General features: G+C 52.3%; 56 protein-coding genes (1 of these 56 cut by a window edge). 25 read left to right on the top strand and 31 right to left on the bottom strand.

The annotated features are described in order from the left end of the window. The 9 genes from rhaB to rhaM all read left to right on the top strand — a co-directional run. Positions 1 to 953, top strand: the 3' portion of a protein-coding gene (gene rhaB / locus AB4K05_RS21295; protein WP_368481826.1) for a rhamnulokinase. Its footprint begins 517 nt before the window's first position; only the last 953 of its 1,470 coding nucleotides appear in the window; the start codon falls outside the window, past its left edge; the stop codon is at positions 951 to 953. Next, entirely contained in the window at positions 950 to 2,209 is a 1,260-nt protein-coding gene (gene rhaA, locus AB4K05_RS21290; RefSeq protein WP_368481825.1) for an L-rhamnose isomerase, read from the top strand. Before rhaB ends, rhaA begins: the two co-directional genes overlap by 4 nt. A 111-nt stretch (positions 2,210 to 2,320) precedes the next feature. Beyond that, on the top strand, positions 2,321 to 3,151 hold the full coding sequence (gene rhaD / locus AB4K05_RS21285) for a rhamnulose-1-phosphate aldolase (RefSeq protein ID WP_368481824.1): 831 nt from the start codon (positions 2,321 to 2,323) through the stop codon (positions 3,149 to 3,151). A gap of 91 nt (positions 3,152 to 3,242) precedes the next feature. Beyond that, positions 3,243 to 4,229, top strand: coding sequence for a rhamnose ABC transporter substrate-binding protein (gene rhaS / locus AB4K05_RS21280; protein ID WP_368481823.1), 987 nt, complete (start codon positions 3,243 to 3,245; stop codon positions 4,227 to 4,229). Between the two features lie 100 nt (positions 4,230 to 4,329). After that, positions 4,330 to 5,835: a sugar ABC transporter ATP-binding protein gene (locus AB4K05_RS21275; protein WP_368481822.1), complete on the top strand. Its 1,506-nt coding sequence runs from the start codon at positions 4,330 to 4,332 to the stop codon at positions 5,833 to 5,835. After that, on the top strand, positions 5,835 to 6,839 hold the full coding sequence (locus tag AB4K05_RS21270) for an ABC transporter permease (protein WP_368481821.1): 1,005 nt from the start codon (positions 5,835 to 5,837) through the stop codon (positions 6,837 to 6,839). Before AB4K05_RS21275 ends, AB4K05_RS21270 begins: the two co-directional genes overlap by 1 nt. Beyond that, positions 6,836 to 7,840, top strand: a complete 1,005-nt coding sequence (locus AB4K05_RS21265) for an ABC transporter permease (RefSeq protein WP_368481820.1) — start codon at positions 6,836 to 6,838, stop codon at positions 7,838 to 7,840. Before AB4K05_RS21270 ends, AB4K05_RS21265 begins: the two co-directional genes overlap by 4 nt. A 130-nt stretch (positions 7,841 to 7,970) precedes the next feature. Continuing rightward, a complete protein-coding gene (fucO, locus tag AB4K05_RS21260) occupies positions 7,971 to 9,119 on the top strand; it encodes a lactaldehyde reductase (protein WP_368481819.1) in 1,149 nt (382 codons plus the stop codon). Beyond that, positions 9,116 to 9,430 (top strand): L-rhamnose mutarotase, encoded by a 315-nt coding sequence (gene rhaM / locus AB4K05_RS21255; protein WP_368481818.1) that lies wholly within the window; start codon positions 9,116 to 9,118, stop codon positions 9,428 to 9,430. The genes fucO and rhaM overlap by 4 nt, the downstream gene beginning before the upstream one ends. A 131-nt stretch (positions 9,431 to 9,561) precedes the next feature. Here rhaM and AB4K05_RS21250 read toward each other — a convergent pair whose 3' ends face one another. Together AB4K05_RS21250 and AB4K05_RS21245 are read right to left on the bottom strand one after the other, a co-directional pair. Beyond that, a complete protein-coding gene (locus tag AB4K05_RS21250) occupies positions 9,562 to 10,959 on the bottom strand; it encodes a carbohydrate porin (RefSeq protein WP_368481902.1) in 1,398 nt (465 codons plus the stop codon). A 358-nt stretch (positions 10,960 to 11,317) separates the two neighbouring features. Then, positions 11,318 to 11,866 carry a helix-turn-helix domain-containing protein gene (locus AB4K05_RS21245; RefSeq protein ID WP_368481817.1) on the bottom strand — a complete coding sequence of 183 codons (549 nt, stop codon included), beginning with the start codon at positions 11,864 to 11,866 and terminating at the stop codon, positions 11,318 to 11,320. A gap of 114 nt (positions 11,867 to 11,980) precedes the next feature. Here AB4K05_RS21245 and AB4K05_RS21240 point away from each other — a divergent pair, with 114 nt between their 5' ends. Together AB4K05_RS21240 and AB4K05_RS21235 are read left to right on the top strand one after the other, a co-directional pair. Then, positions 11,981 to 12,631: an AzlC family ABC transporter permease gene (locus AB4K05_RS21240; protein ID WP_368481901.1), complete on the top strand. Its 651-nt coding sequence runs from the start codon at positions 11,981 to 11,983 to the stop codon at positions 12,629 to 12,631. After that, the gene (locus AB4K05_RS21235) at positions 12,631 to 12,954 is read left to right on the top strand and encodes an AzlD domain-containing protein (RefSeq protein WP_368481816.1); all 324 of its coding nucleotides are present in this window, start codon (positions 12,631 to 12,633) and stop codon (positions 12,952 to 12,954) included. The genes AB4K05_RS21240 and AB4K05_RS21235 overlap by 1 nt, the downstream gene beginning before the upstream one ends. A gap of 60 nt (positions 12,955 to 13,014) precedes the next feature. Here the strand turns inward: AB4K05_RS21235 and AB4K05_RS21230 are convergent, their stop codons facing one another. From AB4K05_RS21230 to fdhD, 10 genes are all read right to left on the bottom strand, one after another. Then, positions 13,015 to 13,227 carry a DUF1471 domain-containing protein gene (locus tag AB4K05_RS21230; RefSeq protein ID WP_368481815.1) on the bottom strand — a complete coding sequence of 71 codons (213 nt, stop codon included), beginning with the start codon at positions 13,225 to 13,227 and terminating at the stop codon, positions 13,015 to 13,017. Between the two features lie 121 nt (positions 13,228 to 13,348). Further along, positions 13,349 to 13,906 carry an AAA family ATPase gene (locus AB4K05_RS21225; protein WP_368481814.1) on the bottom strand — a complete coding sequence of 186 codons (558 nt, stop codon included), beginning with the start codon at positions 13,904 to 13,906 and terminating at the stop codon, positions 13,349 to 13,351. Next, on the bottom strand, positions 13,903 to 14,340 hold the full coding sequence (locus AB4K05_RS21220) for a PTS sugar transporter subunit IIA (protein WP_368481813.1): 438 nt from the start codon (positions 14,338 to 14,340) through the stop codon (positions 13,903 to 13,905). Before AB4K05_RS21220 ends, AB4K05_RS21225 begins: the two co-directional genes overlap by 4 nt. A gap of 9 nt (positions 14,341 to 14,349) precedes the next feature. Then, positions 14,350 to 14,619, bottom strand: a complete 270-nt coding sequence (locus AB4K05_RS21215; protein ID WP_368481812.1) for a hypothetical protein — start codon at positions 14,617 to 14,619, stop codon at positions 14,350 to 14,352. Between the two features lie 59 nt (positions 14,620 to 14,678). After that, positions 14,679 to 15,521, bottom strand: a complete 843-nt coding sequence (locus AB4K05_RS21210; RefSeq protein ID WP_368481811.1) for a ketose-bisphosphate aldolase — start codon at positions 15,519 to 15,521, stop codon at positions 14,679 to 14,681. Continuing rightward, on the bottom strand, positions 15,508 to 16,875 hold the full coding sequence (locus AB4K05_RS21205; RefSeq protein WP_368481810.1) for a PTS sugar transporter subunit IIC: 1,368 nt from the start codon (positions 16,873 to 16,875) through the stop codon (positions 15,508 to 15,510). The genes AB4K05_RS21210 and AB4K05_RS21205 overlap by 14 nt, the downstream gene beginning before the upstream one ends. Further along, a complete protein-coding gene (locus AB4K05_RS21200; protein ID WP_185668838.1) occupies positions 16,868 to 17,182 on the bottom strand; it encodes a PTS sugar transporter subunit IIB in 315 nt (104 codons plus the stop codon). Before AB4K05_RS21200 ends, AB4K05_RS21205 begins: the two co-directional genes overlap by 8 nt. Positions 17,183 to 17,193: 11 nt before the next feature. After that, entirely contained in the window at positions 17,194 to 18,174 is a 981-nt protein-coding gene (locus AB4K05_RS21195) for a 6-phosphofructokinase (RefSeq protein WP_368481809.1), read from the bottom strand. A 390-nt stretch (positions 18,175 to 18,564) separates the two neighbouring features. After that, positions 18,565 to 18,777 (bottom strand): DUF1471 domain-containing protein, encoded by a 213-nt coding sequence (locus tag AB4K05_RS21190; RefSeq protein WP_061284815.1) that lies wholly within the window; start codon positions 18,775 to 18,777, stop codon positions 18,565 to 18,567. 128 nt (positions 18,778 to 18,905) lie between these two features. After that, entirely contained in the window at positions 18,906 to 19,655 is a 750-nt protein-coding gene (gene fdhD, locus AB4K05_RS21185) for a formate dehydrogenase accessory sulfurtransferase FdhD (protein WP_368481808.1), read from the bottom strand. Between the two features lie 501 nt (positions 19,656 to 20,156). On the opposite strand from fdhD, the gene fdnG reads away from it, so the two are divergent. From fdnG to fdhE, 4 genes are read left to right on the top strand one after another with little or no spacing between them, the layout of a single operon-like run. Next, entirely contained in the window at positions 20,157 to 23,207 is a 3,051-nt protein-coding gene (gene fdnG / locus AB4K05_RS21180) for a formate dehydrogenase-N subunit alpha (protein WP_368481807.1), read from the top strand. Positions 23,208 to 23,219: 12 nt separating this feature from the next. After that, the gene (gene fdxH, locus AB4K05_RS21175; protein WP_368481806.1) at positions 23,220 to 24,122 is read left to right on the top strand and encodes a formate dehydrogenase subunit beta; all 903 of its coding nucleotides are present in this window, start codon (positions 23,220 to 23,222) and stop codon (positions 24,120 to 24,122) included. Continuing rightward, entirely contained in the window at positions 24,119 to 24,754 is a 636-nt protein-coding gene (fdoI, locus tag AB4K05_RS21170; protein ID WP_052284185.1) for a formate dehydrogenase cytochrome b556 subunit, read from the top strand. Before fdxH ends, fdoI begins: the two co-directional genes overlap by 4 nt. Then, positions 24,751 to 25,680: a formate dehydrogenase accessory protein FdhE gene (fdhE, locus tag AB4K05_RS21165; RefSeq protein ID WP_368481805.1), complete on the top strand. Its 930-nt coding sequence runs from the start codon at positions 24,751 to 24,753 to the stop codon at positions 25,678 to 25,680. The genes fdoI and fdhE overlap by 4 nt, the downstream gene beginning before the upstream one ends. A gap of 43 nt (positions 25,681 to 25,723) precedes the next feature. Here fdhE and AB4K05_RS21160 read toward each other — a convergent pair whose 3' ends face one another. Together AB4K05_RS21160 and AB4K05_RS21155 are read right to left on the bottom strand one after the other, a co-directional pair. Further along, a complete protein-coding gene (locus AB4K05_RS21160) occupies positions 25,724 to 26,014 on the bottom strand; it encodes a helix-turn-helix domain-containing protein (RefSeq protein WP_368481804.1) in 291 nt (96 codons plus the stop codon). Beyond that, positions 26,015 to 26,326, bottom strand: a complete 312-nt coding sequence (locus tag AB4K05_RS21155; protein ID WP_368481803.1) for a type II toxin-antitoxin system RelE/ParE family toxin — start codon at positions 26,324 to 26,326, stop codon at positions 26,015 to 26,017. A gap of 220 nt (positions 26,327 to 26,546) precedes the next feature. Between AB4K05_RS21155 and AB4K05_RS21150 the strand changes: the two genes are divergently transcribed. Beyond that, positions 26,547 to 27,458 carry an alpha/beta hydrolase gene (locus AB4K05_RS21150; protein ID WP_368481802.1) on the top strand — a complete coding sequence of 304 codons (912 nt, stop codon included), beginning with the start codon at positions 26,547 to 26,549 and terminating at the stop codon, positions 27,456 to 27,458. 23 nt (positions 27,459 to 27,481) lie between these two features. Here the strand turns inward: AB4K05_RS21150 and fabY are convergent, their stop codons facing one another. The 10 genes from fabY to yihU all read right to left on the bottom strand — a co-directional run bounded on the left by fabY (position 27,482) and on the right by yihU (position 37,213). Beyond that, entirely contained in the window at positions 27,482 to 28,423 is a 942-nt protein-coding gene (fabY, locus tag AB4K05_RS21145; protein ID WP_368481801.1) for a fatty acid biosynthesis protein FabY, read from the bottom strand. Positions 28,424 to 28,467: 44 nt separating this feature from the next. Beyond that, positions 28,468 to 28,905: a D-aminoacyl-tRNA deacylase gene (gene dtd, locus AB4K05_RS21140; protein WP_185668851.1), complete on the bottom strand. Its 438-nt coding sequence runs from the start codon at positions 28,903 to 28,905 to the stop codon at positions 28,468 to 28,470. Next, on the bottom strand, positions 28,902 to 29,768 hold the full coding sequence (locus AB4K05_RS21135; RefSeq protein ID WP_368481800.1) for a virulence factor BrkB family protein: 867 nt from the start codon (positions 29,766 to 29,768) through the stop codon (positions 28,902 to 28,904). Before AB4K05_RS21135 ends, dtd begins: the two co-directional genes overlap by 4 nt. Beyond that, positions 29,762 to 30,361 (bottom strand): glucose-1-phosphatase, encoded by a 600-nt coding sequence (gene yihX / locus AB4K05_RS21130; RefSeq protein WP_368481799.1) that lies wholly within the window; start codon positions 30,359 to 30,361, stop codon positions 29,762 to 29,764. The genes AB4K05_RS21135 and yihX overlap by 7 nt, the downstream gene beginning before the upstream one ends. Before the next feature lie 156 nt (positions 30,362 to 30,517). Then, positions 30,518 to 31,408: an aldose 1-epimerase gene (locus AB4K05_RS21125; protein WP_368481798.1), complete on the bottom strand. Its 891-nt coding sequence runs from the start codon at positions 31,406 to 31,408 to the stop codon at positions 30,518 to 30,520. Next, entirely contained in the window at positions 31,398 to 32,765 is a 1,368-nt protein-coding gene (locus tag AB4K05_RS21120; RefSeq protein WP_368481797.1) for an MFS transporter, read from the bottom strand. The genes AB4K05_RS21125 and AB4K05_RS21120 overlap by 11 nt, the downstream gene beginning before the upstream one ends. Positions 32,766 to 32,865: 100 nt before the next feature. After that, positions 32,866 to 34,299 carry an MFS transporter gene (locus AB4K05_RS21115; protein WP_368481796.1) on the bottom strand — a complete coding sequence of 478 codons (1,434 nt, stop codon included), beginning with the start codon at positions 34,297 to 34,299 and terminating at the stop codon, positions 32,866 to 32,868. A gap of 70 nt (positions 34,300 to 34,369) precedes the next feature. Beyond that, entirely contained in the window at positions 34,370 to 35,380 is a 1,011-nt protein-coding gene (locus AB4K05_RS21110; protein WP_368481795.1) for a zinc-binding dehydrogenase, read from the bottom strand. A gap of 29 nt (positions 35,381 to 35,409) precedes the next feature. Next, the gene (locus AB4K05_RS21105; RefSeq protein WP_368481794.1) at positions 35,410 to 36,297 is read right to left on the bottom strand and encodes an aldolase; all 888 of its coding nucleotides are present in this window, start codon (positions 36,295 to 36,297) and stop codon (positions 35,410 to 35,412) included. Positions 36,298 to 36,322: 25 nt separating this feature from the next. Beyond that, a complete protein-coding gene (gene yihU / locus AB4K05_RS21100; protein WP_368481793.1) occupies positions 36,323 to 37,213 on the bottom strand; it encodes a sulfolactaldehyde 3-reductase in 891 nt (296 codons plus the stop codon). Positions 37,214 to 37,385: 172 nt separating this feature from the next. Between yihU and AB4K05_RS21095 the strand changes: the two genes are divergently transcribed. Next, positions 37,386 to 38,282: a sugar kinase gene (locus tag AB4K05_RS21095; protein WP_368481792.1), complete on the top strand. Its 897-nt coding sequence runs from the start codon at positions 37,386 to 37,388 to the stop codon at positions 38,280 to 38,282. A gap of 38 nt (positions 38,283 to 38,320) precedes the next feature. After that, complete coding sequence (locus tag AB4K05_RS21090) at positions 38,321 to 39,109, top strand: DeoR/GlpR family DNA-binding transcription regulator (RefSeq protein ID WP_368481791.1); 789 nt, start codon at positions 38,321 to 38,323, stop codon at positions 39,107 to 39,109. A 99-nt stretch (positions 39,110 to 39,208) separates the two neighbouring features. Here AB4K05_RS21090 and typA read toward each other — a convergent pair whose 3' ends face one another. Next, complete coding sequence (gene typA / locus AB4K05_RS21085; RefSeq protein ID WP_368481790.1) at positions 39,209 to 41,032, bottom strand: ribosome-dependent GTPase TypA; 1,824 nt, start codon at positions 41,030 to 41,032, stop codon at positions 39,209 to 39,211. A 380-nt stretch (positions 41,033 to 41,412) separates the two neighbouring features. Here typA and glnA point away from each other — a divergent pair, with 380 nt between their 5' ends. The 3 genes from glnA (at position 41,413) to glnG (ending at position 45,501) form a co-directional block, all read left to right on the top strand. Continuing rightward, positions 41,413 to 42,822, top strand: a complete 1,410-nt coding sequence (gene glnA, locus AB4K05_RS21080) for a glutamate--ammonia ligase (RefSeq protein WP_368481789.1) — start codon at positions 41,413 to 41,415, stop codon at positions 42,820 to 42,822. A 207-nt stretch (positions 42,823 to 43,029) separates the two neighbouring features. Continuing rightward, the gene (gene glnL, locus AB4K05_RS21075; protein ID WP_368481788.1) at positions 43,030 to 44,079 is read left to right on the top strand and encodes a nitrogen regulation protein NR(II); all 1,050 of its coding nucleotides are present in this window, start codon (positions 43,030 to 43,032) and stop codon (positions 44,077 to 44,079) included. Between the two features lie 9 nt (positions 44,080 to 44,088). Continuing rightward, entirely contained in the window at positions 44,089 to 45,501 is a 1,413-nt protein-coding gene (glnG, locus tag AB4K05_RS21070) for a nitrogen regulation protein NR(I) (protein WP_368481787.1), read from the top strand. A 77-nt stretch (positions 45,502 to 45,578) separates the two neighbouring features. On the opposite strand, the gene hemN is transcribed toward glnG, so the two are convergent. Together hemN and yihI are read right to left on the bottom strand one after the other, a co-directional pair. Further along, positions 45,579 to 46,952 carry an oxygen-independent coproporphyrinogen III oxidase gene (hemN, locus tag AB4K05_RS21065; RefSeq protein WP_368481786.1) on the bottom strand — a complete coding sequence of 458 codons (1,374 nt, stop codon included), beginning with the start codon at positions 46,950 to 46,952 and terminating at the stop codon, positions 45,579 to 45,581. A 188-nt stretch (positions 46,953 to 47,140) separates the two neighbouring features. After that, positions 47,141 to 47,659, bottom strand: coding sequence for a Der GTPase-activating protein YihI (yihI, locus tag AB4K05_RS21060; RefSeq protein WP_368481785.1), 519 nt, complete (start codon positions 47,657 to 47,659; stop codon positions 47,141 to 47,143). A 590-nt stretch (positions 47,660 to 48,249) separates the two neighbouring features. Here yihI and yihA point away from each other — a divergent pair. Next, positions 48,250 to 48,885: a ribosome biogenesis GTP-binding protein YihA/YsxC gene (yihA, locus tag AB4K05_RS21055; protein WP_368481784.1), complete on the top strand. Its 636-nt coding sequence runs from the start codon at positions 48,250 to 48,252 to the stop codon at positions 48,883 to 48,885. Between the two features lie 371 nt (positions 48,886 to 49,256). Here the strand turns inward: yihA and polA are convergent, their stop codons facing one another. Beyond that, positions 49,257 to 52,049 (bottom strand): DNA polymerase I, encoded by a 2,793-nt coding sequence (polA, locus tag AB4K05_RS21050; protein ID WP_368481783.1) that lies wholly within the window; start codon positions 52,047 to 52,049, stop codon positions 49,257 to 49,259. Between the two features lie 396 nt (positions 52,050 to 52,445). On the opposite strand from polA, the gene AB4K05_RS21045 reads away from it, so the two are divergent. After that, positions 52,446 to 53,342, top strand: coding sequence for an acyltransferase (locus tag AB4K05_RS21045; RefSeq protein ID WP_368481782.1), 897 nt, complete (start codon positions 52,446 to 52,448; stop codon positions 53,340 to 53,342). Positions 53,343 to 53,356: 14 nt separating this feature from the next. Here the strand turns inward: AB4K05_RS21045 and dsbA are convergent, their stop codons facing one another. From dsbA to AB4K05_RS21030, 3 genes are all read right to left on the bottom strand, one after another. Further along, on the bottom strand, positions 53,357 to 53,980 hold the full coding sequence (dsbA, locus tag AB4K05_RS21040) for a thiol:disulfide interchange protein DsbA (RefSeq protein ID WP_368481781.1): 624 nt from the start codon (positions 53,978 to 53,980) through the stop codon (positions 53,357 to 53,359). A 27-nt stretch (positions 53,981 to 54,007) separates the two neighbouring features. Beyond that, on the bottom strand, positions 54,008 to 54,994 hold the full coding sequence (locus tag AB4K05_RS21035) for a serine/threonine protein kinase (RefSeq protein ID WP_368481780.1): 987 nt from the start codon (positions 54,992 to 54,994) through the stop codon (positions 54,008 to 54,010). A gap of 76 nt (positions 54,995 to 55,070) precedes the next feature. After that, the gene (locus tag AB4K05_RS21030) at positions 55,071 to 55,340 is read right to left on the bottom strand and encodes a YihD family protein (protein ID WP_052284157.1); all 270 of its coding nucleotides are present in this window, start codon (positions 55,338 to 55,340) and stop codon (positions 55,071 to 55,073) included. A gap of 69 nt (positions 55,341 to 55,409) precedes the next feature. Here AB4K05_RS21030 and mobA point away from each other — a divergent pair, with 69 nt between their 5' ends. Next, on the top strand, positions 55,410 to 55,994 hold the full coding sequence (gene mobA, locus AB4K05_RS21025; RefSeq protein ID WP_368481779.1) for a molybdenum cofactor guanylyltransferase MobA: 585 nt from the start codon (positions 55,410 to 55,412) through the stop codon (positions 55,992 to 55,994). Then, entirely contained in the window at positions 55,991 to 56,500 is a 510-nt protein-coding gene (mobB, locus tag AB4K05_RS21020) for a molybdopterin-guanine dinucleotide biosynthesis protein MobB (RefSeq protein WP_368481778.1), read from the top strand. The genes mobA and mobB overlap by 4 nt, the downstream gene beginning before the upstream one ends. The last annotated feature ends 219 nt before the right edge of the window (positions 56,501 to 56,719 follow it).

The following is a 56,719-nucleotide window of genomic DNA, read 5'->3' as shown; positions in this document are numbered from 1 at the left end:
ACTGGGAATACACCAACGCCACCACCACGCAGTTGATCAATATCGATAGCGATAACTGGGACGAAGACCTGCTGAACTGGACCGGCGCACCGGCGTCGTGGTTTGGCACCCCAACCCATCCTGGCAACGTGGTCGGGCACTGGATTTGCCCGCAGGGTCATGACATTCCGGTTGTGGCCGTCGCCAGCCACGACACCGCCAGCGCCGTGATTGCCTCACCGCTAGCCAGCGCCGACGCCGCCTATCTGTCATCCGGAACTTGGTCACTGATGGGTTTTGAAAGCAAAAAACCGTACACCAGCGAGCAGGCACAGCGTGCCAATCTCACTAACGAAGGCGGCGCAGAAGGCCGCTATCGGGTGCTCAAAAACATCATGGGGCTGTGGCTGCTACAGCGCGTGCTGAAAGAGCAAAACATCAGCAACTTGGCGGAACTGATCGCCGAAACGGCGGCGCTGCCAACCTGTCGTAGCCTAATCGCCCCAAACGATGACCGCTTTATCAACCCAGCAAATATGAGCGCTGAGATTCAGGCGGCCTGCCGCGAAACCGCCCAGCCGGTTCCAGCCACCGCCGCTGAGCTCGCGCGCTGCATTTTTGACAGCCTGGCGCTGCTCTACGCCGACGTGCTCAACGAGCTCACGCAGCTGCGCGGTAAACCCTTTAGTCAGCTGCATATTGTCGGCGGTGGCTGCCAAAACGCATTGCTCAACCAGCTGTGTGCCGACGCATGCGGTATTAGCGTGGTGGCAGGCCCAATTGAGGCGTCCACGCTTGGCAATATCGGCATCCAATTAATGGCGCTGGACGAACTGTCCAACGTCGATGATTTCCGCAAGGTGGTGAGTAAAAACTACGCCCTCACCACCTTTACCCCTAATCCTGACCATGAAATTGCCCGCTACGTTGCGCAGTTTCAGCAACAACGACAGACAAAGGAGCTTTGCGCATGACCACTCAACTTGACCAAGCCTGGGAACTCGCCAAACAGCGCTATGCCGCCATCGGTATCGACGTCGAAGAAGCCTTACGCCAGCTCGACCGCTTACCTGTATCAATGCACTGCTGGCAAGGTGATGACGTTGCGGGTTTTGAAAATCCAGAAGGCAATTTAACGGGTGGGATTCAGGCAACCGGCAACTATCCGGGCAAAGCGCGTAACGCGACAGAACTGCGCGCCGATCTGGAACAGGCGTTGAGCCTGATCCCAGGGCCAAAGCGTCTGAATCTGCATGCTATCTATTTGGAATCTGAGACGCCGGTTGCGCGCGATGAAATCAAACCAGAACATTTCAAAAACTGGGTTGAGTGGGCGAAAAAACACAAGCTGGGTCTCGACTTTAATCCGTCATGTTTTTCACATCCGCTGAGCGCTGATGGCTTTACCCTGTCTCACGCCGATCCAAAAGTTCGCCAGTTCTGGATTGACCACTGCAAGGCCAGCCGCCGCGTTTCCGCCTACTTTGGCGAGCAGTTGGGCACGCCGTCGGTGATGAATATCTGGATCCCAGACGGCATGAAAGACGTCACCGTGGACCGTTTAGCACCGCGCCAGCGCCTGGCCGCTGCGCTGGATGAAGTCATCAGCGAGAAGCTGGATCCCGCGCATCACATTGATGCCGTGGAGAGCAAGCTGTTCGGCATTGGCGCAGAGAGCTATACCGTTGGCTCCAATGAGTTCTATATGGGTTACGCCACCAGCCGCCAGACCGCGCTGTGCCTAGATGCCGGTCACTTCCACCCAACGGAGGTGATCTCCGACAAAATCTCCGCCGCCATGCTGTACGTACCGCGCTTGCTGTTGCACGTCAGCCGCCCGGTGCGCTGGGACAGTGACCACGTGGTGCTGTTGGATGACGAAACTCAGGCCATCGCCAGCGAAATCATCCGCCACGATCTGTTTGACCGTGTGCACATTGGACTCGACTTCTTCGACGCCTCCATCAATCGCATCGCGGCGTGGGTTATCGGCACTCGCAACATGAAGAAAGCCTTGCTGCGCGCACTGCTGGAGCCAACCGAGCAACTTCGTCAGTTGGAAGTAGACGGCGACTACACCGCCCGTCTGGCGCTGCTGGAAGAGCAGAAATGCCTGCCGTGGCAGGCGGTATGGGAAATGTACTGCCAGCGTAACGATGCGCCAGCGGGCAGCCAGTGGCTGGAGAGCGTGCGGAGCTACGAGAAAGAAATTTTGAGCACGCGTCAATAACCGAGACCGATCGCCGGATGGCGGCTTCGCCTTATCCGGCCTACGAAAATAGCCATTGTAGGCCCGATAAGCGAAGCGCCATCGGGCATCAGCACACAGGACAACAAGACTATGCAAACCATCACCGATTCCTGGTTCGTCCAGGGCATGATCAAAGCCACCTCCGACGCCTGGTTAAAAGGCTGGGACGAGCGTAACGGCGGCAACCTAACCCTGCGTCTGGACGAGGCAGATATCGCCCCGTTCACCGCCGACTTCCACGCTAAGCCGCGCTATATCGCCCTGAGCCAGCCGATGCCAATGCTGGCCAACACGCCGTTTATCGTCACCGGCTCCGGTAAATTCTTCCGCAACGTCCAGCTTGACCCGGCCGCCAACCTTGGGGTGGTGAAAGTCGATAGTGACGGTGCGGGCTACCACATTTTGTGGGGGCTGACTCACGAAGCCGTTCCAACCTCCGAGCTGCCGGCGCATTTCCTGTCACACTGTGAACGTATCAAACTGACCAACGGCGTCGACCGCGTGATCATGCACTGCCACGCGACCAACCTGATCGCGCTGACCTATGTGCTGGAAAACGACAGTGCGTTTATCACCCGCAAACTGTGGGAAGGCAGCACCGAGTGTCTGGTGGTCTTCCCGGACGGCGTCGGTATTCTGCCGTGGATGGTGCCAGGCACTGACGAAATCGGCCAAGCAACTGCCACCTCAATGCAGCAGCACTCGCTGGTGCTGTGGCCGTTCCACGGTGTGTTCGGCAGCGGTCCGACGCTTGACGAAACCTTTGGTCTGATTGATACCGCCGAAAAATCAGCAGAGGTACTGGTGAAGGTGTACTCGATGGGCGGTATGAAACAGACCATCACCCAGCAAGAACTGATTGCCCTCGGCCAACGTTTTGGCGTAACCCCGATGGCCAGCGCGTTAAATCTGTACAAGTAAGAACATCGCATAACCCCTGCGGGCAGCGATCCACAGGGGAAAAAATCTGTCACCTGCAAACCAACTAACTCAAAACCGTGGAGTACAAGCAATGAAAATAAAAGCAAGCTTCATCCTCACCGTTGCCGCCCTGGCGTTGTCCGGTTCCGCTTTAGCTGAAGTAAAAATTGCCCTTGTGGCAAAGTCATTAGGCAATGGCTTCTTCGAGGCCGCAAACGTCGGCGCGCAGGAAGCGGCCAAAGAGTTAGGCGATGTAAAAGTGATTTATACCGGCCCCACCACCACTACGGCTGAAGCGCAGATCGAAGTGCTCAATGGGTTGATCGCCCAGGGTGTCGATGCGATCGCGATTTCCGCCAACGATCCCGATGCGGTGGTGCCGGTGCTGAAGAAAGCCATGCAGCGCGGCATTAAGGTTGTGTCATGGGATTCCGGCGTTGCCGCCGGCGGGCGTCAGATTCACCTGAACCCGTCTAACAACCAGTTGATTGGCGAAACCAACGTGAAGCTCGCCGCCGACGCGTTAAAAGCGTTGAATGTTGAAAAAGGTGACGTGGCGATTCTGAGCGCCACCCCAACCTCCACCAACCAGAACATCTGGATTGGTGAGATGAAAAAAGTGCTGCCGAACTATCCCTCTATCAACTTGGTAACCGTAGCCTACGGTGACGATCTGTCGGATAAGAGCTACCGCGAAGCGGTCGGCCTGCTGAAGTCGTACCCGGACCTGAAAGTGATCGTCTCGCCGTCATCCGTCGGGATCGTAGCGGCAGCGCAGGCGGTGAAAGACCAAGGCAAGATTGGCAAAGTGTACGTCACCGGGCTAGGGCTGCCGTCTGAAATGGCCGGGGCTATTAAGTCCGGCGCCAGCAAGAGCTTCGCCATCTGGAACCCTATCGATCTGGGCTATGCTGCCACTTACCTTGCCGACGATCTCGTGAAAGGCTCAGCGACCAAAACCGAAGCCAGTATGGGCAAGCTGGGCAAAGTGAAGCTGGATGCGGACGGAAATGGCGCGATGTCTGAGCCGTTCGTCTACGATGCCAGCAACATTGATAAGTTCTCAAAAATCTTCTGATGCGTTTTGTAGGCCGGATAAGCGCGAGCGCCATCCGGCAAAACGGCGGGTGCGCTACAGCTTACCCGCCCTACAAAATCCCCTGTGATGGAGAACTATCATGTCGACACCTTTGTTGCAGCTTAAGGGGATCACCAAAGTTTTCCCCGGCGTGCGCGCACTTGAAAACGTGCAGCTCGATCTGTGGCCCGGTAAAGTCACCGCTTTAATTGGCGAAAACGGCGCAGGAAAATCTACGCTGGTCAAAGTGATGACCGGCATCTATCAGCCCGAAGAGGGCGAAATCCTTTATAAAGCTATTCCCATTTCACTGCCGACGCCGGATGCGGCGCACAGAGTCGGTATAACCGCCATTCATCAGGAAACTGTGCTGTTCGATGAACTCTCGGTCACCGAAAATATTTTTGTCGGCCAGTACCTGCATAAGGGCTGGCTGAAACAGCTCGACTGGCCTGCCATGCACCAAAAAGCGCGCGAGATCCTGACTCGCCTTGATGTGCAGATTGACCCGCGCGCCATATTAAAAACACTCAGCATTGCCCAACGTCATATGGTCGCTATTGCCCGTGCGCTGTCATTTGACGCGCAGGTGGTGATCCTCGACGAGCCTACCGCCGCGCTTTCTCAGCACGAAATCCTCGAGTTTTATCAAATCGTTGAACGGCTCAAGCAAGAAGGCAAAGCCATCTTGTTTATCTCGCACAAATTTGACGAAATTTTTGAGCTGGCGGATCACTACACCATCCTGCGCGATGGCGTGTACGTCGGTTCCGGCGCGATAAACGAAATTACCGAGGAGCGGATGGTCGCCATGATGGTCGGTCGTGCCATCACGCAAACCTACCCAAAAGTCGCCTGTGAAAAGGGCGCAGAGGTACTGGCGGTCAAAGACCTGTGCCATCCCACCGAATTTGCCCATATCAACTTCACGCTGCGCAAGGGTGAGATTCTCGGTTTCTATGGTCTGGTCGGTGCCGGGCGCACAGAACTGATGCAGGCGCTCTCCGGCGTATCACATCCATCTTGCGGTGAAATCGTGCTTAACGGTTCGCCGGTGCATTTCCGCCAGCCCGCCGATGCCATCAACGCCGGGATTGTCTGCGTGCCGGAAGAACGGCAAAAGCAGGGTGCAATTATCGAATTGCCGATTGCGCAGAACATCAGTCTGCCTCAGCTAAACAAGCTTAACCCACGCGGTGTGTTAAACGATGCCCTAGAGTGGCAGCTGGCCGACGAGTACGCGCGCCGTCTGCAGGTTAAAGCTTCCAGTTGGCGTCAGCCGGTAGAAACACTCTCCGGGGGGAACCAGCAAAAAGTGGTAATCGCCAAATGGCTGGCGACGCATCCGCAGGTGATCATCCTTGATGAACCGACCAAAGGCATTGATATCGGCTCGAAGGCCGCGGTGCATCAGTTTATGTCCGAGTTGGTGGCGCAGGGTCTGGCGGTGATTATGGTGTCGTCCGAGTTGCCAGAAGTCATGGGCATGGCTGACCGCATTATCGTGATGCACGAAGGGCTGATGGTCGCTGAATACTTGGCCGGTGAAGCCACCGCAGAGACCATCGTCAGCGCCGCGAGCGGTGCCGGTAAGGAGGCAGCATAATGTGGCAATCCTTGTTTAAACACCGCGAAGCGCTGCTCGCGGGCGTCATTATCTTGATGGTGGCGGCGATTGGCAGCCGCGTGCCGTCGTTCATATCACCGGGAAACTTGGTGGAAATGTTTAACGACACCGCCATCTTAATTATCCTCGCGCTGGGCCAGATGATGGTGCTGCTGACCAAAGGCATCGACCTGTCGATGGCCGCTAATCTGGCGCTGACCGGCATGATTGTCGCCTTGCTCAACTTCCACTACCCCACGATCCCGGTCTTCGCGCTGCTGCTACTGGCAACTGCGCTGGGGCTGGTGATGGGCATGATTAACGGGTTACTGGTGTGGAAACTGGGTATTCCGGCAATAGTAGTGACGCTCGGTACCATGAGCATTTATCGCGGCATTATCTTTTTACTGTCCGACGGCGGCTGGGTTAACTCGCACCAAATGAGCCCCGATTTCCTCGGCCTGCCGCGCGCCGCGCTGTTGGGGTTGCCGGTACTAAGCTGGTTTGCCATCGCTGCGCTGCTGCTAGTGGGTTACTTCCTGCGCTTTAGCCGCACCGGGCGGGCGCTGTACACCGCCGGCGGTAACGCTACCGCGGCGTATTACACCGGCATCAACGCGGGAAAAATGCAGTTCGTCAGCTTCTGCCTCTCCGGGGCGCTGGCGGGTTTTTGCGGCTATTTGTGGATTTCCCGCTTCGCCGTCGCCTATGTCGATGTCGCCAACGGCTTCGAACTTCAGGTTGTCGCAGCCTGCGTGATTGGCGGTATCAGCACCATGGGCGGCACCGGGCGCGTCGTCGGCTGTCTGTGCGGCGCGCTGTTCCTCGGCATCATCAACAATGCGTTGCCGGTCATCGGCATTTCTCCGTTTTGGCAAATGGCAATTTCCGGCGCGGTGATTGTGATTGCAGTGCTGCTGAATGAACGCGGCAATAAACGTAAAGGACGGCTGATCCTGCGCGATGCCGCGCTAGCCCGACAAAAACAGGCGGTACGCTCATGAGCAAAATAATGATGCCTGAAGACATTAACACCAAGGCCAGAACGTCGCCGTTCTTTGCGCGGCTGCTGTGCTGGGAAGGCTTTCTGCTGGCGGTGACGCTGCTGGTCTTTGTGATAAACGCGCTGGCCTCGCCCTATTTCCTCAATATCTGGAATCTGTCGGACGCCACCTTCAATTTTACCGAAAAAGCGATCATCGTGCTGCCGATGGCGATGCTGATTATTGCCCGCGAAATCGATCTTTCCGTCGCTTCAACCATCGCACTGAGCTCAACGCTGATGGGTTTTTGCGCCGCCGCTGGCGTCGATACGCCGCTGCTGGTCTGCGTGGGGCTGGGCGTTGGGTTACTGTGCGGGTTATTCAACGGCCTGCTCGTGACGCGCTTTAATCTCTCTTCCATCGTCATCACCATTGGCACCATGAGCCTGTATCGCGGGATCACCTACATTCTGTTGGGCGATCAGGCGTTGAATAAATACCCGGAGAGTTTCGCCTGGTTTGGTCAAGGCTACGTGTGGGGCGCGCTGTCGTTCGAGTTCGCGCTATTCATCGTGCTCGCCGCCCTGTTCGCCTTCCTGCTGCACAAAACCAACTTTGGCCGCCGCACTTACGCCATCGGCAATAACCCAACCGGAGCGTGGTATTCCGGTATTAACGTCAAACGTCACAACCTGCTGCTGTTTGCGCTGGTTGGTCTGATGTCCGGCCTAGCTGCGGTGCTGCTGACTTCACGCCTGGGTAGTACACGACCGACGATTGCCATGGGTTGGGAACTGGCGGTGGTCACCATGGCGGTGCTTGGCGGCATCAATATTTTGGGTGGTTCCGGCAGCATGGTCGGCGTGATTATTGCCGCATTCTTGATGGGGCTAGTCACCTTCGGCCTGAGCCTGCTTAACGTCCCTGGCATCGTCATGTCGATAATTATTGGCGCGATGCTGATTGTGGTGATTTCTCTGCCAATTATCACCCGCCGCATCATGCAGCGAAGACGGAATTAACCCCCTCATCCCGGCTCTCTCCCCAAAGGGGGGGGAGGGCGAAAACGGAATGGTTCCCTCGCCCCTTTGGGGAGAGGGTTAGGGTGAGGGGGAAAGCGAATTTGTAAAATCGTAATTAAGGAGCATTATCATGAGCTTTATGTTGGCACTGCCAAAAATCAGCCTTCACGGCGCGGGCGCAATCGGCGATATGGTTAATCTGGTGGCGGGTAAGCAGTGGGGCAAAGCGCTAATCGTCACCGATGGTCAATTGGTCAAGCTGGGCCTGCTAGACAGCCTGTTCACTGCGCTGGACGCGCATAAAATGTCTTACCATCTGTTCGATGAGGTCTTCCCAAATCCTACTGAAGAGTTAGTGCAAAAAGGCTACGCGGCGTATCAGGCTGAATCTTGTGACTACATCATTGCCTTCGGCGGCGGCAGCCCAATTGATACCGCCAAAGCGGTAAAAATCCTGACCGCAAATCCCGGCCCTTCCACCGCTTACTCCGGTGTCGGTAAAGTGGTTAACGCGGGCGTGCACCTAGTCGCCATTAACACCACGGCGGGTACTGCCGCAGAGATGACCAGCAACGCAGTCATCATCGATAGCGCCCGCCAGGTGAAAGAGGTGATTATCGACTCCAATATTATTCCAGATATCGCCGTTGACGATGCCAGCGTGATGCTCGATATCCCTGCCTCGGTCACCGCTGCCACCGGGATGGATGCGCTGACCCACGCAATTGAAGCCTACGTGTCGGTGGGTGCGCACCCGTTAACCGATGCCAACGCGTTGGAAGCGATTCGCCTCATCACCCTCTGGCTGCCAAAAGCCGTAGATGATGGCCATAACCTAGAAGCCCGCGAACAGATGGCGTTTGGGCAGTATCTGGCAGGGATGGCGTTTAACAGCGCCGGTCTGGGACTCGTCCATGCGCTGGCGCACCAGCCGGGCGCAACCCATAATCTGCCGCACGGCGTCTGCAACGCTATTCTGCTGCCGATCATCGAGAACTTTAACCGTCCAAATGCGGTTTCCCGCTTTGCTCGAGTTGCGCAGGCCATGGGCGTTGATACTCGCGCTCTGAGCGATGAAGCGGCAAGCATGGAAGCCATCAACGCTATCCGCAAGCTCAGCGCACGCGTGGGTATTCCAGCAGGCTTCAGTCAGTTGGGTGTGACCAAAGCTGATATCGAAGGATGGCTGGATAAAGCGCTCGCGGACCCCTGCGCGCCGTGCAACCCACGCACCGCCAGCCGCGACGAAGTTCGTGAGCTGTACTTGGAGGCATTATGATCCGCAAAGCCTTTGTGATGCAGGTTAACGCCAACGCCCACGAAGAATATCAGCGCCGCCACAGCCCAATCTGGCCGGAGCTAGAAGCCGTGCTGAAAGCCCACGGCGCGCACCATTACGCGATTTATCTCGATGAAGTACGCAATCTGCTGTTTGCTACCGTGGAAATTGAGTCTGAGGAGCGCTGGAACGCGGTAGCAAATACCGATGTGTGCCAGCGCTGGTGGAAGCACATGACCGATGTGATGCCGTCGAATCCGGATAACAGCCCAGTGAGCGCAGAGCTAAAAGAAGTGTTTTATCTGGCGTAAGCTGGCGCTATTTATGTAGATCGGATAAGGCGCTAGTCGCCATCCGGCAATGTGTGCTAAAGAACCTGATGGCGCTACGCTTATCAGGCCCACCGAAGAAAAAGGCCTCTGCTTGCAGAGGCCTTTGTTTTTTAGAAGTAGTATTTGAAGCGAACGCGTGCGCCGTAGCGATCGTCGTCTGTAGAAATTTCCTGGTCACTCTGGATTTTAGAGTAATAGGTTCCCAGATAAATATTAAAGTTTTCCATATTCATCACGTCTTTAATCCAATAAGAGGCGTGGATTGTATGAATATCGTAGGTGCCTTCTTCCTGAATAATGCAGTTGTTTTCACAGACTACGCCCGCAAAATCGCTAATTTTGTTGTGCGCATAAATATAGCCCACTTCAAAGTTCTTCCACCAAATGTTGGTTGCTGCGGTGAAATCGTCTTCGTTATTGGCATCTAAATAGGCAGTATTCAGGTTAAAGATAACGCCATTATCCGGGTCACCTTTAGTGGTATCCCAAGTCATGGTTAAACCATAGCCGGTACGGTCAGACTGATCGACAAACTCGCCTTTGCTGTTGGTATAACCGTAAGCGTTGTTCACCACGTTCGATTCCATTGCCGCGGAGAAAGAAAGCTCAGATGTTGGCTTCCAGTTCACGACCGGACGCAGATAGACGACGTTTTTATCCTGTTCCATCTTACGACCGTGGTAGGTACGACCGCCTACATTCACGTTGTCACCGTCGGCAAACAGGGTAGTGCCGTCTTCGACCAACGAGTTCAGCTCAAAGTACCAGTCATCAATCTGTTTGCTCATCAGGAAGTTACCGCCAGAATCGGAACGCCCACGGGCTTCTTTCATCATATAGATATAGCCCTGACCATCGGTATACAGGTCATTAGCAGTATTCCCCGAATGCTCGACGAAGGTATCTTGATTCAGTGGGAACATATCGAAGGCTTCGAAACGACCGATCTCTACTTTCCAGTCATTTTCCTGACCGAAGTTGAAGCGCGCATCATCAAGATTCATGCTGCCGTACATATCGGCCAGCGGCTGGATAGAGAAGCCTGCAAACTGGCCATTGCTCATCTTGCGCACGCCGTCGAAGCCAATCAGAATACGACCGTCCATATCCCACGTTCCGATGGAATGATCTTCATTCAATTTAGTTAACGTGCCGCGACGGCTTTCGCCATCCATATTATATTCAACGTCGCCGTAGATTTTGAGATCGCCATAGCCGCTCAAAATAAGGTTCGGTGTAGCCGCATTTTTCCGCATTTCTTCTGCCGGTGTCTTACCATTCACCGGCGTATTGCCCTGAGCGGCCTTAATTTCTTTAATTTCTACCGCCTGCTGTGTTTGCAGATTCTGTACTTTCTGCTCCGCCTGCCGAGCTCGTGTTTCCGACGCTTCCAGACGTGATTCTAGCTGTTCCAGCCGCTGCTCTAGCGTCATTTTAGTTGTCTTAGCAAAACCCGTATTGGCCACCAACAATAATCCAATAGCTATCGCTAATGTCGATTTCTTCATCATTCAATTCCCTTGATAACAATATAAATAAGAAATCCAGAAAGAGATTTCGTGCGCACATGTATTACAGCGATGAATGTATATTCATAATTTATTTGTCATGGGTAGTCTCTATTTAAAAACAGATTTATTTCATGACGAACAAACGAACACTAGCTAATAAAGTTTAGCGCGTAAACGATAATATAGAGAAGATCGTGAGCCAGATAACACTGAATAATATGAAAGGGGATAGGATGGAATCATCAATTATTTAAAAGAATAAAGATGCTGGATTAATAGATAATTAGTATTATTAAATGGATATGGCAATTAATAATACGTGCAGTTTTATATATATTTCTGCACGTACTCACTATTAATTTTGCTCTGCAACCAACAGCGCCAGCGTATCAGGCTCCAGCGCTTTAAACAGATGCTCTTCATCGGCGGGATAGCAAATATAATCACCGGCGTTCAACTCTTCCGGCGCTGCCGTTAAGCCGACTAACGCCCGGCCCTGGGTCACAATAATGTGCTCGACCGAACCCGGTGGATGCGGATGCGAGATTCTGTCCGCACCCGGCTGAGTGGCTAGCAGGTAAATATCCCGGCGCGCTCCCGGCGGACATGCCGCCAGCAGCGTGGCCTGATAGTTTGCCTGTTCAGCCACGACTTTCGTGCCTTCGCCGCGGCGGATAACCTGAGTTTTATTCGGCTGCGGTTCTAGCAGACGGGCAAAAGGTATATCCAGCGCCACGCAAAGCGCCCATAGCGTCTCTAGACTGGGATTACCGTTACCTGCTTCAAGCTGTGAAAGCGTTGATTTCGCAATACCGGCGCGACGGGCTATTTCGGCCAGCGACAGGCCGGTTCTGGCCCGCTCACGCACCAGACTTTTGGCAATCACGCTGATTGGCTGTGTCATACACAACTCCATCGTTTTATATATTGAACGAATCGTTCGACTTGAACTACCAAATTGATTCGTTCATTATAATGGAGATCTTGTTCGATATGGCAAATTAATATGTCTCTGAAAATGTTCTCCTGCCTGAAAGGCAGCACGGTGAAAGCTATTTTTCTGGTGTGCTTAGCCGTCGGCGTCGTTGGAGTTTCCTACGGCTCGCTGGCAATGGCCTACGGATTCCCACTTTGGGTTCCCCTACTTCTGTCGGTTTCCGTGCTTGCAGGTGCCTCAGAATTTATGTTTATCGGAATCGTGGCCAGCGGCGGCAACCCACTTGCTGCAGCAGCGGCAGGACTGCTGGTCAATGCCCGGCACATTCCGTTTGGTGTCACGGTGCGGGATCTGGTCGGCCGTCGTGCTGCCAGCTTTATTGGCTGCCATATCATGAACGATGAGAGCGTGGTGTTCGGGCTGTCGCAGCCAACGCTCGAGCAGCGTAAAGCAGCATTCTGGCTATGCGGAATGGGCGTCGCGCTCTTCTGGCCGCTGGGTGCGCTATTTGGTGCCGCAGTGGGCAAACTCTTGCCCGCGCCGGAAACCATCGGTCTCGATGCCGTGTTCCCGGCCATCTTGTTGGCTCTGGTGATCCCAGCCTTTAAGAACCGCACCACGCTCATCCGCGCCGGCAGCGGCGCAGCAATCTCATTAGCATGTGTGCCTTTTGCTCCCGTGGGGCTGCCGGTGCTGTTGTCTCTGTTTGGCCTGCTGGCGAGGAAAAAATAATGGCAAATATGACGCTATTTATTATCGGTATCGCTGTTCTTTCCGTAGGCACCTATCTGATGCGCCTTGGCGGCGCTAAGCTCGGAAGCCGTTTAGCATTTTCCGAACGTTCTCAGGCCCTGCTCTCAGACGCTGCGACGGTGCTGCTGTTTTCAGTAGCGCTCGCAACCACTTTCTATGAGGGTGAGCATTTCTCCGGCATGGCCCGTGTGCTGGGTGTCGGCTTTGCGGTGTTCCTTGCTTGGCGTAAAGCTCCCCTTATCGTGGTGATCATCGCCGCAGCGGTTGTCACCGCGTTGCTGCGCCTCGCGGGGATACACTAAAAGTACGCCTCAGAAACGAAAAAAGCGCCCCGAGGGCGCTCTTTCAACAGTTGCTTACGCTTATTTGCTCAGTTCAGCGGTCATGTGCACGCGGTTACCGGCATAAGCCTGGGTAATTTTATAAGAGCTTGCACCAGCCTGTTCAGCTTGAGCGGCAATTTTCGCTTCGGCACCGTCAATGGTAGAGGCGGTTGCGGTCACGGTCTGAGCAGCGAAGGTACCGAAAGAAGCGGCAAGAGCGATAACTGCGACAAAAGTTTTGATGCTTTTCATGATATAAACCCTTTCACTTGGTTGTTTGGATAAGGCATGTTGCCTTGATGTGATAAATAATAGCCCTCACATCGTTCAACGAAAAGCGGAAGGATTTGTTGTCATCATTCAAATAAATTGATCAATATTGCAGCTGTGCTTCAACCCAGTCGTAGACCTCTTCAATATCGGGCAGCGTTTGCTGATCAACGCAATATACAGACCCCAGTTGCATCGGTTTTGCCCGTTCAGCCAACTGCGCCAGTTCGGGCAGATACTCTTCACCGGGATGACCCGGCAAGCGCTGCGCTAACCGCTGAGCGTAGCGCGCCACAGCGACGTCTGGAGGAATTTGATTCCAGACTTCGACGATCCGCTCGACTCCCGCGTTGTGGGCTAGCCGCTGCAACACGTCCTTCGGCTGGAAGCCAAACCAGGCGTCAATAACCCAGGCGCAACCCGCCGGAGACTGTTCCACAATCGACCAAATAGCCTCATAGGCAGCACAGCCGAGCTGGCGGTTGAAGGGGCGGTCAATATCCGTAAAGCGTGCCATAAAGGGCTCTTTGATACCGTCGATAGTCAGCAACGGCAGGCCAAAGGTAAGCGAAAGCTGCCGGGCAATGGTGCTTTTTCCCGACGCGGGAATGCCGTTTACCAGAATGACGGTTTTACAGCTCGGCGTAAGATCTCTTTTCATAGCAGCGCCACAACCTCCTCTTTAGAGTTCGCCGCCCGCAGTTTGGCCATGCGTTCATCGTTATCAAGTAACGAGATAATGGCGCGGATCCCCTCTTCAATATGCGCATTGCTATCCTGCGCACCGAACATAATGACAATATCTGCGGCCTCACTTTCGGCAAACCGAATCGGTTTATCCAGCAGCACGAGGCTAAAACAGTTGCGCTTAACACCGCACTCAGGACGCGCATGCGGAATGGCAATCCCTTCGTCAAAAACGTAATACGCGCCGTGATTGAGGGTATTCTCAATCACCGCCTGGCCGTAATCTGCCGAGATAAAGCCATTTTCAATCAGCGGCATGGCCGCCAGTTGAATCACCTTTTTCCAATCTGACTCCGTGACGCCAACCTGGATAGCATCGGCTTCGATGAGTAGCTCTTTTATCGTCATGTCCACTCCCTAAATATTACGGCGAATAATATTGCGTAATTCATCTATACGGATAAACAGTGAGTCAATTTCTTGCCGGTGGGTCTTACTTTTGGCATACACCGACAGCGCCCGGTTATAAATCAACATCAATGTTTTCTGTATTTCGCCATTACCCGGGTTACCCTGTAATTCACCTTCTAATCGGGATATTTCCTCCGCCAGCAGAAGTGACTGTTCATCGTAATCTTCCGACGGATTGTTTTGCTTTTTCCACAACGTTTTCAATGATTCAAACATAGCGAATCCCCTCCCTGATGAACAACAGGGTAACGAAATATCAAGTCATAAAGAGGCGTTTATTTAAATAAAGCGATCTTTTCCATTAATACATTGGCGACGGCATTATTGGCTGGAATTAAAAACTTCCGCACGCTGTCATTCACCTTACCTTTTTCGAATGCGGTTTTGCATTGGTCAACCCACTGCACGTTCATTTCCGTGCCGACGTTGACCTTGTTAATTCCCTCGGTCACCGCCTGACGCATATCGTCGTCACTCACGCCGGTTCCGCCGTGTAACACCAAAGGCACGCCGGTCGCCGCGCTAATCTCTTTAAGCCGCTGGTGCTGAATTTTCGCCTTACCGGTATACAGCCCATGCACCGTCCCGACCGAGACCGCCAGCATATCGACTAGAGTTTCGTCGACGAAGCGTTTGGCATCCTCTACCGTGGTGAAGGTGATATCCTCTACGGCAACGGCTTTGCCGTCTTCGGAACCGCCAATAGCGCCCAGTTCACCTTCCACCGTGATATTACGCGGGCGGGCCATTTCAACGACGATGCGTGTATTGCCGATATTCTCTTCCAAGCTGAGATGAGAGCCGTCATACATCACCGATGAAAATCCGGCATTCATCGCCGTTTCAATTGCGCTGATATCCGAGCAGTGATCCAGATGCAAGCAGGTTGGCACATTTTCACTTTCTGCCAGCGAACTCACCGCATCCACCAATAAACGATAGCCTAAATATTCCGCCGTCCCGGTGGAGATTTGAATCATTAACGGGCTATTACTCTGCTGCGCGGCTTTGAAAAAAGCGGGCAGCATTTCAATACAGTGCAAATTAAACGATCCGATGGCTTTAAAATTTCTTTGCTGGGCGATATTCAGAATATCGTTGAAGTTATACAGACTCATGAACGTTTTCCCCTTTCGGCTTAGTTGATTTACCGTTTACAAACCATGCCAGTGCGGCGACAAAGACAATAAACAACGCGACAAATAACCAGTTATTTTGGAAGGCGTGGCCTAATACCAGCCCAGAACTAATCACATCCGAATCGCTGAACGTCACGCCTGTAAAACCGTAACTTTCAAGCATCGGCACCAAAATGGCAGGCAGGAAAGTGATAAACAGCCCGTGCACCACGCCGCCGATCATCGCCCCGCGACGACCTCCCAGCGCATTTCCGAATACGCCTGCCGTGCCACCCGCAAAGAAGTTAGTCAGCAGGCCGGGCAGAATCATCGCCAAACCAAACATCGGGAAGACCAGCATGCCGATAATCGAACCCACCGTGGTCGCTAGGAAGCCGACAATCACCGCGTTCGGCGCATAAGGGAACAATACCGGGCAGTCCAGAGCTGGCTTGGCATCAGGAACAATACGCATTGCAATACCGCGAAACGCGGGCACTAACTCATTGAGCAGCAGTCGCACGCCGCTATAAAGGACGAAGACCCCGGCCACAAACTGGATGGATTGCATAAAGGCGTACATCAGGTAGTTAACGCCGTTAGAGAATTGGCCGATATACGCCGGGCCTGCCGCCAGCGCCGGGATGAGGTACATCGGCACCATCACTACCGCCATAGCGAGATAGGTATCCTGCAAAAACTTGAAATTATCCGGTAATTCAAGATCTTCTGTAGAGCGGGAGCCTTTACCGACCACTTTGGCGACAGCCGCCTGCACCAAGTAACCAATGGTGCAGAAGTGTCCCAGCGCAACGTCATCCGAGCCGGTAATGCGCCGCACCACCGGTTGCGCCAGGGCGGGCATCAGTACCGCCATCACGCCACCGAAGATCCCGCCGGTCAAAATCAGCGGCAGTCCGGTCAACCCGGCCTTATAGCCGATAACCGCACCGATAGTCGCCATCCACAGCAGCGCCTGCCCGGTCAGGAAGATATATTTCAGTGGCGTCAGCCGAGCGATGATGATGTTGACGGCAAAAATTACCAGCAGGGTCAGCGCCACCTCAGATCCCAACTCACGGTTGGCTAAACCGGCAATCGCCGCCACATCGGTAATGTAGCCCTTCATGCCAAAGCCCTGGGTGAAGATGTCATTCAGGAACGTTAGCGTCGCCACAATGATGTTGATGCCGGCCATCATGATTAAAAAACCGAGCAGGGTTTTAAATGTGCCCTCGGCCGTTTTACCCAGCGACTTTTTCTGTAAGATAAGCCCCAACATCGCAATAAAGGCGATGAGTATTGAAGCTTGGCCGAGCAAATCTTTGACGATAAACTCAACGAAACTATTCATAGTCGGCTACCTGTAAATTACGTTCATTTAAGAATGCGACAATTTTTTGTTCTATCTCATCTTTGTCCGTCAGCTTATTTAATATCACCACACGTTTTATTTCTTCTTCGCTGGCATCGGCTGTCAGAATATCGGCAAAAGTTTTTTGCGTCAGAATCATGTCAGATTTAAATGCCCCAGCCTCAGACACTGTGGTGTGTTCAATATGCGCAGGAATTTCCAGTTTTTTTAAAACGGCCTTCGCGGTCATTTCAATCGCAAAGCTTGAGCCGAGGCCGCAGCCACATACGCAGAGAATTTTCAGCATGTAGGGTCTCCTCAAATAATATTGAGTTGTTTGGCAAGTTTATAATAATGTCCGTCGGTATCAACCAGACGTTTTTTCATACTGACTAAATCAATCGGAATAGGTTTATTGCTTGAATTAATAATAACAGCTTTATTTTTCATACCAGACTGAATACAGCGGACCACTTCATTCGCCATAATCGTGCCTTGGTAAATTTCCTCGCAGGTCGGGTCGCCATTACGTAAGCCATAACCAATAATAGTTTTGCGAATACGTACACCAATACGCGGTTCGAGTTGCTTTATCATCGTATCAATAGCGCCCTGGAAGCCCGGTGAATACTCGCGGGTGTAGCCTTCTGAGCACAGAATAACGACGCTGTTCTGGCTGGCTAGTTTTTGCTTCACGCGTTCTGCCAAATTCTCCAGAGGGATCTGCGCTTCTGGAATCAGTGCGATATCAGCATTTGATTTTATCGCTGATTGCAACGTTAGCTCGCCGCAATACCCGCCCAAGATTTCCGCCATAAACACACGTCCGGGAAGCGCTCTGCCGGTATTTCTTAAGCGCGAAACCTCTTTGATAATTTGCTCACAGGCGGTTGAAAAACCAATTGTATAGTCACTGCCATAAACATCATTGTCGATCGTCATACCGACGCCAAAGCAGTTAATATCAAACTCGCTGAGTGTATTCAAAAATTGCAGACTGCCATCACCCCCAGCCATAATGAGTACGTCAATGCGTAACGATTTTATTTTTCGCGCAATGGTTTCATATTCACTTCGCTGTAAATTTCGCGCCGTGCGCCCGGAAGTAATAATTGGAATCGAAGAAATTGAAAAATCGACTAAGTCTGACCAAGAAACCTCTCGGTGATTTTTCTCTAATAAACCGGGTATGCCACCGTTAAATAGCGTGATCTGTGCGCCGGCGAGTCTTGCGACCTGAAATATAAAATTATTTATTCCGGAGACATCTCCGCCGCTAATGACAATACCGATTTTCATCTTCTGCCCTCACCTGTTTCCGTGAAAGCATTTTTCCCTGACTTCAAGGTCTCTATTTGCAACGAAGATCACATAATGGCGATAATTTAAGCCAGACCTAATATTGACAGGCATTAATAAGCAGTCATTTTTGTGATTTAAATCTCATTTATAAAATGAGATTTAAACGACATTTCTTAATTAAATACTTTAATTATCAGGAAGTTATTTTATGGATAAATATCCGCAAATAAACAAATGGTATTTAGGATTTATCGCTGTTTAGTGGAAATGCAAAAACGTGAGCATTAACACATATTTTTAGCTTAAGAAGGGAGAGATGCTTAGGGGAGGTTTGGGCAGAAACGAAAAAAGCGCCCCGAGGGCGCTCTTTCAACAGTTGCTTACCGCTTATTTGCTCAGTTCAGCGGTCATGTGCACGCGGTTACCGGCATAAGCCTGGGTTATTTTATAAGAGCTTGCACCAGCCTGTTCAGCTTGAGCGGCAATTTTCGCTTCTGCACCGTCGATGGTCGAAGCCGTTGCGGTCACGGTTTGTGCTGCGAAAGAACCGAAAGAAGTAGCCAGAGCGATAACTGCGACAAAAGTTTTGATGCTTTTCATGATATAAACCCTTTCACTTAGTTGTTTAGATAAGGCATGTCGCCTTGATGTGATAAATAATAGGTCACATCTTCATCAACTAAAAGCGGAAGGATTTGCTTAAATCGGTTAAAATAATTGAACAACAATCAACCACCAATTAAACGCTGCGGATGTGTATAAATCGTTGCCCGCCCCGGCTTGCAAAAGCCTACCAGCGTCAGGTTGCAGCGTTCAGCAACTTCGACTGCCAACGTCGTGGCGGCAGAGACAGCAAACAGAATTTCGACGCCGCACATGGCGGATTTCTGCACCATTTCATAGCTGGCACGACTGGAAACTAATGCCGCCCCCTCTTGCCACAGCGCCCCTTCTTTTGCCCGGTGCCCCAACAGTTTATCGAGCGCGACATGGCGACCGACATCTTCATGGCCACCCACCAGCTCGCCCGTTGGCATAATCCAGGCCGCCGCATGGGTACAGCCGGTTTCACGGCCAACCGGCTGGACATCGTCTAAGTGTCTTAGCGCACGATCGAGATAGGCCAGATCGAAGGTCTGGCTAAATGGAAGCGGTTTGATGGGTTTACCAATATCGTTAAGCTGTTCAACGCCACAAACGCCACAGCCCGTACGTCCGGCCAGCGCGCGACGGCGCTCTTTAAGCCCCATAAAGCGGCGGCTGGACAGCTCAATACGCACCTCCATCCCATTACAAGCAGGAACGACTTCCATCCCGAAAATTTCCCGGGGATGTTCAATAATTCCTTCCGATAATGAGAACCCGATGGCGAAGGCTTCCAGATCTTTCGGCGTCGCCATCATCACGACGTGGGAAATGCCGTTGTAGACCAAGGCAACGGGAACTTCTTCAGCAAGAATGTCCTGGGTAGGTTGCATAATCTGTGGCCTTCTGAAGACAGAACGCTCGGCCGCGCCAATCAGCTGCAACGAGGGTTTGACTTCATCTTTAAAATTAAACACGGCAAATACTCTGAACAACGTCGAAAAAGTGGGGTAGCTATTCCATCACAACATGAGGGAATTGAGGCTTATTATGGATCAAGTTTGTGGTGCAATAACGCTCAATTATGATTTTTTACTGTTATGTGGGAGAAAACACCTAGCAACCCAAAGTAACCCGTTATGGTTAAAGCCCTTAACAACGTCGTCAAAACCGACAAAAATCAGACTAAATTGCGATCAACATCGCAGTTCAATGTTAATGCGCGCAAATTCTATTCACCTGCCATTAACCGCATTGGAACAAGCCTACCGATAATGTGGTATTCTGAATCAAAGCCCTTTTGGAATTGAGGGCATAGCATGATTCAGTGCCTTTGCCACACCCCGGCGAAGAAAAACTACAAGCAATGACAATGTCGAAACAAGGAGCGATCCATGCAGGTCAGCAGAAGACAGTTCTTTAAGATCTGCGCTGGCGGTATGGCAGGAACCACGGCAGCAGCACTGGGCTTTGCCCCAGGCATCGCGCTCGCGGAAACACGGCAGTATAAATTGCTGCGTACTCGCGAAACCCGTAACACCTGCACTTACTGCTCTGTCGGTTGTGGGCTTTTAATGTATAGCCTCGGCGACGGCGCAAAAAACGCGAAAGCCTCGATTTTCCATATCGAAGGGGACCCGGATCACCCGGTCAACCGTGGCGCACTGTGTCCGAAAGGTGCAGGTCTGGTGGACTTTATCCACTCAGAAAGCCGTCTGAAATATCCAGAATACCGCGCACCAGGCTCCGATAAATGGCAGCAAATCAGTTGGGAAGAGGCGTTTGATCGCATCTCTAAACTGATGAAAGCCGACCGTGACGCCAACTTCATTGAAAAGAACGATGCTGGCACCACAGTCAACCGTTGGCTCTCCACCGGTATGCTGTGCGCCTCTGCATCCAGTAATGAAACCGGTTATTTAACCCAAAAATTCACTCGCGCGCTGGGTATGCTCGCGGTCGACAACCAGGCGCGTGTCTGACACGGACCAACGGTAGCAAGTCTTGCTCCAACATTTGGTCGCGGTGCGATGACCAACCACTGGGTCGACATGAAGAACGCCAACCTCATCGTAGTGATGGGGGGGAACGCGGCAGAAGCGCATCCGGTGGGATTCCGCTGGGCGATGGAAGCCAAAATCCACAATGGCGCGAAGCTGATTGTTATCGATCCCCGCTTTACGCGTACTGCGTCGGTGGCGGATTTCTACGCCCCTATTCGCTCAGGCACTGACATTACCTTCCTGTCAGGCGTCATGCTGTACCTGTTGAATAACGAAAAATTCAACCGCGAGTACACCGAGGCCTACACCAACGCTAGCCTGATCGTGCGCGAAGACTTTAGCTTCGACGATGGCCTGTTCAGCGGCTATGACCCGGAAGCCCGTAAGTACGATAAGACCTCGTGGAACTACGAGCTAGATGAGAACGGTCACGCTAAACGCGATACTACCCTCACCCATCCTCGCTGCGTCTGGAATCTGCTGAAACAGCATATTTCCCGCTACACGCCGGAGATGGTGGAGAATATTTGCGGTACGCCAAAAGCCGACTTCCTCAAAGTCTGTGAATACATCGCAGAGACCAGCGCGCACGACAAAACCGCCTCATTCCTTTATGCACTGGGCTGGACGCAGCACTCCATCGGTTCGCAGAACATCCGAACCATGGCAATGATTCAGCTGCTGCTCGGTAACATGGGTATGGCGGGCGGTGGCGTTAACGCTCTGCGCGGTCACTCTAATATTCAGGGTCTGACCGACCTTGGTCTGCTGTCACAAAGCCTACCGGGCTACATGACACTGCCAAGTGAGAAACAGGCTGACCTGCAGACCTACCTCACCGCCAACACACCAAAACCGCTGCTGGACGGCCAGGTTAACTACTGGGGCAACTACCCGAAATTCTTCGTCTCAATGATGAAGTCTTTCTACGGTGACAAAGCCACCGCCGACAACAGCTGGGGCTTTGACTGGCTGCCGAAGTGGGACAAAGGCTACGACGTGCTGCAGTACTTCGAGATGATGAACCAAGGTAAGGTCAACGGCTATATCTGCCAGGGCTTTAACCCGGTCGCCTCATTCCCGAACAAAAACAAGATTGTCGCTTCGCTGTCGAAACTGAAGTTCTTGGTGACTATTGACCCGCTCAATACCGAAACCTCGACCTTCTGGCAGAACCACGGTGAGTCGAACGATGTTGACCCATCAAAAATCCAGACCGAAGTGTTCCGTCTGCCATCAACCTGCTTCGCCGAGGAAAACGGTTCTATCGTCAACTCCGGTCGCTGGCTGCAGTGGCACTGGAAAGGCGCGGACGCCCCAGGGATTGCGAGAACCGACGGCGAGATCTTGGCTGGTATCTTCTTACGCCTGCGTAAGATGTACGCCGAAGAAGGCGGTCCGGTCCCTGAGCAGGTGCTGAACATGAGCTGGAACTACTCGACGCCAGAAGAACCGGCGTCCGAGGAAGTGGCGATGGAAAGCAACGGCAAAGCGCTGGCCGATATCATCGACCCAGCCACCGGCGCAGTTATCGTCAAGAAAGGCCAACAGCTTAGCTCGTTTGCCCAACTGCGCGATGACGGTACTACCGCCAGCGGTTGCTGGATCTTCGCCGGTAGCTGGACGCCGGACGGCAACCAGATGGCGCGTCGTGATAACGCCGACCCATCCGGCCTTGGTAACACGCTGGGCTGGGCTTGGGCATGGCCACTTAACCGCCGCATTCTGTATAACCGTGCTTCCGCAGACCCGCAGGGTAAACCGTGGGATCCGAAGCGCCAGCTCCTGAAGTGGGACGGCGCGAAATGGGGCGGCGTGGATATTCCTGACTACAGTGCCGCGGCACCGGGCAGTAACGTCGGGCCATTTATCATGCAGCCAGAAGGGATGGGACGCCTGTTCGCTCTCGATAAGATGGCAGAAGGACCGTTCCCAGAACACTACGAGCCGTTTGAAACACCGTTGGGCACCAACCCGCTGCACCCGAACGTTATCTCCAATCCTGCCGCCCGTATCTTTAAAGGCGACAAGGAAGCGTTGGGTACTGCAGATAAGTTCCCGTATGTCGGTACAACCTATCGTTTGACCGAGCACTTCCACTACTGGACCAAGCACGCGTTGCTTAACGCAATCGCCCAGCCAGAACAGTTTGTGGAGATCGGTGAAAAGCTGGCGAATAAGCTCGGCATCGGCCACGGCGACACCGTCAGAGTCTCCTCCAATCGCGGCTACATCAAGGCCAAAGCGGTGGTGACCAAGCGTATTCGCACGCTGAAAGTCGATGGTAAGGATATCGATACTATCGGTATTCCAATCCACTGGGGCTACGAGGGCGTGGCGAAAAAAGGCTTTATTGCCAATACGTTGACGCCTTTCGTCGGTGATGCGAATACGCAGACGCCGGAGTTTAAGTCCTTCCTCGTGAACGTGGAAAAGGTGTAACGGAGACGACCTATGGCTTATCAATCACAAGACATTATCCGTCGTTCCGCCACTAATGGTTTCACCCCCGCGCCACAGGCGCGGGATCACCAGGAAGAGGTGGCGAAGCTCATCGACGTGACGACCTGTATCGGCTGCAAAGCCTGTCAGGTCGCCTGTTCTGAGTGGAACGATATCCGCGATGAAATTGGCAGCAACGTTGGGGTGTATGACAACCCCGCCGATTTAACGGCCAAATCTTGGACGGTGATGCGTTTTTCAGAAGTGGAGCAGAACGACAAACTGGAGTGGCTCATCCGTAAGGATGGCTGCATGCACTGCGCTGACCCTGGCTGCCTGAAGGCATGTCCGGCGGAAGGGGCTATCATTCAGTATGCCAACGGCATTGTCGACTTCCAGTCTGAGCAATGTATCGGCTGCGGCTACTGCATTGCTGGCTGCCCGTTCAACGTGCCGCGACTGAACCCGGAAGACAACCGCGTCTACAAATGTACGCTGTGCGTCGACCGTGTGAACGTGGGGCAAGAACCGGCCTGCGTGAAAACGTGTCCGACCGGGGCCATCCACTTTGGCTCCAAAGAGGACATGAAAGTGCTGGCAGGCGAACGCGTAGCCGAGCTGAAAACCCGTGGTTACGACAATGCAGGTCTGTACGATCCGGCGGGCGTTGGCGGTACGCACGTAATGTACGTGCTCCATCATGCCGATAAGCCGAATCTGTACCACGGCCTGCCGGAGAACCCGGAAATCAGCGCCACCGTGAAATTCTGGAAAGGTGTCTGGAAACCGCTGGCGGCGATTGGCTTTGCCGCAACGTTCGCTGCGAGCATCTTCCATTACGTCGGCGTCGGTCCTAACCGCGCGGAAGAGGAAGACGACAATCTGCATGAGAAAGACGATGAGGTGCGCAAATGAAAAAACGTGACACCATCGTGCGCTACACGGCGCCGGAACGTATCAACCACTGGGTTACCGCCTTCTGCTTCATTCTGGCGGCGGTGAGCGGGCTGGGATTCTTCTTCCCGTCCTTCAACTGGCTGATGCAAATTATGGGAACCCCGCAACTGGCGCGAATTCTGCACCCGTTTGTCGGCGTCATCATGTTTGCCTCGTTTATCATCATGTTTTTCCGCTACTGGCACCACAACCTAATCAATCGGGATGATATCTTTTGGGCGAAGAATATTCGTAAGATCGTCGTCAACGAGGAAGTGGGTGATACCGGGCGATATAACTTCGGCCAGAAATGCGTATTCTGGGCGGCGATTATTTTCCTGGTGCTGCTGCTGGTGAGTGGAGTGATTATCTGGCGTCCGTACTTTGCGCCTGCTTTCTCAATCCCGGTGATCCGATTCGCGCTGATGCTGCATTCATTTGCCGCAGTAGCGTTAATTGTGGTTATCATGGTGCATATTTACGCCGCCCTTTGGGTGAAAGGCACTATTACCGCGATGGTGGAAGGATGGGTTACCAGCTCATGGGCGAAGAAACATCACCCGCGCTGGTACCGTGAGGTCCGCCAGAAACAGGAAAAGTCATCTGAATGAGTATCCGCATAATCCCGCAAGATGAGCTGGGTTCGAGCGAGAAACGCACGGCGGAAGTGATTCCGCCGCTACTATTCCCCAGACTCAAGAACCTCTACAACCGCCGCGCAGAACGCCTGCGCGAGCTGGCTGAAAATAATCCATTAGGCGATTATCTGCGCTTTGCGGCGCTTATCGCCCACGCGCAGGAGGTGGTGTTGTACGACCATCCGCTGCGCATGGATCTCGCCGCACGCCTGAAGGAAGCGAATGACCAAGGCAAACCGCCGCTGGATATTCACGTTCTACCACGCGACAAGCACTGGCAAACGCTGCTGCATTCCATGATTGCCGAACTGAAGCCTGAAATGAGTGGCCCGGCGTTGGCGGTTATCGAAAACCTAGAGAAAGCCTCTGCGCAGGAGCTGGAACTGATGGCCAGCGCGCTGTTCGTTGCCGATTTTGCTTCTGTTAGCAGCGACAAAGCGCCGTTTATCTGGGCCGCGCTGTCTCTTTACTGGGCACAAATGGCAAGCCTCATCCCAGGCAAAGCGCGAGCAGAATACGGCGAACAGCGCCAATTCTGCCCGGTCTGTGGTTCAATGCCCGTTTCCAGCGTAGTGCAAATCGGTACCACTCAGGGGCTACGCTATTTGCACTGCAACCTGTGTGAAACCGAATGGCACGTTGTGCGAGTGAAATGCAGCAACTGCGAACAGAGCCGCGACCTGAACTACTGGTCGCTGGACAACGAGCAGTCCGCCATTAAAGCCGAAAGCTGCGGTGACTGTGGGACTTACCTGAAGATTCTGTATCAGGAAAAAGACCCTAAAGTTGAAGCGGTCGCCGACGACCTCGCCTCACTGGTGCTGGACGCGCGGATGGAGCAAGAAGGGTTCGCCCGTAGCTCTATTAACCCGTTCCTGTTCCCGGGAGAGGGGGAGTAATTCCCCAGAAACCCGGCTGGCACATATGCTGCCGGGTTCTTCCTCAGTCGCTCAGCGCCTGCAAAACATTTCTAGGATCGTTAGCAATAGCGCGTAGCAGTGCTCTTGCAGGACCTGTTGGTGAGCGTCTGCCCTGCTCCCAGTTGCGTAGCGTATCTACACTAACGGAGATAAGCTCAGCAAAACGAGGCTGAGATAACCCCGATGCCTGTCGGATGGCCTTGATCTCCAGCGCATCAATGTGAAAGGTCCGTGAAGGCTCCCGGTCCCCTCCAATAATTTCGTTCATTTGAGCCATGCTTTGAGTGAGTCGCTCAAAAAGTGCCTTATCCATCTACCACCTCTCATTCAATACACGCAGAATCGCTTTTTCCTGTGGCGTGATATCGTCCTTAATGCCCTTTTGATAAATCAGCAATAAGCGAATCTCATATTTATGGCTCTGATAAAAATAGATAATGCGCACACCACCACGCTTTCCCTTGCCTCGCGCCCGCCAGCGAATTTTTCGCAGACCACCCGTATCCTGAATCAAATCACCGCAATCAGGATGCAGCGCCATGAATAGTTGCAGTCGGTGATACTCACTGTCATCCAGCAGTTTTCTAACATCTTCGGTAAAGAATTCCGTTTCTATAAATAGCATATTCAGTACGCCATTGGCTTATGTTAGTCCAATCAAACCATACGTCAATGGCGTATGATCAACATAACTTACCGTACTGAAATTAATCCGAAGAAACCAACAGTCTATTCGTTTTTGCGAGCCGCTATCCACAATCACCATCCCGCCCAATTTCCCCATTTTCATTCGCGATAAACCAGGTTATAAAACTGTATGTTTATACAGCAAAAAGGACATCATCATGGCATTGGAAAACGGCATTGCGCAGTTAGTTGCTGAGTTTATTGCAGCGGGTCGCCCTTCTTCGCGCGGACAGAATATTGATGACCGGAGAAAGGGCTACATTGCCAGCACGGCGCTGGCCGGTAAGAAAGAGATTCGCGTCAAATCCGAAGATGTTGTGCTGGAAGGGATGACATTTCGCGTCATTTCGCCGCTAAATGCTGCATCTTCGCTCCCGTGCATTATCTACTTTCATGGCGGCTGCTTTGTTAGCGGCGGGTTTATCACCCATGATAATCAACTGCGACAACTAGCTTGGCATAGTGGATGCCGGGTCATTGCGGTGCAATACCGACTGGCACCAGAACACTCTTTTCCTGCAGCCCATGATGATGCCGAACAAGGCGCAAACCTCATTCACAAATACGCGCAGCAGTTAGGTATTGACCCCCGGCGAGTGACGCTCATTGGGGACAGCGCTGGCGCTCATCTAGCGCTGGTAACGGCACTGCGACTGAAAGCTTCCGCCGCGTGGTGCCCCGCGAAACTCGTGCTGATTTATCCCATGCTTGATGCCACCGCCCAATTTGCAAGCTACATCAGCAATGGTCAGGACTACATCATAACCCGCGATACGCTACTCTCCGGCTTTGAGATGTACCTTCAGGAAAGCGACCGGATGCACCCGGAAGCCAGCCCACTCTGGCGAGAAGATTTTAACGGCCTACCGCCAGTACATATCATCACTGCCGAGTACGATCCGCTGCGGGATGAAGGGGAAGCGCTGTTTGGACGGTTAATCCAACAGGGCGTTTCATGCACCTGTCAGCGCTATCTTGGGGTTATTCATGGTTTCTTCCAGCTAGGCGGTGTAAGCCAGACGGCGCGGGAAGCTATGTGGGATGTGGCCCGACGGGCGGCGGGCCACTAAATCTATTAGGGTAGGGGCGATCCCTACTCCTCTTCGTTCCCGCCCTCTTCATACGAACCAAATGGTCGCGCAGGCAGCACAATGTAGGTCCCCTCAAACACGACGCCAGGAGTGTCATCACCGAACAGTTCAACCTGCATCTGCACACGCGCTTTGCGCCCTCGCGCCAGTCGGTCTAGGTCACCGCTAAGCGAGCCAAGGTCGGCGATGGCGGTGGGTTTACCGGTGATCGGTTTTCGGTATCGGATATGGGCATCGGCGAGAATAATGGTGCCGCCTAGGTGGCGCTCGCGTAGCATCAGCCAGATAAGTCCCCAGCCGGTGAGCGTTGCCAGTGAAAAGAGGCTGCCGGCAAACAGCGTGTGGTGTGGGTTCTGGTTGCCGGTTTCCGGCATGGTGGTAATAAATTTCTGCCCAGTGTACTGCTGAATGCGCACGCCCATTTTTTCACTGAGCGGAATATGATCATACCAAGCCTGCTGCAGCTGCGCGCACCAATCGCCACGGTGCAGTATATCGTCCAGCGAGGCAACGGGTTTAATCATCAGGAAATGGCGAACGGGGGTGGTCTGCGGGGCGGTGATCTCCCCTTCGTTCGTGAACCCTAGCTTGGAAAAGAACGGCACTGCGTCTTCACGTGCGCTACAGGTGACGCGTTTAACCCCTTCCTGGCGCGCGACGGATTCCAGCGTCATCGCGATAAGCGTCCCCAACCCTTTGTCCTGAACGTCAGGATGCACCGCCATAAAGCGGATGGAGGCTTCACTATCCGCGTTGATGTAAAGCCGCCCTACAGCGACCAGCTTTCCCTGTTCATCAACCACCATCTGATGGTGCGCCATGGCATCCCAGGCATCACGTTCGGAACCTTTGGGCTGATGCAGGGGTTTACGCAGCATTTCCCAGCGGAACTGGTAATACTGTTCTAACTCTTCTTCAGTCTGCGGTACTCGGAGATGGTACATAGTGGCACTCTCTTTTGTCGCCCACGTCCTAACGGGAAGCGTGGTCATACTTGTAACCAGAACGTCACGGGGCCGTCATTGACCAGCGACACCTGCATATCCGCTGCGAATCGTCCTGTTTGCGTGTTCATGTCCTGTTGGCGACAGCGTTGTACAAAATAGTCATAGAGCGCTTCAGCGCGATCGGGCGCAGCGCCTTTTGAGAAACCCGGACGCATACCGCGTTCGGTATCGGCCGCCAGCGTAAACTGCGAAACCACCAGTACGCTGCCACCAGCCTGTTGCACATTCAGGTTCATCTTACCGTCAGCATCGCTGAAGATGCGGTAGCCCAGCACGCGCTCGCACAGGCGATTCGCCTTCTGCTCGTCATCATCCTTCTCAACACCCAGCAATACCAGCAGCCCTAGGCCAATCTCTCCCGTCACTTCATCCGCCACGCTGACGCTCGCGCGGGTGACTCGCTGAATTAATGCAATCATGATTCTTCGGCTTCTTGTTGTTCTGTTTTCAATTTTCGGTATTCACCGAGAGTGACAGTTATTTCGGCACCTAGCAAGACGATGCACCAAGTCCAGTAGACCCAGACAAACAAAATAGGGATCACCGCCAGCACGCCATAAATAAGCTGGTAGGAGGGAAATGCGGTGATGTAGAGCGAGAACGCTTTCTTGCCAAGTTCGTGCAGCAAGGCAGCAATCAGAGCCCCAATAATGGCATCACGATTCGGCACGCTCGTGGTGGGCACGATGCTGTAGAGCATCCAGAACGACAGCCACGAAAGCAGCAGCGGGAACACACGCAGCAGATTATCGATAACGCCGTGCAGTTCGCTAGCCCAGCGTAAAGAGAGCAGATAGGAGCTGATTGCTAGACTCACACCGGCCAGAAGCGGCCCAAGAGTCAGGATCATCCAGTAAACGGCGAAAGAGTAAATCTTGGGCCGTGCCCGTTTACTCCGCCAGATAGTATTGAGCGCGCTGTCGATGGAATACATCAAAAGCAGCGCGGTAATAATTAGACCGCAGGCGCCAAAGGCGGTCATTCTGTTGGAGTTAGCAACAAACTGCTCAATATAGCGCTGAATAACATCCCCGGTAGCCGGTAGGAAGTTGGCAAACACGAAATGGCGAATCTGCAAACTCACTTCCGAAAACATAGGAAATGCCGCGAACAGGGCGAAAATCACCGCCACCAGCGGCACCAGAGAAAGCAACGACACATAGGCCAGGTTTCCCGCCAGCGTCGTCATATTATCTTCTTCGATACGCCGCCAGAGGAATTTACTCCACGCCACCAGCGGCCGGGTATGATGAATACATTTTTGATGAACGGTTTTTAACATAACGACTTCATAAAATAGTTGGGTAGGGTTTCTCTCCCGGTCACCAGCACGCTGGTGATCCCCAACTGGTTAGCTCCCTCTATATTATCGGCGTTATCGTCAAAAAAGACCGCATCTGCGGCAGAAAAACCTTCCAGTTCAAGGACGCGCTGATAAATTCTGGCCTCTGGTTTACGCATCCCCATCTCCTGAGACAGATAAACCTTGTCGGCAGCCGCATAGATTTGCGGATATTCATCCGGCCAGAATTCGGTGTGTAGCGCATTGGTGTTAGAGAGTACAACGACGCGATGTCCCTGCTCGCGTAGGGTCTTCATGATGTCGATAACTTCGGGACGTAAAGCAACAAACACCGCCTGCCAGCCGTGGGCAAACTGCTCGTAGCTGAGCGGCAGATCCATTTCATGGCACATCGCTTTGGCAAATTCTTCATCGGATATTTCACCGCGTTCATGCTGATGAAATACCTCACCCATTGCGAAACTCTGCTTCAATCGAGCCAGAGGAACACGCGCGAGATCGCTCCACGTTCCTAAAACACGGTTGAAATCAATGTCGACAATCACATTACCTAAATCAAAGATATAGAGCATTTTTGCCTCCGTTCACGCCGTGGAAAAGTAACTGTAGCGGGAAAGGCGGCGTTTGACTATGCGTTAGCAATCGCTTTAAACACTTATCTTAAATGGAGTTAGGTGGCACATCATGTTGATAAACCAGAGCCGCATAACATCAGCGGCTCCAGGCATTTAAACTTCGAGGGTGAATCGCCAGCACGTTTCTATTACCAGAGGATGATCCTTTTTGACGTACTGTGGTGCCTTATTGATTGCATTTGGTGCCTGAGAAAGAGGATTGACGCAGGTCGCATCAGGTTGCTTATCAAAAACAACCAAACTGCGTGCCGCCGATGTCATCGACATGCTTAATAATCCCGGCCAACGCAGGCTAACATTCACTCCCGAAACGAAGCCAAAGCAGTCGTCCCATGGGCCAAGCTGTGGCGCGATTTGCTTCCCCGTTGGCAGCTCATTATCGCCCGCCTCTTCCTGCCAGTCGGCATGGAAAAGGACTTGGAGTGTCTGCTCATCTGCTTGGCCATTAAGATTTTTTGTAAACCACGGGTGCCAACCCATCGACGCCGGAAATGCTTCGGACTCGGAGCACACTTCAAGCCGAAGAATCAGCGCATCCTCTTCCAGAGTAAGCGTTTGGTAAACGTCGCCCTGCCAGGGCCATGGTGAGCCAAGCGCCATCCGCAGCCGTAATCTGTCGGTTGTCTGGTCGACAATTTCCCATGACGAATAGCAGGCCATTCCATGCAGCGCATGCGGTGGTTTATTGGCGGGCAACGTGTAACGTTGCTCACCAACATTCAGCGTCGCATACCCCAACCGGCCAGCCCAGGGAACCATGGGGAAACAGCCATACTGGAAGGCTTTTCTTTGTGGTTCCCACTGTCGCAAAACTTCATAACCAAATGCGTTTAATGACGTAATCCGCGCACCATCTCGCGGGTAAACCTGGAGACTAACATTCCCTTTTTTCAGCGAAACAACATCACCGAGTGGCCCCGGCCATGGTGCATCAAAAGCTTGCTGTAACGCTTGTTGGTGTTGGTTATTCCATTCAGTTTTCATGTGAGTGTTCCCTACTAAAGCGGTAAGACGTGGATCGTTTATTCACATCTTGTGTATTTTGTGAGTGCGGCTTAATTAGCCAGACACAGATAAAAGAGAGGGTAGAAATCGCGAACAAAAACAGGGCGACGTACCACGGTTCGCCGTCGCCTAATGCCAGCAAACTGGATGCGATAAGGGGGCTCATCCCTCCCAGAATGGCAGAGAATTGATAGGCAAATGAGAGGCCGGTATAACGAACGCGGGTGCCAAACATATGGGTAAACAGCGTTGGCTGCACGGCAAACATCATGGTTGGGCCTAAGTTATAGCCCAGAATCATGCTGCACCAGATAATGAGCGTGCTTTTCGTACCCAGTAGAAGGAAAAAGGGAAAGGCAAACAAAACGCAAAACCCTGCTCCAAGCAGGTACATTTTCCTCTGCCCAACACGGTCAGAAATCCACCCAACCAGAGGGCAACACACGATGCCAATAGCCGACGCGATAAGCATACCGGTTAATGGAATATCCCTTGATAGTGCCAGTTGGCTAGAGATGTAGACAATACCGAAAGCATTAATGATGTTTGACGACACGCTTTCCGCGAGCCTAGCCCCGAGTGCCAGCAGGATATTACGCGGATGCTTACGGAATAGTTCGATAAGCGGTGGCGCCGTTTTTTCGTGCGATGCCGCCACTTGCTGCTTTTTAAAATCCAGCGTTTCTTCCGTATGCAGTCGAATGAACATCCCCACGGCCAGCATCACCGCAGATAGCCAGAACGGAATACGCCATCCCCAGGAGAGAAACTGTTCCTGAGTCAGGAAATGGTTACAGAGCGCAAACACCCCCGTCGCCAGCATGATGCCCACCGATGCCGCAGTCTGCGGTAATGAGCCCAAAAATCCACGCTTCTCCTGAGGCGCAGACTCAATGGTCATTAACGCGGCTCCCCCATATTCTCCACCTAGGCCAAAGCCCTGAATGAGGCGCAGAATCATCAGCGTGATAGGAGCCCAGATACCAATATCCTGATATGTCGGGATAAATCCGATTAAAAACGTTGAGACGCCAACGATACCCAGCGTCCAGATGAGCGTAATTTTTCGTCCCACTTTATCGCCGAAGTGCCCAAAAACAATTCCCCCCAATGGGCGGGTTAAGAACCCGACACCGAAGGTGGCAAATGCGGCGATCAAACCAATGAAGGGATCGCTATCAGGGAAAAACAGAGGCGCAAAAACCAGCCCGGCTGCCGTACCAAAAATAAAAAAGTCGTACCATTCCATCAGCGCGCCGGCAAAACTGCCCATGACAACGCGCCTCATGGCTTTGCCGGATAGCCCTTCTCTTGATGCCTGTAATTTTTCAGCCATAATTTTCCTCTCCGGGTCGGCGAGAAATCTGCGGAACACGCCGCATCAGCAGAGTGTTCCTTTTGTGGTGTATGTGTCGACGTAGTCGGCGCATACAGCCCTATTTCTCAAGCTCAGCCAATACCTCAGCGTCTTCGGCATCAACATTTGCGCCAAGCGGTTCCCACTTAATCAATACGCACGTCAGGAATCCAAGGAAGGGCACAATCGCCAGCCAATAGAATGCGTCTGTCTTTAGCGCCCCCCACAGCATTGGCCAGAAAATTAACCCGGCGATTGCACCTGTGCGCATAATTGCACGCGCAAAGCCAACACCTGTCGGGCGAATCGTCGGCGGATACGAAAGGGTGGCAATTGTCATCCCTAACCCGCCGGGTCCCGCTGAATGGAAGAAAATAATGGCCCCCAGCAGCCCCAAAGAAAGCCATGGGTTTGTGGTTGCCAGTGTTCCAAGGGCCAGCAGTGCAATCGTCACGACGGCAAATCCATACATTGACTGCAGACGCGTTCCTAGACGCTGGAGAATAAGAGAACCGATCATTCCGCCGGTAATACCGCAAAGGGCGTTAACAACGGCAGATCCAGAAAGCGCACCGGTCAGCCCACCGCTGAGTATTCCAGCAAGCGTCAGCGGCAGATAAACGCCCACTGCGTTGTATTGCCAGGCCTGCATCGTCGCCACAACGCAGCCGAGGATAGTGCGTTTGCGATAGCGCGAGTTGAACAAGATGCCGTAGCCACCGTGAAATTTGTTTTCCGCTTTATCAGATGACTGGCTTTGGGTACCAGAAGGGGCAGCAACGCGAGCATGGACGCCATAGCGTTTGGCAAGAATGCCGCAAGCCTCTTCATAACGCCCTACACGCGCAGCCCACATTGCGGACTCGCCAATAAAGAAGTAGCGGAGAATCATGATGATAACGGCGAAAATTGCACCAATAAAAATGCCATAACGCCAAAGCTGTTCCTCGGCAACGCCCGAAAGAAGCAGCGGGAGCAAAACGAGATAAACTACGGTAGTTGAGACATACCATGCCATTTGCCAAAGATTCACCGACGAGCCGGTTTTCTTCGAGGATGAGCCGCGAAGTTCCGCCACGGCGTTGGTCGCCAAAGGAAAATCAATCCCTAGGCCAAATCCCATGATTACGCGGCACACCAGCACCCACCAAATGTTAGGCGCAATGGCGACAGCGGCGGCACCTATCGTGCACAGCCCCATTCCGATAATAAATGCCCGTTTTTGACCAAATCGATTAATAACACGGTTAGCTAATAATCCGCCAATAAGTGCAGCCACTAAAACCGAGGCGTTAACCGTGGCCGCAAGCCCCGGTGAGATCCCGAACTGAGCGGCAATATATTTATTACCGAACCCCACCATTGCGGCCTGATAAGCATCGATAAGAATGCCACCCAGAGCGATAAAAATAACGCCTACGCTGGTATTTACAGCTGAGTTTTTATTAACAATATCAATCACGTCCTGAGGACGGCTGATTGAATAAGGTGTAGGACTGGTGATTTGACTCATCGCAGTATCCTTTTATCATTGTTGTAGGGTGGCGCTGCCGTTATGCAGCGCCAAGCAGAGGGTTACACCATCACTCTTGTGCAAATTGCAGCATGACTTTTATTGAGTCATTTTGCTGCGCACGCTCGAATGCTTTTGCTGCATCGTCGACCGGGAATAAATCCGTCACCAGCTCACGGGTATCAAACCGCCCATCCGCCAGCCACTCGATTACCGCGTCAAAATCTTCCGGGATATACATACCGGAGTTCAGCAAATCACGTTCGAAGCGTTGCATCATCGGCAGCGGTATTTCACGAGGGCCGCTCGGCACACCCATGCAGACAATCGTCCCACCGGCATAAACGCGAGTGCAGGCGTCGTTCAGCGTGGCCTGTGCGGCAACGACATCAATCGCCCCGGTGAAACGAACTTGCGGATCGAGTTCACCCGGTGCCCAAACTTCCACCGCCCCAAGTTTCAACGCCAACGCGCGCTTCGCAGCATCAGGTTCAATCACGGTAATTTTCCCCGCTCCCATAATCCGCAATGCCTGAACAATGGATAAGCCAATCGTTCCTGCTCCAATAACCAATACGCTCTCCAAAGAGGCTGTCGGCATACGGTTAACACAATGGCGAGCACAGGCTGCAGGTTCAGCGAAAGCCAACACTTTCAGGGGCAGAGAGGACGGCGCAATATGGCAATTACGTGCTGGAACGATATGCTGCGAACGAGCGAATCCAGGCGCGCGGAAGCCTGCGACCTGAGGAGGCTCGCAGAGATTAAAGCGGCCTGCTTTGCAGGCACGACACTCCATGCAGGCCATAATCGGGTCAACCACGACGTGATCGCCGGGCTTAATGTCCGTCACATCACTCCCGACTTCCGTCACGCGCGCCGCAATTTCATGCCCCGGTACAACAGGGGGCTTAGCAAACGGATGACCCCCTTTTAATACATGTAAATCTGAACCGCAGATTCCGTAGAACACCGGGGTAATACGAACTTCATGAGGCTTAAGGTCCTGGTGCGGCTGTTCAACGTACTGGGTTGTTACTTTTCCAATATCGGAAAATAAAACTTGGGTGATCTTATCCATGGTTCTTCTCCAGAGTCGTTAAGCACGAATTAGCGTTGAGAAATCCCTTCATCTACGATTTCGGCCAAACGCTGTAGACGCTGAACAGAAACATCACGCAGCATGGTTTGTGGATCCTGCGCACCAATGACCGAAGCCCATACCGCGCGTCCTGCAAGGAATCCAGAAGCCCCCCCTTTCATGGCAATTCGTACGGCCCGTCCAAAAACGTCCGCATCAACGCCAGAGGAGAGAATTACCCATGGCATTTTCATTTGGTCGTTCAGCTTCTGGCAGGCAACGAGTAATGACTTCTCGTCGCCTTTGCCACCTAATGGCATTTCGGCTTTATACAGGTCTGCACCGGTATCACCGAGTTCAGCAGCGGCAGCAACAATGGCCTTTTCCTTGTCAAATTCCCAGCCACGACGCGGCGGACGAACAACGGGTTCGATAATGCTGACAAGACCGGCGCTACGACAACGCTGAACAAAATCCTCCACCATTGTCAGTCGGGTTTCCGCTGGCTCATCCTCGCGCCAGAGTACCAGTAGTTTCATCGCTTTTGCGCCCATCTGGCGGGCTTTGTGAGGGTCAATAGCTTTATCAATCTCAACGCTATCAACCGGGATGCCATTACCTGGAACAAAATGATCGGCAGCCACAATCAGGCCGCATGAATCGGCTACTGCCCGTTGAGCCACGATTTGATCGAGGCAGAATTGTTTATCTGCCAAAACGGCGGAAGCGTAAGGAGACAGAATTTGGGTCGCCGCGACTTTAAAATCAGTTAGAACGCTATCGGCAACAGGCTTCGGATGCCCGGATGCGGCAAACATCAAACGCATCGCTTCACGTTGATCGACTGCCAACATGGCAAATCCGCCATCAGGACGTGAAATATCTTTCAGCGAGTACGGATTATTGTGGGAAGACATAGTAACTCCTGTGAACATGTAATTTTTAAAGTGAGTCTGGTCGGCCAGCCTGCTGACGAACCTGTGATAACAGCGCGCTCCAGTCCTGACGGCCTCTGCCGTTCTCGCTAGCTCTGGAGTAGTAGGCTTCTGCCGCAATCCCCATATTGAGAGGTGCGCCCGTCTGGTGGGCGACATCGACGGCGATACGCAGATCTTTTAAGGCCAGGTCCACCATAAAAGCCGGGGAGAGATCGCCCTTGAGCACCTTATTAGGCCAAGTAGTTGTAAAGTGCCCCTTACCCGCCGCCGTACCGCTCATCACCTTGATGGCCACATCAAGGCTCAGTCCCAGCGATTCGCAAAGCACAGCCGCTTCCGCTGACAATGCATTCAGCGCAATACTCATATAGTTGTTAATGAGCTTTACGCGGATACCCATACCTGGGCCACCGGCTTCCACCAGCTCATTACCCATGCACATCAAAACAGGCCGCGCACGTGCAACCTGTTCTGGCATACCGCCAGCAAGAATGAGCAAGGTCCCGTCAATAGCATTTACGGATGTTCGGCCTACCGGCGCATCCATCATGCTGAAGCCCTTCTCGTTCATCTCATCAATCAGTGCATCGGTCTGTAGCGGGTGGATAGTCGACATATCAATAAGTAATGCATCGCGGGACAGGGTTTCACTCACCCCGTTGTCACCTAAAAGCACTTGCCGAACGATGTCGCCATTTGGCAGCATCGTGATGACAAAGTCGGCGCCCTTAGCCGCTTCAGCTGGCGTGTGGGTAGCCAGCGCGCCTTTTTGGACTAACGCATTGACGGCTTGCTGATTCACATCGAACACGCGCAAAACATGCCCTTTATCCAACAGATTATTGGCCATTGGGCTGCCCATCTGACCCAATCCCAAAAATGCAATCGTTGTCATGAACGGTCTCCTGTCTCAGGTTGACAAAATAATTACAATCAAAAACTCGTTTTCGTCTGTTTTTGAGCATATTTGTAATTTATGACTAAAAACTCGACACCCATCACTAATCTGATCATTTATGTCATTAAAATGAGCGAAAGAAGACAAAATCACATAGGACTAAACAGATATGACCAGAATTGCATGCGTTGGAATAACCGTTCAGGATCGTATTTATTCCCTAAGCGCTCTTCCTGACGGCGGTGGGAAATATCAATCTCATCAATACATGGAGACAGGGGGTGGGCCAGCGGCAACGGCGGCGGTCGCGATAGCTCGGCTCGGGGTTGACGTTGATTTTATTGGTCGCGTAGGGGACGACAGTTGCGGCAATACGTTGCTTAAAGAACTTCAGGGGTTTGGGGTTAATACCGAATTTTGTCGTCAGTACCCCAACGCACGCTCCTCACAATCAGCCATCCTGGTCGATCAACACGGGGAACGTATTATTGTTAACTACCCTAGCCCCGACCTAAATACCGACGCACAATGGTTGGAGTCGATTGATTTTACGCGTTACGACATAGTCCTTGCTGATGTTCGTTGGCACGAAGGCACATTGAAGTCTTTTGCCCTAGCTCGTGCGGCGGGGGTGATGACGCTGCTTGACGCTGATATGACGCCGCAGGATATCTCCCCCTTGGTCGCGCTCGCCGATCATGCCGTTTTCTCGACGCCTGGGCTGAAAAGAATGACCGGGAAGGATGGCGCCGAAGTAGGTCTGAATCAGGCCGCAAAGCACACCGATGGAAAAGTCTACGTGACGCTTGGTGGCGAGGGGTCGCTTTGGCTTGAAAATGGGCAACAGTATCAGCAGCCAGCATTTTCTATCGATGTCGTAGATACAACTGGGGCTGGCGATGTTTTTCATGGTGCAATGGCCGTCGCTCTGGCGGAAAAAATGCCCACGGCAGAAGCAATTCGCTTCGCTAGCGCGGTAGCTGCCATGAAATGTACTCAGCCCGGTGGACGAGCCGGTATTCCTAATCGTGAGCAAACCGAATCATTTTTGTCACTTTATGCGTAAAATGGTCAATATTTACGGGGAAGAGTACAGGAGTATTCATGAGCATCACTGAAGTCACCGGCAATCCACGTCACGATCAGCTGGTTCACTACATTGCAGAACGCGGCTATATGAATATCGAAGAGCTGGCGCAGCTGCTGGATGTCTCCACGCAAACCGTGCGTCGGGATATTCGTAAGTTAAGCGAACAGGGCCTGATCACCCGTCATCATGGCGGCGCAGGGCGGGTATCTAGCGTAATGAATACCGCTTTTGAGCAACGAGAGCTTTCGTTAACGCAGGAAAAACGCGCTATTGCGGAGGCGGTTGCTGATTATCTTCCTGAACGCTGCACCGTTTTTATTACCATCGGCACAACGGTGGAAGCCGTTGCCCGCGCACTACTCAACCGTCGCGATCTGCGCATCATCACCAACAGCCTACGCGTAGCACAAATTTTATATAAAAATCAAGATATTGAGGTCATGGTGCCCGGAGGGACATTACGCGCGCATAATGGCGGTATCGTCGGGCCTGGAGCAGTAGATTTTATCGAAGGTTTTAGGGCTGACTACCTGATCACCAGTGTTGGCGCTATTGAACAAGACGGGACACTGCTGGAGTTTGATGTGAATGAAGCGCTGGTTGTTAAGACGATGATTAAAAATGCCCGCAATACCCTGCTCATCGCCGATCACACGAAATTCGCCGCATCCGCAGCCGTTTCTATCGGTAATGCGCGTAAAGTCCAAGCATTCTTCACCGACGTACCGCCACCCAACTCTTTCAATCAACTCTTAAATGAAGAAAATGTTGAGTTAATCGTTGCAGAACAGGAAGTTGCCTAAAGTCTTCGACGTAAAAAAAGCCGCTGAAAACTCAGCGGCTTTTTATGTATCAGGCAGACTCACATCTACCCCAACCTACAATCCTTACAAGAAGACTAATTAATCTTCTTTAGGACCACGGTTCGCACGTTTGCGATCGTTCTCGGTCAGGTGACGTTTACGGATACGGATAGAAATTGGAGTAACTTCTACCAGTTCGTCGTCATCGATGAATTCCAGAGCCTGTTCCAGAGTCATTTTCTGAGCTGGAACCAGGGTGGTAGCTTCATCAGTACCGGAAGCACGCATGTTGGTCAGTTTTTTACCGGTCAGGCAGTTTACAGTCAGGTCGTTAGAACGACTGTGAATACCGATGATCTGGCCTTCGTAAACTTCTGCACCGTGACCCAGGAACAGCTTACCGCGATCCTGCAGGCTGAACAGTGCGAACGCAACTGCTTTACCCTGGCCGTTGGAGATCAGTACGCCGTTCTGACGCTGGCCAACTTCGCCCGGACGAACATCGTCGTAGTGGCTGAAGGTGGAGTACAGCAGACCGGTACCGGAGGTCATGGTCATGAATTCTGAACGGAAGCCGATCAGACCACGGCTTGGGATCACGTAGTCGAGACGTACGCGGCCTTTGCCATCTGGATTCATGTTTTTCAGGTCGCCTTTACGCTCACCCAGTGCCTGCATAACAGAACCCTGGTGCTGCTCTTCGACGTCCAGCGTTACGTTTTCGAATGGCTCTTGTTTACGGCCATCGATTTCGCGGAAGATTACTTTCGGACGGGAAACCGCCATCTCGAAACCTTCACGACGCATGTTTTCAATCAGAACGGACAGGTGCAGCTCACCACGACCAGAAACGCGGAATGCGTCAGCATCCGGAGTTTCTTCAACGCGCAGCGCAACGTTGTGTACCAGTTCTTTCTTCAGACGGTCAAGGATCTGACGAGAAGTAACGTATTTACCTTCTTTACCGCAGAACGGAGAAGTGTTGACGTTGAAGAACATGGTTACGGTTGGCTCATCTACGGACAGCGCTGGCAGCGCTTCAACATTCTGCGGATCGCAGATGGTGTCGGAGATGTTCAGCTCGCCCAGACCGGTAATCGCGATGATATCGCCAGCTTCCGCCAGGTCGCTATCAATACGTTCCAGACCCAGGTGAGTCAGGACTTTACCGACTTTACCGTTACGGGTTTTGCCTTCGCTATCGATGATAGTGATCTGCTGGTTCGGTTTAACTTTACCGCGTTTGATACGGCCGATACCGATAACGCCAACGTAGTTGTTGTAGTCCAGCTGGGAGATTTGCATCTGCAGCGGGCCATCCAGGTCTACGTCTGGAGCAGGAACATGGTCAACAATCGCCTGGTACAGCGGGGTCATGTCTTCCGCCATATCTTCGTGATCAACGCCAGCAATACCATTCAGCGCAGAAGCGTAAATGATAGGGAAGTCCAGCTGTTCGTCGGTCGCATCGAGGTTAACGAACAGGTCGAAGACCTGGTCAACAACCCAATCAGGACGCGCGCCAGGACGGTCAACTTTGTTGATAACAACAATTGGTTTCAGGCCATGAGCAAATGCTTTTTTAGTCACGAAGCGCGTCTGCGGCATCGGACCATCCATTGCATCAACAACCAGCAGCACGGAGTCAACCATGGACATAACGCGCTCAACTTCACCACCGAAGTCGGCGTGCCCTGGGGTATCAACGATGTTGATACGGTAATCATTCCATTTGATAGCGGTGTTTTTCGCGAGGATGGTAATCCCACGCTCTTTCTCCAAATCGTTGGAGTCCATCACACGCTCTTGTGTTTCAGCACGCGCATCAAACGTACCGGATTGCTGGAGCAGCTTATCAACCAGGGTAGTCTTACCATGGTCAACGTGCGCGATGATGGCGATGTTACGCAAATTTTCGATCACAACTTTGCCTCGGGCATTAGAAATAGCGCGTTATTGTACACGGATTAATCGCACTACAAAACAGGATCACAGAGATCCTCCGCAAACAAGTATTGCAGAGTTTCTTTGTGATCGCTTTCACGGAGCATAAAAAGGGCACCTAATCACAATTTGCACCAATATGGTGCTCAGCAATGACAGATAAGCACTATAATGGTGCAAAGAAGCTATCATGGTGCAGCCCTTTTGCACTATGGTGCGCATGATAACGCCTTTTGGGGGTGATTTAAAAGTTGGCACAGATTTCGCTTTATATTTTTTAGGGCAACAACGCCACTTTAAGCAGTGATTGAAGACCTCGTTACCACGACGACAATGATAAAATCCGGGAGATGTTAAGTATGTCCGCTGAACACGTTTTGACGATGCTGAATGAGCACGAAGTGAAATTTGTCGATTTGCGCTTCACCGATACCAAAGGTAAAGAACAGCACGTCACTATTCCTGCTCATCAGGTAAATGCCGAATTCTTTGAAGAAGGCAAAATGTTTGACGGCTCCTCAATCGGTGGCTGGAAAGGCATTAACGAATCCGACATGGTTCTGATGCCAGATGCGACTACCGCTCTCATCGACCCGTTCTTTGAAGAGTCTACCCTGATCATTCGTTGCGACATCCTGGAACCAGGCACGCTGCAGGGCTATGACCGTGACCCACGCTCCATCGCTAAACGTGCTGAAGAGTATCTGCGCGCTACCGGCATCGCGGACACCGTTCTGTTCGGGCCAGAGCCAGAATTCTTCCTGTTTGATGACATTCGTTTCGGCGCATCCATCTCCGGTTCCCACGTTGCTATCGATGATATCGAAGGCGCATGGAACTCCTCCACCAAATACGAAGGTGGTAACAAAGGTCACCGTCCTGGCGTGAAAGGCGGTTACTTCCCAGTTCCTCCGGTCGATTCCTCCCAGGACATCCGTTCTACCATGTGTCTGATCATGGAAGAGATGGGTCTGGTTGTTGAAGCGCATCACCACGAAGTGGCGACCGCAGGCCAGAACGAAATCGCCACCCGCTTTAACACCATGACCAAAAAAGCGGATGAGATTCAGATCTACAAATACGTTGTGCACAACGTTGCACACCGTTTCGGTAAAACCGCGACCTTCATGCCAAAACCAATGTTTGGCGATAACGGTTCCGGTATGCACTGCCACATGTCTCTGTCCAAGAACGGCGTAAACCTGTTCTCCGGCGACAAATACGCAGGTCTGTCCGAGCAGGCGCTGTTCTACATCGGTGGTGTTATCAAACACGCTAAAGCGATCAACGCCCTGGCGAACCCAACCACCAACTCTTACAAGCGTCTGGTCCCAGGCTACGAAGCTCCAGTTATGCTGGCTTACTCTGCCCGTAACCGTTCTGCTTCCATCCGTATCCCAGTGGTTGCTTCTCCGAAAGCGCGTCGTATCGAAGTGCGCTTCCCAGATCCAGCGGCTAACCCGTACCTGTGCTTTGCAGCCCTGCTGATGGCTGGTCTTGATGGTATCAAGAACAAAATCCACCCAGGCGAAGCAATGGACAAAAACCTGTACGACCTGCCACCAGAAGAAGCGAAAGAGATCCCACAGGTTGCAGGTTCTCTGGAAGAAGCACTGAATGCGCTGGACGCAGACCGTGAGTTCCTGACGGCTGGCGGCGTGTTCACTGATGAAGCTATCGATGCTTACATCGGTCTGCGCATTGAAGAAAACGACCGCGTACGCATGACGCCACACCCGGTTGAGTTCGAACTGTACTACAGCGTTTAATCGTAATTTGAGTTGTTCTGTCCAGATGACGTCGCGCCACGGTCAACAGGCCTTGGCGTAATCTTCTGGAATTGAGTTGCCGTGGAAACTTTCAGCCCATCTCAGGATGGGCTTTTTTCTCCACCAACAGCCTGATATTTCGCGCTTTTTATCAATAAAAAGCTATAATGCACTAAAACAGTGCAAGCCTTTTCAGGAGACTGCTAAATGGCAACAGGCGCACTGCCCGATGCTGGGCAGATCCTTAATTCGTTAATCAACAGCATCTTATTGGTCGATGACGACCTCGCCGTACACTACGCGAATCCCGCGGCCCAACAGTTGTTGGCGCAGAGCGCGCGTAAGCTTTTCGGCACCCCGCTTCCAGAGCTGTTGAGCTATTTTTCGCTGAATATTGGCTTGATGCAGGAAAGCCTGCAAACGGGCCAAGGGTTTACCGATAGCGAAGTCACACTGGTCATCGATAGTCGGTCGCATATTCTCTCTCTCACAGCTCAGCGCCTTCCTGATGGCTTTATCCTGCTGGAAATGGCCCCGATGGATAATCAGCGCCGCTTGAGCCAAGAGCAGCTCCAGCACGCCCAGCAAATCGCCGCTCGCGATCTGGTGCGTGGCCTAGCGCATGAGATTAAAAACCCGCTGGGAGGCCTGCGCGGTGCAGCACAGCTATTAAGCAAGGCGCTGCCCGATCCGGCGCTCACCGAATACACCAACGTGATTATCGAACAGGCCGACCGTCTGCGAAATCTGGTCGACAGGCTGCTGGGGCCGCAGCATCCCGGTACACATGTGACCGAAAGTATTCATAAGGTCGCGGAACGCGTGGTGAAGCTGGTCTCAATGGAGCTGCCAGACAACGTCACGCTGGTGCGCGACTACGATCCGAGTTTGCCGGAGCTTCCGCACGATCCAGACCAGATAGAGCAGGTTTTGCTGAATATTGTGCGCAATGCCCTTCAGGCTCTTGGGCCGGATGGGGGCGAAATCGTCCTGCGTACCCGCACCGCTTTTCAGCTCACGCTGCACGGCGTTCGCTATCGCCTGGCCGCCAGGATTGATATCGAGGATAACGGCCCCGGCATTCCATCACATTTGCAGGACACGTTGTTCTACCCAATGGTCAGCGGCCGTGAAGGCGGCACCGGGCTGGGTCTGTCGATTGCGCGCAGTCTTATCGATCAGCACTCCGGCAAAATTGAATTTACCAGTTGGCCGGGTCATACCGAGTTCTCGGTTTACCTGCCAATCAAAAAATAAGGTGTGTTTATGCAACGAGGGATAGTCTGGGTCGTAGATGACGATAGCTCCATCCGTTGGGTGCTTGAACGCGCACTCACCGGTGCTGGGTTGACCTGCACGACGTTTGAGGGCGGGAAAGAGGTGCTGGAAGCGCTGGCAACCAAAACCCCTGACGTACTGATGTCCGATATTCGCATGCCGGGTATGGACGGTTTAGCGCTGTTAACGCAAATCAAGCAGCGTCATCCGATGCTTCCGGTCATCATAATGACCGCGCATTCCGATCTGGATGCCGCGGTGAGCGCCTATCAGCAAGGTGCGTTTGATTACCTGCCAAAACCATTCGATATTGATGAAGCTGTCGCGCTGGTTGAACGTGCCATTAGCCATTATCAGGAACAACAGCAGCCGCGTAATGTGCAGGTGAACGATCCAACAACCGATATTATCGGTGAAGCGCCGGCCATGCAGGACGTATTTCGCATTATCGGTCGCCTATCCCGCTCCTCTATCAGCGTGCTGATTAACGGTGAGTCCGGCACGGGTAAAGAGCTGGTCGCCCATGCGCTGCATCGCCATAGCCCGCGAGTTAAAGCACCGTTTATCGCACTGAATATGGCCGCTATCCCGAAAGATCTGATCGAGTCCGAGCTGTTTGGTCATGAAAAAGGGGCATTTACCGGCGCCAATAACGTTCGCCAGGGGCGTTTTGAACAGGCCGACGGCGGCACCTTATTCCTTGATGAGATCGGTGATATGCCGATGGACGTTCAAACCCGCTTGCTGCGCGTGCTGGCCGACGGCCAGTTCTACCGCGTTGGCGGCTATGCGCCGGTGAAGGTGGATGTGCGCATTATTGCGGCTACTCACCAGAACCTTGAACAGCGCGTGCAGGAGGGGAAATTCCGCGAGGATTTATTCCACCGCCTAAACGTCATCCGCGTACACCTGCCACCGCTACGCGAGCGCCGAGAAGATATTCCTCGTCTGGCACACCATTTCCTGCAGGTTGCCGCGCGCGAGCTGGGCGTAGAAGCCAAGCTGCTGCATGCGGAAACCGAAGCCGCGCTAACGCGTCTGGCTTGGCCGGGTAACGTTCGTCAGTTGGAAAACACCTGCCGCTGGCTGACGGTGATGGCCGCCGGGCAAGAGGTGCTGATTCAGGATTTGCCGAGCGAACTGTTTGAAGCCAGTATGCCGGATAGCACCACGTCGTCTTCGCTGCCGGATAGTTGGGCCACGCTGCTCGCACAGTGGGCCGACCGCGCGTTACGTTCCGGTCATCAAAACCTGCTTTCCGAAGCACAGCCTGAGATGGAACGGACGCTGTTAACCACCGCGTTGCGTCACACACAGGGGCATAAACAGGAAGCGGCACGTCTGCTGGGTTGGGGGCGTAATACGCTCACGCGTAAGCTCAAAGAGCTGGGGATGGAGTAACGGCGAGCCGGATAGCGCTGACGCTTATCCGGCTTACCTGTGCTAGTAGCCTGTCTGCCCGGTAAACCGGGCGCGACTTAAATCACCCGCGAGAACTGCTGCATCCGCGCTTTTTGGCGGAGATAGGCGTCAAAGCACATACAGATATTGCGAATTAGCAGGCGGCCTTTCGCCGTCACCTGAATGCCTTGCGCATCGATATCCACCAGCCCATCATTCGCCAGCGGTGCCAGTAACGCTAAGTCGGGTGCAAAATATTCGCTAAAGTTGAGATCCCACGCTTTTTCCACCGCCGTAAAGTCGAGCGCGAAGTTGCAGATAAGCGCCTTAATCACATCACGGCGAATACAGTCATCGCGCGTTAAGGCAATGCCACGCCACAGCGCGTTGCCCTGCTCAGCTACCTGCTGATAGTACAGCTTCAACTCTTTCTGGTTCTGCGCGTAGCAGTCGCCAATCATGCTGATAGCGGAAACGCCCAAGCCCAACAGGTCGGTATCGCCTTGAGTTGTGTAGCCTTGGAAGTTACGGTGCAATACGCCTTCACGCTGCGCTACCGCCAGTTCGTTATCCGGGCGAGCAAAGTGATCCATGCCGATAAACTGGTAGCCAGCTTCAGTCAATGAGCCGATGGTTTCTTGCAGAATATCCAACTTCTGCTGCGCTGATGGCAGGTCGTGGTCCTTGATTTTACGCTGTGCGGCGAACAGTGTCGGCAGATGTGCGTAGTTAAAGACGCTCAGACGATCGGGGTTCAGCTCCGCAACGCGTTTTAGCGTGAAGGCAAAGCTTTCCGGCGTCTGCTTCGGCAGGCCGTAGATCAGGTCAATATTGGTCGACGTGAAGCCGATTTCACGGGCGCGGTTGAGCAACGCAAAAATGAACTCTTCATCCTGCTCGCGGTTAACCAGCCGCTGGACTTCTTTGTTGAAGTCCTGCACGCCCATGCTCAGGCGGTTAAACCCTTCACTGCGTAAATGATCAATGACGTCCAGCTCGATTTCACGCGGATCGACTTCAATTGAAATCTCCGCATCAGCATCAAAATGGAAGTTCTCGCGCAACAGCGACATCAGGCGGCTGATTTGCGCTTTATCGAGATAAGTTGGCGTACCGCCGCCCCAGTGCAGCTGGCTGACATGACGGCCAGAGAATAACGGCGCACGCTGGCGAATCTCCCGCTCTAGGACGTCGAGATATTGATCGGCTTTGTGCTGCTGACGGGTAACAATTTTATTGCAGCCACAGAAGTAACAGAGCTTATGGCAGAACGGGATATGCACGTACAGAGACAATGGCCGTTCTGGGTAACGCGCGACGGCGTCAAGAAACTCACTTTCGCCAAAGGCGTCAGAAAATTCCAGCGCGGTGGGATATGAGGTATAGCGTGGCCCGGAATAGTTATATTTCTGGATCAGGGCCAGATCCCAGTCGATTAACTGCACAGACATGCTCACTCCTTGCGATGGCGTCGAGAACGACGACGGCTTGCCGGCGTGGCCGCACTACTGCGCCACAGCCGGTTGCGCAGCCAACTTTGACGCCGCGACAACCGTCGTAGTTTAACGAATAACCACCCCAGATAACATACAACCAAAAGGGTTATAAGCAGGACTGGCAAGCCAATCGGGTGCAAACGTTAGTTTCCACCTCGCAGCAGGCGCATCATGTCTTCCTTGCCCTCTTCTTCCTCTTCGTCTTCTTCTTCGTCCTCATAGGTGAGGCCAAGCTGCTGCATCAGCTCATCAATTCGGTCCAGTTTGGCATCAACCCACTTCTGCTCTTCAGCAGACAGGACTTCGTCATTTTCCAGACGTTCCAACAGCGCATCCAGGCGCTCATCACTCTCCAGCATATCCAGCTCGGCCTGCGGTGAAAGCATAGGTTTCTCGCTCTTCGGTTTGTGCTGTTTCACGACAGGCGCATCGGTTACGCCCAGCGCGATCGGTTTTTTACTACCAATACGAGGATCTTGTTGCTGCTTCTGTTTGTTGCCGCCGGATGCACCGTCGGTGCCTTTCGCACGGCTGCCCGCCGCGTTGCCGCGGTGCTTTTTGTCGTTCTTACGGTCGCGCGCTTCGAGGTTCAGTTCTTCACGCGTTTTACGACGCTGTTTGCCCGGTGCTTTACTACGCGGTGCAGAGGTTGGTTTTTTCATGATGTCAGTCTTTAAGCCGTTTTATTCAGTATAGAATTGAGCCGGAATCTAGCAGAAAGCAAACAAAGAAAAAAGGCGACAGAGTAATCTGTCGCCTTTTTTCCTGACTCACAACCCATTACGGGTTCCACATTCCATGTTGGCTTACAACACGCCCTGTTTATCCATTAGCTTTATAACAGTCCCTGTTATTGTTCCCTATCCCTGCGTAGCGTCTCCAGACGCGGGTCATCCTGACAGATTCCGTAGGTCTTCGCCTCTTGGCGCTCCTGACCCCTCATCCTGAGTCTAAATCCTTCTGGCACCCTTGCCGATGGGTGATACTTTAGCGCGTTGAGTTAAACTAACAAGCAATGAAACAGTGAAAAATGGACAATCCAGAATATTGCCCAATAGCAAACATTTGATTTTAAATGGTTTGATTATTATATCTTCTGCTTTTTCTCTTAGATTTCTCATGATTCGAATGGCAAATGTCTTACAAACGAAGGGGCATGTGCTTACATCTATTGAGATCTGAGGAAAACCAGCCTTTTTCTGCCGTTCGGGTATAATCGCCCCCATTGCATGATTTAACGGAGACGACCGTTTTGACAAACCTAAATTACCAACAGACGCATTTTGTGACCAGTGCGCCTGATATCCGCCACTTACCTTCCGATACCGGAATCGAAGTGGCGTTCGCCGGCCGTTCCAACGCAGGCAAATCCAGTGCGCTAAATACGCTGACCAACCAGAAAGGCCTGGCTCGTACCTCAAAAACGCCGGGGCGTACCCAGCTTATCAACCTGTTTGAAGTGGTTGAAGGTAAGCGTCTTGTCGACCTGCCAGGCTACGGTTATGCGCAGGTTCCGGAAGAAATGAAGATCAAATGGCAGAAGGCGCTGGGTGAATACTTAGAAAAGCGTCTGTGTCTGAAAGGATTAGTCATCCTGATGGATATCCGCCACCCACTGAAGGACCTCGATCAGCAGATGATCGAATGGGCCGTCGCGAGTGATATCCAAGTTCTGGTACTGCTGACTAAGGCCGATAAACTGGCAAGCGGTGCACGTAAAGCGCAGCTTAATCAGGTGCGTGAAGCGGTAGTGGCCTTTGACGGCGACGTGCAGGTTGAAGCATTCTCATCGCTGAAAAAGCTGGGCGTGGACAAACTACGTCAGAAGCTGGATAGCTGGTTTAGCGAGATCCCGCCACAGGAAGAGCCTGAAGCAGCAGAAGAATAATTCCGCCATAACCCCGGTTCGCGGCGCCTAGCGCCCTGTTCCGGGTTCGAACGCCTCCCTCTCTTTCCCCCACCATTATCATCATGACTGATGCGAAAACTTTTCTTTCGCCCAATAAAAAACGCCCCAGTCATTACTGACTGGGGCGGCTAAAATATTCAGCCAAATCCGATTACGTGAAGTAAAAGGTCTGAAAGATAGAACATCTTACCTCTGTACCCTACGAGATTAACTCTACTCTTTTTTAGAGTTCACAGAAAGCACTTTCTGTAGTTTTTTTTCATCTATTACATAACGAATTCTAATGCTCATCACAAAAATAGATAAGTTATGTTGCTTACTTACATAAAATGCCGTTTATCATCGAACAATTAATGCGCTTGATCCCAGTTTTCACCGCTGCCCACTTCCACCAGCAACGGCACATCCAGCTGCGTGCTGTTTTCCATCAGCTCATGCACTTTCTTCGCCACCGCGTCCACGTCATCTTTATGCACTTCAAAGACCAATTCATCGTGCACCTGCATGATCATGCGTACGCGTGGCTTTTCACCTTCCAGCCAACTATCTACCGCAATCATCGCCCGCTTAATTACATCAGCGGCAGTTCCTTGCATCGGGGCGTTAATCGCCGCGCGCTCGGCACCGGCCCGGCGCGCACCGTTACTGGATTTGATATCAGGAAGGTACAGACGGCGGCCATCGAGCGTTTCAACGAAGCCCTGTTCTTTCGCCTGCGCACGGGTGCGTTCCATATAGTCCAGTACGCCAGGATAACGTTCGAAGTAGAGATCCATATACTTCTGCGCTTCTTTACGCGGGATGTTTAGCTGACGTGCTAGGCCAAAAGCGCTCATGCCATAAATCAGACCGAAGTTTATCGCCTTCGCACTGCGACGTTGCTCGCCAGTCACACTCTCCAGCGGCAGACCAAACACCTCTGCAGCGGTGGCACGGTGAATGTCTTTACCTTCGGCAAACGCCTTCAGCAGCCCCTCGTCGCGAGAGAGATGCGCCATAATGCGCAATTCAATTTGCGAGTAGTCCGCAGAAACGATGACGTAATCTTCCGGCGCAATAAACGCCTGACGAATACGACGTCCTTCTTCACTGCGCACCGGAATGTTTTGCAGGTTAGGATCGGTGGAGGACAGACGTCCGGTTGCCGTCACCGCTTGGTGATAAGAGGTATGAACGCGCCCCGTTTTCGGGTTGATCATCAGCGGCAGCTTATCGGTATAGGTCGACTTCAGCTTCGCCAACCCACGATACTCTAAAATCACCTTCGGCAGCGGGTAATCTAGCGCCAGCTCTTCTAGCACTTCTTCCGACGTAGACGGCGCGCCGCCCGGCGTTTTCTTCAGCGGCTTGATTCCCTGTTTTTCAAACAGAATGGTCTGCAGCTGTTTTGGCGAGGAGAGGTTAAATTCTTCACCAGCAATCTCATAGGCTTTTTGCTCCAGCTCAACCAGACGCTTACCGATTTCCTGCGAGTGCGCGTGCAATACGGTAGGGTTAATTTTTACCCCATTACGTTCAATACGCGACAATACCGGCACCAATGGGATTTCAATCTCATTGAAAATGCGCAGCGGCCCTTCGGTCTTCTGCAGTTTTGGCCACATTTTCAGATGCAGTTGCAGCGTGACATCCGCATCTTCTGCCGCATAGCGGCCGGCTTCTTCAAGCGCAATCTGGTTAAAGGTAAGCTGATTTTTACCCTTTCCGGCAATCTCTTCAAAGGTGATGGTTTTATGCTTCAACCAGCGGTCGGAGAGGCTGTCCATATCATGACGACCACCAACGCTATCCAGCGTATAGGACTCCAGCATGGTGTCGAAGGCAATACCACGCAGCTCAATGTCGTAGTTGGCGAGAATACCGCGATCGAATTTCAGGTTTTGGCCAACTTTCAACAGACTGTCATCTTCCAACAGCGGTTTAAGCAGCTCCAGAACACGCTCACGTGGGATCTGATCCGGTGCATCGAGATAGTCATGAGCAACCGGCACGTATGCAGCAACGCCGGGCTCAATCGCAAACGACAGACCGACCATATTGGCGGAGATGTTATCGAGGCTATCTGTTTCGGTATCGAAGGCGAACAGCGGCGCTTTTTTCAGTTTTTCTATCCACGCCAGCAGCGTTTCTTCATCGAGAATAGTGACGTAATTTTCCGATGACAGCGCCGTGGCCGGCTCAGCTTCTTCTTCCGGCTCAGCGGCGGATGCAGCTTGCGCAGGTTTTGCCGCTGGCTTACCGCCTTTGGATTGCATCCAGGTGCCCGATTCGACGTCGGTTATCCAGCGTTTAAACTCATACTTTTTAAACAGTTCCAGCAACTCATCTGCCGCTGGCGGTGAAACGGTTAGCTGTTCACAGCCTAGCTCCAGCTCGACATCCGTTTTAATGGTTGCCAGTTTGTAGGAGAGATAGGCCAAATCTTTATTCTGCTCAAGTTTCGCCGCCATGGTTTTCGCACCGCGGAAGGTCAATCCGGCAATTTTTTCAGGCTCGCCGTATAGCGCATCCAGTCCACCAAGACCCTGCAGCAACGCTTGTGCCGTCTTCTCGCCCACGCCCGGAACTCCCGGGATGTTATCTGAGGAGTCGCCCATCAGCGCAAGGAAATCAATAATCAGCTCAGGTGGTACGCCGTATTTCGCGACCACTTCGTCAGGACCGAGGATAGTATTGGTCATGGTGTTAATGAGCGTAATACCCGGCGTCACCAGTTGCGCCATATCTTTATCACCGGTGCTGATCAACACCGGGCGACCGATTTTTTCCGCTTCACGAGCCAGCGTACCAATAACATCGTCAGCTTCCACTCCAGAGACCGCCAGCAGCGGCAGCCCCATTGCTTTTACCATGGTATGCAGCGGTTCAATCTGCGCGCGCAGATCGTCCGGCATTGGCGGACGATGGGATTTGTAGTCCTCAAACAGTTCGTCACGGAAGGTTTTGCCCTTCGCATCAAAAACCACAACCGCATGTGTCGGCTGATACTGCAAAATCAGGCTGCGCAGCATATTCAACACGCCATACATGGCGCCAGTTGGCTCGCCTGCACGGTTCGTCAGCGGTGGGAAAGCATGATATGCCCGATAGAGATAAGAGGAGCCATCAACGAGGATAAGAGGGTTTTCTGGGATCTGAACCATAATTTCCGTGCCTGTTTATCAGATTATGGGTAAAGGATGCCACAGACAGCATGAAAACATGAATCTTTCGCCAAAATAACGCGAAAAGATTTAAAGATCTTCGCGATCGCGCGTAAAACAAATTGTGGATAAGTTTGTGAATAGTTTTATTTTACTTATAACATATGATATTTAACCCCGCGTTAAATGAAAAATAATTATTATTTTTCAATCTGTTATGTGTGTTACGTTACAAAATTTCATGTTCTGATGATAATTCACACAATGTGGATAGAGATAATGTCCTTTTTTCTACCCCGCTAAGACCCATCATTTAGCGTGTTTTCTGGTAAAATTGGCCTCTTGCGCTCTTTTATCTGTGCACGTTAAATAACTAACTATCTGAATAAAAAAACTATGTCGAGATTGCTCGCTGCGATAACACTACCCATTAGTATCGCGCTCACCATTTTGCTGACTATATTGTGCTCAATTCCCATCATCCTCGCAGGGGTCATCAAGCTTATCCTCCCTGTCCCGGCGATCTGGCGTTCAGTCTCGGTATTTTGTAATTTTATGATGTATTGCTGGTGCGCGGGACTCGCAGCACTGCTGCATCTCAATCCTTGGCTCAAATGGGATATTCAGGGGCTGGATACCTTAAATAAGAAGAACTGGTATCTACTTATCTGTAATCACCACAGCTGGGCTGATATTGTCGTGCTATGTGTTATTTTCCGTAACCATATCCCGATGAATAAGTATTTCCTCAAGCAGCAGCTGGCTTGGGTACCGTTTATGGGACTGGCATGCTGGGCGCTAGACATGCCTTTTATGCGCCGCTATTCGCGCAGCTACCTTATTCGCCATCCTGAACGTCGCGGTAAAGATGTGGAAACGACTCGTCGCTCGTGCGAAAAATTCCGCGCTCACCCAACCACCATCGTTAACTTTGTGGAAGGATCACGCTTTACGTCAGAAAAGCGCCAAGAGACCCGTTCGCCGTATAAGCACCTGCTGCCGCCTAAAGCTGCAGGGATCGCTATGGCGCTAAATGTATTGGGATCTCAGTTTGATAAGCTGCTCGACGTGACTCTTTGCTACCCGGAAAATGATAAGACGCCGTTTTACGATATGCTGAGCGGGAAGTTGACGCGCATTGTCGTCCGCGTCAATCTTCGGCCAATCGATCCGGAGATGCACGGCGATTATGTTGGAGATAAGAACTTCAAAAGGCGCTTCCAGCTGTGGCTGAATGCGTTATGGGACGAGAAAGACCAACAGATAGAGGCATACAAAAACGCCGGTCAGTGACCGGCGTTTTCATTTTATTTCATCTCAACGAGCTGTTTTACGGTATCAGCATATTGAGCCACAAAGACATCCATGTTGCTGGTGTCCATCCCCTGTGGGTTCAACTGATATTTGCCGTTAACAAACATTGCCGGAACGCCCTGCAGCTGGAGATCGGCTGCCGCTTTTTCCTGCTGAGCAACCATCGATTTCACGACAAAGCTGTTCCACGCTGCATCATAATCTTCGCCTTTCACGCCAGCGTTAATGAAGACGTTACGAATATCCGCAACCGTTTGAACCGTTTGTGTTTTCTGTACGGCTTCAAACATTGGTACGGTGACTTTGTCTTCAACGCCCAGCGCCATTGCCACAGCCCACGCCTGAGTCAGGTCTTTGCCTAATGGGCCAAGGAACTCAACGTGGTACTTCGTCATTTTGACGCCTTCAGGAAGTTTTTTCTTCACGTTATCAGAAACGTGCAGAACTTCCTCGAACTGATAGCAATGCGGGCAGTAGAAGGAGAAGAACTCCAACACCTGCGGCTCACCTGCAACCGGCTTATCAATAGTAATGTACTGTTTGCCTTCGGTGATCTGAGCAGCAGATGCGCTGAATGCCAGAATCATACCTGCCAGCGCAAGCCAAACCTTTTTCATAACTCACTCTCTCCTGACTGTGTCGAATTAATACATTGGCGTTAGCTGTAGAGGGGGTTCTTGCAGAACCTTCACCTGCTCAACGAAAGTAGCAATCTGCCGATGCCAGAAATCTTCCCCGGTTAACCAAGGAAAATTTTTCGGAAATGCAGGGTCATCCCAGCGCCGGATAATCCAGGCAAGATAATAAACCAACCGCATTGCGCGTAAAGGCTCAATCAGCGCCAATTCATCTGAATCAAAGCTGCTGAATTCTTCATAAGCCTCTACGATCATTTCAAGCTGCATACGTCTCTCAGCAACAGAGCCATTAAGCAGCATCCAAAGATCCTGAACCGCTGGGCCGTTGCGCGCGTCATCAAGATCGACAAACATCGGGCCATCGCGCCAGAGAATATTTCCGGCATGGCAATCCCCATGCAGGCGTAGCGCGTTAAAACGCCCGTGCCATTGTCCCATGACCGCGTCTATTAGTGCGTCGGTTGCTTTGAGGAACCGCTCTTTTAACCCTGAAGGGATCAGTGCGGAATGTTCAAATAGCGCGCGCGGCTCAATAAGGTACTCTTTAACGCCAATATCAGGACGAGACACAAAGCGCGATTTGCGCCCGGTTTGATGCAGTCGGCCCAGGTAGCGGCCAACCCACTCCATCTGATCCAAGTTATCGGACTCAAACTGTCGGCCACCTACGCTCGGAAATACCGTGAAGTAGAAACCATCGTGGGTAAGCAGGGTTTTATCGTTAAAGGCGAGCGGAGCCGCAACCGGTACATCATCCTGTACCAGTTCCAGCGCAAATTGGTGCTCTTCAAGAATCTGCGCGGCAGACCAGCGTTCTGGACGATAGAACTTCACTACCATACGGCGGCGGTCTTCATCCTGAAACTGGTAGACCCGGTTCTCATAGCTATTTAGGGGGGTGAGACCAGAATCCACCCGGATGCCCTGTTCAAACAGAGCATCGATAATTGTATCCGGGTGGAGAGTCTGGAAATTGAAAGCCTTGTCGTTCATCCTGACATCCGACTAACGATACGAATGAGTCAGGATATCATTTCGCAGCGAGTTGATCGGCTCTGCTTACAACCTTTTACTCTTTAATTACGCCGCGAGCGCGCAGCAGGGCGGTTTTGAAATCTTCTTCATAATCTTTCTGAATACCGGGGATCACTGCGTCCTTTGCGGAGTCGCGCATTTTCAGATGATAGATCAGAATATCGTCCGTTAAATCCGCCAATTCGCCGTCATAGCCTGACTCTTTCGCCAGTTTCTGCAAAAATTGCATAAGATTCAGCTCAGGCTCTTTTTGCCAGGCTGGCTGGAGGAGTTCAATAACTTCATTCAGACGTTTACATTTCATGGTCGTGCTCCTTACGCTTGATGAAGATACGGTAGCAGGGTAAACCCCACAATAAAAGAGGCGATAGCAGTGAAAGCGAAGAGCCAGGTAACCGGCGTGGTGCTGGCAGGCGGCAAGGCCTCCAGAATGGGTGGTGAAGACAAAGGTCTGATGCGGTTAAACGACAAACCGTTATGGCAACATGTAGCCGACTGCCTGTGTCCACAGGTGGACGCTATCGTGATTAGCGCAAATCGCAATCTGGATACATATCGGGAGAGCCATTTTCCAGTGATCGCCGATGCACTCCCAAATTATCCAGGACCGTTGGCCGGTATGCTATCGGTGATGCAGCAGATTCCTGATGAATGGTTTCTCTTCTGCCCGTGTGATACCCCATTTATTCCCGCAAACTTATATCAGCGCTTAGCGGAACAACGCCATCAAGCTCCCGTAGTTTGGGTGCATGATGGCGAGCGAGATCATCCTGCCGTTGCGCTTGTTCATCGAAGTCTGGCCGCGAAGATAGAGGAATATCTCGCTCGCGGAGATCGGCGCGTTATGCTGTTTATGCGCGAAGTTAATGGCCATTCGGTTGATTTTAGCGACATGCAATCCGCATTTCGCAATATTAATACGCCCGATGATTTGCAGCAAAACCAGGCGGTCGAATGATTCCATTATTGGCCATTGCAGCCTGGAGCGGCACGGGGAAAACGACGCTGTTAAAAAGAATCATCCCTGAACTTTGTGCTCGGGGCATTCGCCCTGGGCTAATTAAGCACACCCATCACAATATGGATGTGGATAAACCAGGCAAAGATAGTTACGAACTCCGTAAGGCTGGGGCCGCTCAAACGCTGGTTGCCAGCAAGCAGCGATGGGCGCTGATGACCGAGACGCCGGAAGAAGAGGAGCTTGATCTCACGTGGCTGGTGAGCCGAATGGATGCATCAAAGCTAGATTTGGTGCTGGTTGAGGGATTTAAGCATGAATCGGTGGCCAAGATTTTGCTCTTTCGTCAGGCAACCGGACATCGTATTGATGAACTAGCAATTGATGAACATACGATCGCGGTGGCTAGCGACGTTGCGTTGGATATCGATATTCCAATGCTGGATCTCAATAATCTCGATGAAATCGTTGAGTTTATTGTCGCGTGGCTTGCCACTGCCGGGTGATAACTAGAAACGAGAACAATGTGAAAGATCCCGTAGGCCGGATAAGGCAACGCCGCCATCCGGCAATCTGCACCGGGCGTGCCTGATGGCGCTGCGCTTATCAGGCCGACACCATGAGCCGTTAATGCCATTTCCCCAGACCACAGACGCAAAAAAGCCCATCCGTTAGGATGGGCTTCTTCACTATTTGATGCCTGGCAGTTCCCTACTCTCGCATGG

This window comes from Kluyvera sp. STS39-E (assembly GCF_040932435.1).
Taxonomy (GTDB): domain Bacteria; phylum Pseudomonadota; class Gammaproteobacteria; order Enterobacterales; family Enterobacteriaceae; genus Kluyvera.
The sequence above is the reverse complement of the archived record's forward strand: the minus strand, read 5'-3'. Positions and strand labels throughout refer to the sequence as shown.

What these genes read in the sequence shown, in the direction of transcription:
- AB4K05_RS21245 (WP_368481817.1), bottom strand. Translation starts at nt 11,866, where the DNA reads ATGACACAGCCAATCAGCGTGATTGCCAAAAGTCTGGTGCGTGAGCGG.
- AB4K05_RS21120 (WP_368481797.1), bottom strand. Translation starts at nt 32,765, where the DNA reads ATGGCTGAAAAATTACAGGCATCAAGAGAAGGGCTATCCGGCAAAGCC.
- AB4K05_RS21105 (WP_368481794.1), bottom strand. Translation starts at nt 36,297, where the DNA reads ATGTCTTCCCACAATAATCCGTACTCGCTGAAAGATATTTCACGTCCT.
- rhaM (WP_368481818.1), top strand. Translation starts at nt 9,116, where the DNA reads ATGATCCGCAAAGCCTTTGTGATGCAGGTTAACGCCAACGCCCACGAA.
- AB4K05_RS21240 (WP_368481901.1), top strand. Translation starts at nt 11,981, where the DNA reads ATGTTCTCCTGCCTGAAAGGCAGCACGGTGAAAGCTATTTTTCTGGTG.
- fdhD (WP_368481808.1), bottom strand. Translation starts at nt 19,655, where the DNA reads ATGCAACCTACCCAGGACATTCTTGCTGAAGAAGTTCCCGTTGCCTTG.
- glnG (WP_368481787.1), top strand. Translation starts at nt 44,089, where the DNA reads ATGCAACGAGGGATAGTCTGGGTCGTAGATGACGATAGCTCCATCCGT.
- AB4K05_RS21265 (WP_368481820.1), top strand. Translation starts at nt 6,836, where the DNA reads ATGAGCAAAATAATGATGCCTGAAGACATTAACACCAAGGCCAGAACG.
- AB4K05_RS21115 (WP_368481796.1), bottom strand. Translation starts at nt 34,299, where the DNA reads ATGAGTCAAATCACCAGTCCTACACCTTATTCAATCAGCCGTCCTCAG.
- fdhE (WP_368481805.1), top strand. Translation starts at nt 24,751, where the DNA reads ATGAGTATCCGCATAATCCCGCAAGATGAGCTGGGTTCGAGCGAGAAA.
- fucO (WP_368481819.1), top strand. Translation starts at nt 7,971, where the DNA reads ATGAGCTTTATGTTGGCACTGCCAAAAATCAGCCTTCACGGCGCGGGC.
- AB4K05_RS21225 (WP_368481814.1), bottom strand. Translation starts at nt 13,906, where the DNA reads ATGAAAAGAGATCTTACGCCGAGCTGTAAAACCGTCATTCTGGTAAAC.
- AB4K05_RS21030 (WP_052284157.1), bottom strand. Translation starts at nt 55,340, where the DNA reads ATGAAATGTAAACGTCTGAATGAAGTTATTGAACTCCTCCAGCCAGCC.
- rhaS (WP_368481823.1), top strand. Translation starts at nt 3,243, where the DNA reads ATGAAAATAAAAGCAAGCTTCATCCTCACCGTTGCCGCCCTGGCGTTG.
- fabY (WP_368481801.1), bottom strand. Translation starts at nt 28,423, where the DNA reads ATGTACCATCTCCGAGTACCGCAGACTGAAGAAGAGTTAGAACAGTAT.
- yihU (WP_368481793.1), bottom strand. Translation starts at nt 37,213, where the DNA reads ATGACAACGATTGCATTTTTGGGATTGGGTCAGATGGGCAGCCCAATG.
- dsbA (WP_368481781.1), bottom strand. Translation starts at nt 53,980, where the DNA reads ATGAAAAAGGTTTGGCTTGCGCTGGCAGGTATGATTCTGGCATTCAGC.
- AB4K05_RS21155 (WP_368481803.1), bottom strand. Translation starts at nt 26,326, where the DNA reads ATGCTATTTATAGAAACGGAATTCTTTACCGAAGATGTTAGAAAACTG.
- rhaD (WP_368481824.1), top strand. Translation starts at nt 2,321, where the DNA reads ATGCAAACCATCACCGATTCCTGGTTCGTCCAGGGCATGATCAAAGCC.
- glnA (WP_368481789.1), top strand. Translation starts at nt 41,413, where the DNA reads ATGTCCGCTGAACACGTTTTGACGATGCTGAATGAGCACGAAGTGAAA.
- AB4K05_RS21160 (WP_368481804.1), bottom strand. Translation starts at nt 26,014, where the DNA reads ATGGATAAGGCACTTTTTGAGCGACTCACTCAAAGCATGGCTCAAATG.
- AB4K05_RS21275 (WP_368481822.1), top strand. Translation starts at nt 4,330, where the DNA reads ATGTCGACACCTTTGTTGCAGCTTAAGGGGATCACCAAAGTTTTCCCC.
- AB4K05_RS21270 (WP_368481821.1), top strand. Translation starts at nt 5,835, where the DNA reads ATGTGGCAATCCTTGTTTAAACACCGCGAAGCGCTGCTCGCGGGCGTC.
- AB4K05_RS21190 (WP_061284815.1), bottom strand. Translation starts at nt 18,777, where the DNA reads ATGAAAAGCATCAAAACTTTTGTCGCAGTTATCGCTCTGGCTACTTCT.
- AB4K05_RS21210 (WP_368481811.1), bottom strand. Translation starts at nt 15,521, where the DNA reads ATGAGTCTGTATAACTTCAACGATATTCTGAATATCGCCCAGCAAAGA.
- AB4K05_RS21090 (WP_368481791.1), top strand. Translation starts at nt 38,321, where the DNA reads ATGAGCATCACTGAAGTCACCGGCAATCCACGTCACGATCAGCTGGTT.
- fdoI (WP_052284185.1), top strand. Translation starts at nt 24,119, where the DNA reads ATGAAAAAACGTGACACCATCGTGCGCTACACGGCGCCGGAACGTATC.
- rhaA (WP_368481825.1), top strand. Translation starts at nt 950, where the DNA reads ATGACCACTCAACTTGACCAAGCCTGGGAACTCGCCAAACAGCGCTAT.
- AB4K05_RS21045 (WP_368481782.1), top strand. Translation starts at nt 52,446, where the DNA reads ATGTCGAGATTGCTCGCTGCGATAACACTACCCATTAGTATCGCGCTC.
- mobB (WP_368481778.1), top strand. Translation starts at nt 55,991, where the DNA reads ATGATTCCATTATTGGCCATTGCAGCCTGGAGCGGCACGGGGAAAACG.
- AB4K05_RS21230 (WP_368481815.1), bottom strand. Translation starts at nt 13,227, where the DNA reads ATGAAAAGCATCAAAACTTTTGTCGCAGTTATCGCTCTTGCCGCTTCT.
- yihI (WP_368481785.1), bottom strand. Translation starts at nt 47,659, where the DNA reads ATGAAAAAACCAACCTCTGCACCGCGTAGTAAAGCACCGGGCAAACAG.
- AB4K05_RS21125 (WP_368481798.1), bottom strand. Translation starts at nt 31,408, where the DNA reads ATGAAAACTGAATGGAATAACCAACACCAACAAGCGTTACAGCAAGCT.
- fdxH (WP_368481806.1), top strand. Translation starts at nt 23,220, where the DNA reads ATGGCTTATCAATCACAAGACATTATCCGTCGTTCCGCCACTAATGGT.
- AB4K05_RS21205 (WP_368481810.1), bottom strand. Translation starts at nt 16,875, where the DNA reads ATGAATAGTTTCGTTGAGTTTATCGTCAAAGATTTGCTCGGCCAAGCT.
- AB4K05_RS21095 (WP_368481792.1), top strand. Translation starts at nt 37,386, where the DNA reads ATGACCAGAATTGCATGCGTTGGAATAACCGTTCAGGATCGTATTTAT.
- AB4K05_RS21150 (WP_368481802.1), top strand. Translation starts at nt 26,547, where the DNA reads ATGGCATTGGAAAACGGCATTGCGCAGTTAGTTGCTGAGTTTATTGCA.
- AB4K05_RS21215 (WP_368481812.1), bottom strand. Translation starts at nt 14,619, where the DNA reads ATGTTTGAATCATTGAAAACGTTGTGGAAAAAGCAAAACAATCCGTCG.
- AB4K05_RS21195 (WP_368481809.1), bottom strand. Translation starts at nt 18,174, where the DNA reads ATGAAAATCGGTATTGTCATTAGCGGCGGAGATGTCTCCGGAATAAAT.
- polA (WP_368481783.1), bottom strand. Translation starts at nt 52,049, where the DNA reads ATGGTTCAGATCCCAGAAAACCCTCTTATCCTCGTTGATGGCTCCTCT.
- hemN (WP_368481786.1), bottom strand. Translation starts at nt 46,952, where the DNA reads ATGTCTGTGCAGTTAATCGACTGGGATCTGGCCCTGATCCAGAAATAT.
- AB4K05_RS21235 (WP_368481816.1), top strand. Translation starts at nt 12,631, where the DNA reads ATGGCAAATATGACGCTATTTATTATCGGTATCGCTGTTCTTTCCGTA.
- AB4K05_RS21250 (WP_368481902.1), bottom strand. Translation starts at nt 10,959, where the DNA reads ATGAAGAAATCGACATTAGCGATAGCTATTGGATTATTGTTGGTGGCC.
- AB4K05_RS21110 (WP_368481795.1), bottom strand. Translation starts at nt 35,380, where the DNA reads ATGGATAAGATCACCCAAGTTTTATTTTCCGATATTGGAAAAGTAACA.
- AB4K05_RS21135 (WP_368481800.1), bottom strand. Translation starts at nt 29,768, where the DNA reads ATGTTAAAAACCGTTCATCAAAAATGTATTCATCATACCCGGCCGCTG.
- glnL (WP_368481788.1), top strand. Translation starts at nt 43,030, where the DNA reads ATGGCAACAGGCGCACTGCCCGATGCTGGGCAGATCCTTAATTCGTTA.
- AB4K05_RS21220 (WP_368481813.1), bottom strand. Translation starts at nt 14,340, where the DNA reads ATGACGATAAAAGAGCTACTCATCGAAGCCGATGCTATCCAGGTTGGC.
- AB4K05_RS21200 (WP_185668838.1), bottom strand. Translation starts at nt 17,182, where the DNA reads ATGCTGAAAATTCTCTGCGTATGTGGCTGCGGCCTCGGCTCAAGCTTT.
- yihX (WP_368481799.1), bottom strand. Translation starts at nt 30,361, where the DNA reads ATGCTCTATATCTTTGATTTAGGTAATGTGATTGTCGACATTGATTTC.
- dtd (WP_185668851.1), bottom strand. Translation starts at nt 28,905, where the DNA reads ATGATTGCATTAATTCAGCGAGTCACCCGCGCGAGCGTCAGCGTGGCG.
- AB4K05_RS21035 (WP_368481780.1), bottom strand. Translation starts at nt 54,994, where the DNA reads ATGAACGACAAGGCTTTCAATTTCCAGACTCTCCACCCGGATACAATT.